The sequence below is a fragment of the Paracoccus nototheniae genome (assembly GCF_004335005.1).
GTDB lineage: Bacteria > Pseudomonadota > Alphaproteobacteria > Rhodobacterales > Rhodobacteraceae > Paracoccus > Paracoccus nototheniae.
This window is the reverse complement of record NZ_RQRT01000024.1, coordinates 1-52,517: the sequence shown is the minus strand read 5'-3', so window position 1 is coordinate 52,517 and position 52,517 is coordinate 1. Positions and strand designations below refer to the sequence as shown.

The window sequence follows — 52,517 nt, the reverse complement described above, 5'->3', positions numbered from 1 at the left end:
CCCCCATCCCGCGCAGCAGATGCAGCGCGGGACGCCCGACCGCCCGGATGGGGGTCACCGCCAGGTCCGCGGATAGCGGGCGCCAAGCGAGGTCAGGATCTCGTATCCGATGGTGCCGGCCAGATCGGCCAGCCGGTCGATGGGCTGGGCCGGGCAGATCAGGTCCAGCCGGTCGGGCACCGTGTCCAGATCGGTCACATCCACGGTGATCAGATCCATCGACACCCGGCCCACCACCGGACAGCCCCGATCACCCGCATAAAGCTGCACCCCGCTGGAGGACAGCGCCCGCAGGATGCCATCCGCATAGCCCGCATCGACGGTGGCGATGCGGCTGTCGCGGGCGGCATGCCAGGTGGCGCCATAGCCCACCATCTCGCCCGACGCGACCGCGCGGGTCTGGATCACGCGCAAAGACAGCTGCACCACGGGCCGCGCCCCGGCAAAGGGCATGCCCCCGTAGAGACCCACACCGGGCCGCACCATGTCGAAATGATATTCCGGCCCCAGCAGGATGCCACCGGTGGCGGCCAGCGACCGGGGCACGTCGCAGCCATCGGTCATGGCGCGAAACGCCGCCAGCTGGGCGGCATTGGCGGGGTGGTCTGGTTCATCCGCGCAGGCCAGATGCGACATGATGAAGGCGGGGCGCGCCGCCATCGCCTCGGACCGGATCGCGGCCCATTCGGAGGCTTCCATGCCAAGGCGGTTCATGCCGCTGTCCAGCTGGATGGCAAAGGGCTGGCCGGGCCGCATCGCGCGGTCGCGAAAGAATTGGGCCGGGCTGTTCAGGACCGGGGTCAGACCGGTCAGATCCTCGCCCTCCAGATGGCCCGACAGAATGTTGATCTGCGCATCGGGGGGCAGCAGGGGGCGGATCGCCCGCCCCTCGCGCGCCAGCGCCACGAAGAACTGCCGCACCCCGGACGCATACAGCGCGGGCGCGACATGGGCCGCGCCCAGGCCATAGGCATCGGCCTTGACCACGGCAGCGGCGATGGCGCCGGGGGCCTTGGCCGCCAGCGCCGCGTGATTGGCCAGAATGGCCCCGGTATCGATCTGCAATCCCATGCTGCCGGATTGCCCGCCCACCTGCGTCCCGTCAAGACCCGTCACGCACGACCGCCTTCGGCCAAGTTTGCAGGTTTTCAGTTTGCGCATTCCAAAGCCTCTACATTTTGCAAAGTTACCCGATTTTCCTTTGCCGCCCCCGCATCACCCGCTAGCCTGCGGCCAAGGATCAGGGAGGCCCGCGATGAAGGACATTCTGCACGAACTGGAACGCCGCCGCGCCGAGGCCCGTCTTGGCGGCGGCCAGCGCCGGATCGACGCCCAGCATGCACGCGGCAAGCTGACCGCCCGCGAACGGATCGACCTGCTGCTGGACGAAGAGAGCTTCGAGGAATTCGACATGTTCGTCGCCCATCGCAGCACCGATTTCGGGATGCAGGATGACCGCCCCTATGGCGACGGGGTCGTCACGGGCTGGGGCACGATCAACGGGCGCATGGTCTATGTGTTCAGCCAGGACTTTACCGTCTTTGGCGGCAGCTTGTCGGAAACCCATGCGCAGAAGATCTGCAAGATCATGGATATGGCGATGCAGAACGGCGCCCCGGTGATCGGGCTGAACGATTCGGGCGGCGCGCGGATCCAGGAAGGCGTGGCCAGCCTTGCGGGCTATGCGGATGTGTTTCAGCGCAATGTGCTGGCATCCGGCGTGGTCCCGCAGATCAGCGTGATCATGGGGCCCTGCGCGGGCGGGGCGGTCTATTCCCCGGCGATGACCGATTTCATCTTCATGGTGCGCGACACGTCCTACATGTTCGTGACCGGTCCCGATGTGGTGAAAACCGTCACGAACGAGGTGGTAACTGCCGAACAGCTGGGCGGCGCGGGCACGCATACCAGGAAATCATCCGTCGCGGACGGTGCCTTTCAGGACGATGTCGAGGCCTTGTCGGAAATCCGCCGCCTGTTCGATTTCCTGCCGCTGAACAACCGCGAAAAGGCCCCGACGCGGCCCTTTTTCGACGACCCGCTGCGGATCGAACCCAGTCTGGACACGCTGATCCCCGACAACCCGAACCAGCCCTATGACATGAAGGAACTGATCGCCAAGGTCGCGGACGAAGGCGATTTCTATGAAATCCAGCGCGATTTCGCAGGCAATATCATCATCGGTTTCATCCGCATCGAGGGTCAGAGCGTCGGCGTCGTGGCCAATCAGCCAATGGTGCTGGCGGGCTGTCTGGACATCGACAGTTCCCGCAAGGCGGCGCGGTTCGTGCGGTTCTGCGATGCGTTCGAGATCCCGATCCTGACGCTGGTCGACGTGCCGGGTTTTCTGCCCGGCACCGGTCAGGAATATGGCGGCGTCATCAAGCATGGCGCGAAACTGTTGTTCGCCTATGGCGAGGCGACGGTGCCCAAGGTGACGGTGATCACCCGCAAGGCCTATGGCGGGGCCTATGACGTGATGGCGTCCAAGCATCTGCGCGGCGATTTCAACTATGCCTGGCCCACGGCGGAAATCGCCGTGATGGGGGCCAAGGGCGCGGTCGAGATCCTGTATCGCAGCGAGCTGGGCGACCCCGACAAGATCGCCGCCCGGACCAAGGATTACGAGGACCGCTTTGCCAATCCCTTCGTCGCCGCCGAAAAGGGCTTTATCGACGAGGTGATCCAGCCGCGTTCGACCCGCCGCCGGGTGGCCCGCGCCTTCGCCAGCCTGCGCGGCAAGCGGCTGACGAACCCGTGGAAAAAACACGACAACATTCCGCTGTGATGGGGCATGGGGGGCACAGGGATGCACAAGGTCGTGAATGATGCAGCCGGGCCACAGGCCAGGGACGGCGTGACGCCGGGGCGGACCCTTGGCTGTCTGCGGACCGGCGGCTTGGTTATCATGCGCGCCAGGTCGGCCACCCAACAAGCCGTCCACAACCCGAGCAGCCGGGCGCACAGTCGTCCGCTTTACAGGAGCCTTTTTCCATGTCGAAGAAAATCATCCTCGGCCTCGTGCTGGTTTCGGCCTTTGCCGCGTGCCAGCGCCAGCAGCCCGCCGATGTCTATGTGCCGACCGCACCCGCAGCCCCGATGGTCAACCCGGTCACGACCGAGCCCGTCTACAGCGGCAAGTTCGGCTAACACCCGCACGTCCATCATCGCGCGCGGGCGGCCAGCCTGCCCGTGCGCAGCAGTCTCCGCGCGCCCCAGCAAAGGGGCCCTGCCATGCTGAAGCATCGCGGATTTCCCGGGCGGCTGCCCGGCACCGATTTCCAGTTCGTCATCCGTCGCGAAAACCGCAAGAAGGGCGCCACGCCCATCACGCGGCGCGAACGCTACAAGGACCGCAGGCCCGCCGACAAGCGCGCCGATGCGGGCTTTCTGTCCGCCCTGATCGCCAAGTTCGGCGACGAGCCTTTCGTGCGCGGCAATCTGGATGCCGGGCGCCTGTCCTGGCTGATCGGACGCGAGGTCAAGGCGGTCGGCGAATTCGACCCCGCCGATTACGAGCAGCTGCTGCAAGTCGACATGACCATCGCCGAAGAGGCCTTTCCCGAACTGTTCGTCAAGGATGCGCCTCCGGCCTTTGACTGGGACGACGAAGACGGTTGGGACGACGGCGACGACGAGGTTGACGACCGTTAATGGGCGACTTGATGCTGAACCCCTTGAAGTCACACGCATGTCAGTTTGACGCGGGGCACGGCTGTGCAATAAACCCCCATGACCTACAACCGGCCCTGAACGGGCCCATCACCACAGGCACCACATCATGCAGAAATCCATCACTCTTCGTCTGGCCGGTCTGGCTCTGGTCGCGGCCGGTCTTTCGGCCTGCGCGCCCGGCTATCAGGGCGGCGGCATCTCGCCCGACGCTCAGCGTGCGGCTGGCGGCGCGGTTGCCGGTGCGGTCATCGCCCGGGCGCTTGACGAAGATATGGCAACCGGCGCGGCCATCGGCGCTGTCGGCGGCGCGCTGTGCGACGACGCGGGCGTCTGCCAGCGCCGCTACTGATCGCTGCGCTTTTTCTCGATCGATCCGGCAGGGGCGGCGTGACGCCTCTGCCACTTACACCACGGGGTTCTCATCATGTCCAAATTCCTTGCCATCGCCGCTTTGGTCGGCACCACGGCGATCGCCGGCTGTACTCAGGGTATCAACCCGACCGACACTGACCGCGCGCTTATCGGCGCAGGCGTCGGCGCGACCATCGCATCGGTCGGCGGCGGCAACGCCATCAAGGGCGCAGCCATCGGCGGCGCGGCCGGTGCGCTGTGCAACGACGTTCGCCTCTGCGAATGATCCGCTGACCGGCGCGCCCGGCGCGCCGACAATCTGCAAAGCCGTCCAAAGCCCCGCGCTTTGGGCGGCTTTTTCATGTTCCGTCCTGGGGGGGAGCCCATGTTCAAGAAGATCCTGATCGCCAACCGGGGCGAGATCGCCTGCCGCGTCATCAAGACCGCGCGGCGCATGGGCATCGCCACCGTCGCCGTCTATTCCGACGCCGACCGCAATGCGCTGCATGTCCGCATGGCCGACGAGGCCGTCCATATCGGCCCCGCCCCCGCCAACCAGTCCTATATCGTCATCGACCGCATCATGGATGCGATCCGCCAGACCGGGGCCGAGGCCGTCCACCCCGGCTATGGCTTCCTGTCGGAAAACCGCAAATTCGCCGAGGCGCTGGAGGCTGCGGGCGTCGTCTTCATCGGCCCTCCCTCGGGCGCGATCGAACAGATGGGCGACAAGATCACCTCGAAGAAACTGGCGCAGGTGGCGGGCGTCAGCACCGTGCCGGGCCATATGGACCTGATCGCCGATGCGGACGAGGCGGCGGTGATCAGCGCGGGCATCGGCTATCCGGTGATGATCAAGGCCAGCGCGGGCGGCGGCGGCAAGGGCATGCGCATCGCCTGGAGCGATGACGAGGCGCGCGAGGGTTTCGAATCGTCGAAATCCGAGGCCGCGAACAGCTTTGGCGACGACCGCATCTTCATCGAGAAATTCGTCACGCAGCCGCGCCATATCGAAATTCAGGTGTTGGCCGACCAGCATGGCAATGCCGTCTATCTGCATGAACGCGAATGTTCGATCCAGCGCCGCAACCAGAAGGTCATCGAAGAGGCGCCGTCCCCGTTCCTCGACGAGGCGACACGCGCCGCGATGGGCAGCCAGGCGGTCGCTTTGGCCAAGGCGGTCGGCTATACCAGCGCGGGGACGGTGGAGTTCATCGTGGACGGCGACCGGAATTTCTATTTCCTGGAAATGAACACCCGGCTGCAGGTCGAACATCCGGTGACCGAACTTATTACCGGCGTCGATCTGGTCGAACAGATGATCCGCGTCGCTGCGGGCGAACCCCTGCCCTTCGCACAATCCGATCTGAAGATCACCGGATGGGCGATGGAAAGCAGGCTTTATGCCGAGGATCCCTATCGCGGCTTTCTGCCCTCGATCGGACGGCTGTCGCGCTATCGTCCTCCGGTCGAGGTGGCGGCGGGACCGATGCTGGACAGCGGCAAATGGCTGGCCCTTGACGCGCCCACCGGCCCGGCGGCGGTCAGGAACGACACCGGCGTCTTCGAGGGCGGCGAGATCAGCATGTTCTATGACCCGATGATCGCGAAGCTGTGCACATGGGCGCCCACCCGCCTTGCCGCGATCGAGGCGATGCGCAGCGCGCTGGACGGGTTCGAGGTCGAGGGGATCGGGCATAACCTGCCCTTCCTGTCGGCGGTCATGGACCATCCGAAATTCGTGTCGGGCGACATCACCACCGCCTTTATCGCCGAGGAATATCCCGACGGCTTTCAGGGCGCGACATTGCCCGACGACGATCTGCACCGACTGGCGGCGGCGGCGGCGGCCATGCACCGCGTCGCCGAAATCCGCCGCGCCCGCATCAGCGGCAGGCTGAGCCATCATGAACGCCGCGTGGGCGAAGACTGGGTGGTCTTTGCCGCCGGGCAGGACTGGCCCGTCCGGATCACCGCTGACCGCGACGGCGCGGATGTCGCGATTGCCGGGATCGTGCTGCGGGTGACGGGCGACTGGCGCCCCGGTCAGTCTCTGGCACGGCTGACGGTGGACGGGCAGCCGCTGGTGGTCAAGGTCGACAAGATCCCGGCAGGCCTGCGGCTGCGGATGCGCGGCGCCGATCTTCGCGTCCATGTCCGCAGACCGCGCGCGGCGGAACTGGCCCGGCTGATGCCCGAGAAACTGCCGCCCGACACGTCGAAATTCCTGCTTTGTCCGATGCCCGGCCTGATCGTGCGCATCAATGTCGCCCAAGGCGACGAAGTGCAGGAGGGTCAGGCGCTGGCCACGGTCGAAGCGATGAAGATGGAAAACATCCTGCGCGCCGAACGCAAGGGCGTGGTAAAATCGGTGTCCGCCACGCAGGGCGAAAGCCTGAAGGTCGATGAGATCATCATGGAATTCGAATGACCCGCACCCTGCCCGCCGCGCTGCTGGCCGCGCTGGTTGCCCTGTCCGGGGCGGCCGGGGTGCTGGTGGTGGCGGGAGGGGCGCTGGTTCCCGTGGGCGGAACGGATCTGCCGCTGGCCTATATCCTGCCGCCGCTGGTCGCGCTGGCTCTGTTCCAGCTGATCTTCGGCGCGCTGTCGGGGTTCTGGCGCGGACCCGGCTTCTGGCTGGTGGCCCTGCCGGTCAGCGCAGTGATCTGGGGCCTGGGCCTGTGGCTGCTGCTGGATGCGCGGATCACCGCGCCGCAGGCGCTGGCGGGCACGGCGCTGGCGCATCTGGCCGCCGTTCTGCTGGCCGTGACGCGGATCAGGGGGCGGCGGGCATGACCCCCTATTCCGCCTCGCGCCGGCGCATCGGCATGGCGTCGATCAGACCGATGATCTCATCCGCAGTGACCGGCGCGTCGCGGCGCAGCTTGACGCCGCCATCCTTGCCGATCAGCAGCACGCGCAGCCCCTGCGCGGGCCGCAACCCGTCCGCGCCCGGCCCGTCGGTCAGCAAGGTGACCTCGCGTTCGGCCAAGGCCCCGGCAGCGGGGCGGAACGCCTCGATCTGCCGGGCCACGGCCCCGGCTTCGCCCAGAACCACCACCGGGCGGGCCTGCCAGCGCATTCCGTCCAGCGTGTCCGCCTGCAGTCGCGTCACCGGCAGGGATGCGCCCCGCCCGGCATCGGCAGGGGCCATCACCGGCCACAGGGCCATCGCGGCTGTCAGGCATAATCGCATCGCAGCTCTCCTTGTCATGATGACCCGACGCATGGCGGTGCCTGCGGGTTCCGGCCCCACCCCTTTTGATGGCGCAGATGTCCATGCCGCCGCTTGACGACGTCCTCAGCCCGCAGCTGCAACAGGCGGTCGTCACCGGCCTGTTCGTCGCCATCGGCTGGATCGTGGTCGCAGGTCAGACCCGGCGCCGCGATGCCGCCCTGCGCCGCGCGCGCGAGGCGGATCTGCAGCGCGCCCTGCTGGCCGAGATCCGCGCCCATGTCTTTGCGCTGGAACAGCAGGTGCCCTCGGCTGCGGATGCGGCGGCGCTGATCGCGCGGATCGAGACCGGCGATTTCGTGCCCACCCTGCCCCAGCATGCCAATGACCGCATCTTTGCCGCAGTGGTGGCCGATATCCACATCCTGCCCGCCCCGGTCATCGACCCGATCGTGCTGTATTACCGGCTGTTGTCGATCATGGAGGCGCTGGCCACGGACCTGCGGCGCATGGCGCGGCGGGATGGGGCGCGGGCGGCGCAGATGATGGGGGATTACTTGTCGCTGATGGAGGAGACCCGCGACAGCGGCATTCAGGCGATCCGCGTGCTGACCGAATGCCTGCGCGGCGGCGTCGATGCGGTAGAGCAGATGCTGGATCAGGACGAGGCCGATGCGGCAGCGCTGGTGGCGCAATATCTGCCGGGTGAACTGGCCATCCTGCGCGAGCGGCTTCTGCGCGAGGGGTTGCGCGATGCGCCGGATGCGCGCGGCGTCAGTAGCCGATCTTCGGACCCGAGAGGCCGGTGATGGGACGCAACCCGATGGCCCGCACGATTTCATTGGCACGGCTGATGGCCGAGGGTTTGGTCAACAGCGCCTCGGGGCGCGGGGCCGCGATGCGCGCGACGGGCTTGGCGGGGCGGGCCGGCACCACGGGCGCGGCGCTGCGGTCTGCGTGCGGTTTGGCCATGATCGTTCCCTTTCCGATGTCCGGCAGGCTGCCGGGTTCTGTCCATGATATAGGGAACGCCCCACAAATCCACAAGTTTCGCAGGCCCCGCGCTGCCGCTCAGCGCAGCAGGCTGCCCCGCCCGACCTCTTGCCGTCTCAGCGGCAGGCGATCGATGGCGCGGCCGATCTCCCGGACGTCCCAGGGGCTGGGGCGGCGGATCTTGACCTGCCCGTCCTTGTCGATGATCACCAGCGAAAAGCCGCGCGGCCTCAGTTCCTGCCGCCATTCGCTGTTGGCGGCCGGATCGCTGTCGGTGACCACCACCACGTCGCGCGCCTCAAGCCCGCGTTCGTCGCGCCGCAACGCCCGCATCTGTTCGACGAAGGCCGGGTCGTCCGGCGTGTCGGCAAAGACCACCACCGGGCGGGCCTGCCACAGGAAATCCTGTGGCGCCACATCGGCGGCATCGCGGATCAGGACGGATTCGTCCGGCTGCGCGCTGGCAGCAGGATCGGGCGGGCCGACCTGCTGGGATACGGGTGGCAATCGGGCGGGATTGCGCTGCGGCGTGCTGTCGCGGGCGCTGCCCGCATCAGGGGTGGCATCGGCGGCGGTCTCGGGAACGGGCGCATCGCGCGCCGGTCCCATCGCGGCCAAAGCCATCACGACTATCAGGAATTTCAACTTCATCGGCACCTCGTCATGCTCTGAATATAGGGCAGGACGCGCCACGCGAAAGGATGGATCATGACAAAACCCACGATGCAGGACTGGCAGCGGCTGGCGCAGAGCGAATTGAAGGGCCGCGACCCCGACAGTCTGACATGGCAGACGTTGGAAGGCATCGCCGTCAAACCGCTGTATACCGAGGCCGATACGGACGGGCTGGACCACCTTGGCGGCCTGCCCGGGCTGGCTCCGTTCACGCGAGGCCCCCGCGCGACGATGTATGCCGGGCGCCCCTGGACCATCCGGCAATATGCCGGGTTCTCGACCGCCGAGGCGTCGAATGCGTTCTATCGTCGCGCCCTGGCTGCGGGACAGCAGGGCGTGTCAGTGGCCTTCGATCTGGCGACGCATCGGGGCTATGACAGCGACCATCCCCGGGTCGAGGGCGATGTCGGCAAGGCGGGCGTCGCCATCGATTCGGTCGAGGACATGAAGATCCTGTTCGACGGCATCCCGCTGGATCAGGTGTCGGTGTCGATGACCATGAACGGCGCGGTCATCCCGATCCTTGCCAGCTTCATCGTGACGGGAGAGGAACAGGGCCATTCCCGTGCGGTCCTGTCAGGCACCATTCAGAACGACATTCTCAAGGAGTTCATGGTCCGCAACACCTATATCTATCCGCCCGAACCCAGCATGCGGATCATCGCCGATATCATCCAGTACACCTCGGATCAGATGCCCAGGTTCAACAGCATCTCGATTTCCGGTTATCACATGCAGGAGGCCGGGGCGAACCTGGTGCAGGAACTGGCCTATACGCTGGCCGACGGGCGTGAATATGTCCGCGCGGCCATCGCGGCGGGCATGGATGTGGATGCGTTCGCCGGACGGCTGTCGTTCTTTTTCGCCATCGGCATGAATTTCTTTATGGAAATAGCCAAGCTGCGGGCCGCCCGCCTGCTGTGGCACAAGATCATGTCGGAATTTGAACCAAAGAAGCAGGGCAGCCTGATGCTGCGGACGCATTGCCAGACCTCGGGCGTGTCGTTGCAAGAGCAAGACCCCTATAACAACGTCATCCGCACGGCATACGAGGCGATGTCGGCGGCGCTTGGCGGCACACAGTCGCTGCACACCAATGCGCTGGACGAGGCCATCGCCCTGCCCACCGATTTCAGCGCCCGGATCGCGCGGAACACCCAGCTGATCCTGCAGGAGGAAACCGGCATCACCCATGTCGTCGATCCGCTGGCGGGCAGCTATTACATCGAAAGCCTGACCGCCGAACTGGCCGACAAGGCGTGGGAACTGATCAGCGAGGTCGAAGAGATGGGCGGCATGACCAAGGCCGTGGCCAGCGGCATGCCCAAGCTGCGGATCGAGGAAACCGCCGCCCGCCGTCAGGCGCTGATCGACCGTGGCCAGGACGTGATCGTCGGCGTCAACAAATACCGCAAGGAGACCGAGGATCCGATCGACATCCTTGATATCGACAACGTGGCGGTGCGCGACAGCCAGATCGAACGCCTGGCCCGGATCCGCGCCACCCGCGACGATGCCCGTGTCGCGGCCACGCTGGCCGAAATCACCCGCCGCGCCCGCGATGGCGGCAATCTGCTGGAAGCCGCAGTCGAGGCCGCGCGCGCCCGCGCCTCGGTCGGCGAGATCAGCATCGCGATGGAAGAGGTCTTTGGCCGCCACCGGGCCGAGGTCCGTACGCTGGCCGGGGTCTATGGCGCCGCCTATGCGGGCGACGAAGGCTTTGCGCAGATCCAGCGCGACGTGGACGCCTTTGCGATCGAAGAGGGCCGCCGCCCCCGCATGCTGGTCGTCAAGATGGGACAGGACGGCCATGACCGGGGCGCCAAGGTCATCGCGACGGCATTCGCCGATATCGGCTTCGACGTGGATGTGGGGCCGCTGTTCCAGACCCCCGAAGAGGCCGCACAGGACGCCATCGACAATGACGTCCATGTGGTCGGCATCAGCTCTCAGGCGGCGGGGCACAAGACGCTGGCGCCCAAGCTGATCGCAGCGCTGCAGGCGGCGGGCGCGGGCGAGATATTGGTCATCTGCGGCGGCGTGATCCCGCAGCAGGATTACGATTTCCTGCGCCGCGCGGGCGTCAAGGCGATCTTTGGGCCGGGCACCAACATCCCCTCGGCCGCCGCCGACATCCTGGCGCTGATCCGCGCGGCGCGGGGCTGATCGCCGGGGGCGCAGGCAGGCGGGCGGCAGATTGACTTGCCCCCGCCGCAGGGGCCAGACAGGGAATAACCGACAGGGGGGATGAATGCAGCGTCTATGGCTTCACATCGGCATGCAAAAGACCGGCACCTCGGCGGCCCAGATCTGGCTGACCCAGAACGAGGATGCGCTGCGCGACCGGGGCCTGTTCTATGTCCGCCCCAAAAAGGGCCTGCCCGCCAGCGGCGCGCTGGTCAATGCGCTGAACGCCAACCCGGCCGAGGCCGCGCGCATGATCGCCGAACAGCAGGACAAGCTGCACCACGCCGGGCCCGGCATCACCGATGTCCTGATCTCGTCCGAGGATTTCTCGATCCGCCCGCCACAGATCGCGCTGCCCCTGCTGCAGGCCTTTGCCGGGTTCGATATCCGCATTCTGGTCTGGCTGCGCCGTCAGGATCTGTTCGCCGAGGCGCTGACCAAGCAATGGATCAAATGGAACGGCAATCAGGCGCAGAACCCCGAGGCGCTGATGACCAGGGTCGTGGGCCCGCTGCTGGATTACGACCGGCTGCTGGATGATTGGGCCGCGACCTTTCCCAAGGCCCGCCTGCTGCCCCACATCTACGCCGAGGATCTGCCCGACACCCCGCGCCCCGACAGCATCGCGGCGCTTTTGGGGGCGATGGGGATGGATGACCTGATCCCGCCCGAATCGCAGGCGATCCGGGCCAATGTCTCGCCTCAGGCCGATCTGGTCCGGCTTTACCGCACGCTGGAGGGGCCGCGCCGCGTGCGTCTGGCCAACCGCACGCTGATGGAGCAGAACCCCGACGGCTTTGCAGGGCGGGGCGATCTGTTCACCCCTGCCGAGCGGCAGACGATCCGCGACGATCATGCCGCCTCGAATGCACGGCTGCTGATGCGCTGGTTTCCGGATCGCACAGCGCTGTTCGATCCGCGCGATCCGGAACCGCGGGCCGGGCAGGCCTCGGGGGATGCGGCAGTGGCGGCGTTTCGCAGCCTTTACGACGCCGGATAAGCGGCGCATTGCCTCGACCCGCCCAAGATGGGACAACCGGGGCATCATCACGGGGCAGGACAGACGATGAGCGACGGACGCAACGGCAATCTGAAACAGATCATCTGCATCAAATGGGGCACCAAGTTCGGCCCCGAATATGTCAACCGCCTGCATGCGATGATCGCGCGTAACATCACGCCGCCGTTCCGGCTGTTCTGTTTTACCGATGACGGCGCGGGGCTGCACCCGGATGTGGCGGTGCGCCCGCTGCCGCCCTTCGCCTATCAGGCGCCGGTCAATACGCGGGGCAAATGGCCCAAATCGCGGTTATGGGGCGATCTGGGCGATGTGACCGGGGTGGTGCTGTTTCTGGATCTGGACGTGATCGTGACCGGCGATCTGGACCCGTTTTTCACCCATGGCGACCCGGATGACACGATTTTGGGCCGCAATCCGAACACGCCGCTGGAAAAGATGGGCCAGACTTCGGTCTATCGGATGCGGGTGGGCAATCTGGCGCCCTTGCAGCAGATCTTTGCCGCCGATCCGCAGGGCATCGCGGACAAATACCGTTATGAACAGCGCTTCGTGACGCGCAATGCGCCGGGCGGGGTCAAATTCTGGCCGCGCGGCTGGCTGGCGCATTTCCGGTTCCATTGCGTGCCGGTCTTTCCGCTGAACTATCTGCTGGAACCCCGCATTCCGCGCGGCACCCGCATCGTGATGTTCCCCGGCAGCCTGAACCCACCCGACGCCATCGCGGGCCGGTGGGACGAGGCCGATCCCGTCCGCCCGCCGCTGGCCCATCTGCGCGCGCTGTTCACAGGCGAGCGGCGCGAACGCCCGCTGAAGCATCTGCGCCATTATGTGCGCCCGACATCCTGGGTGACGCGGCTCTGGCGCGAATAGGCCATCCCCCTGCCCCTTCCCGCGCCGCGCGCCCGCGCCGATCCGCATCCCGCGTTGCAACAGCCGCGCGGGCAGGCTAACACCCGCGAAATCAAGGATGAGAGGCTGCCATGACGTCCCCCCTCCGCCTCGGCATTGCCGGGCTTGGCACCGTCGGGATCGGTGTCGTCAAGATCGTCCAGCGCCATGCCGATCTGCTGGCGCTGCGCTCGGGCCGCGCGGTGGCCATCACCGCCATCAGCGCGCGCGACCGGATGAAGAACCGCGACGCCGACCTGTCCCCCTATCGGTGGGAGGATGACCCGATGGCCGTCGCCACCGCCGATGATGTCGATGTGTTCATCGAACTGATCGGCGGCGATACCGGCATCGCCCGTGACAGCATCGAGGCCGCGCTGCGGTCGGGCAAGGACGTGGTGACCGCCAACAAGGCGCTGCTGGCCATGCATGGCCATGCGCTGGCCGAACTGGCCGAAAGCCTGGGCCGGGTGATCCGGTTCGAGGCGGCGGTGGCGGGCGGCATCCCGGTCATCAAGTCGATGACGGAATCGCTGGCGGGCAACCGCATCACCCGCGTCATGGGCGTGATGAACGGCACCTGCAACTATATCCTGACGCGGATGGAAAGCGCCGGCCTGCCCTATGACGCCGTCTTCGAAGAGGCGCGCCAGCTGGGCTATCTGGAGGCCGATCCGACGCTGGACGTGGGGGGCATCGATGCGGGCCACAAGCTGGCGATCCTGTCCTCGATCGCCTTCGGGACACAGGTCAGTTTCGACGCCGTGGAAATCGAGGGGATCGAACGCGTCAGCATCGACGACATCCACCGCGCCGCCGATATGGGCTATCGCATCAAGCTGCTGGGGGTCGCGCAGATGACCGCGCGGGGGCTGGAACAGCGCATGTCGCCCTGTCTGGTGCCCGCCGACAGCCCGCTTGGCCAGCTGGTCGGCGGCACCAACATGGTGGTGATCGAAGGCGACAGCGTCGGCCAGATCGTGCTGCGCGGCGCCGGGGCGGGCGAAGGCCCGACCGCCAGCGCCGTCATGTCCGATATCGTGGAAATCGCCCGCGGCGTGCGCATGCCGGTCTTTGGCCAGCCCGCCGCCAGCCTGACCGCCGCCCAACCCGCCCGCACCGCCGTGCCCGCCGCCTATTACATCCGGCTGGAATTGCAGGACAAACCCGGCGCGCTGGCCAAGGTCGCGACGGTTCTGGGCGATGCCGGGATCTCGATCGACCGGATGCGCCAATATGGCCAGCACAGCCCGGCCAGCGTTCCGGTTCTGGTCGTGACCCACAAGACCACGCCCGAAGCCATCGATTACGCCATCGAGGCCCTGCCCCGCACCGGCGTTCTGGTCAGCGACCCGGTCGAATTGCGCATCGAAGAGGTCTGATCACGCGAAGGGGGCCGCCAGGCCCCCGTCCTGCGCCGTCAGGCGCTGCATGCCGTCGCGCCCCCGTTTCGGGGGCGCGGCCGTTTGGTCGATCAGGGCGCCCGATCTGATCAGGGTGCCTTGTAGATATCGACCAGCTTGCCCAGCATCTCCAGCGCATCCTCGCGCGAGCGTTGAAAGCTGTTTCTGCCGATGATCGATCCGTTGCCGCCGCCTTCGCGGATTGCGCGCGCATCGTCAAAGACCGCATCCGCGCCCTTGGACGCGCCGCCCGAGAACACCACGATCCGACGCCCGCCAAAGGACGCCTGCATGCAATGCGCGACCCGCTTGGCCTGGGTCGAGATGTCGATGCCCTTCTCCTCATAGACCTTTTTGGCCTCGGGCAGCATCAGATGGTCGGTCGACAGCTTGATCTTGATGATATGCGCGCCGATCAGCGCCGCGATCTGGGCGGCATAGGCGGCCACGTCGATCGCCGTCTCTCCTTCCTTGGTGATCGCCTCGCCGCGCGGATAGGACCAGATGACGGTCGCCACGCCCTTGGCGGCGGCTTCGCGGCGCATCTCGACGATCTCTTCGAACATGTCCAAGGCCATGTCGCTGCCGGGATAGATGGTAAAGCCCACCGCCGCACAGCCAAGCCGCAGCGCATCGTCCACGGATGCGGTGATGGCCTGATTCTTGCCCGCCGTGTCCGACATCAGGCTGTTGGCGCTGTTGACCTTGAGGATGGTCGGGATCTGGCCCGCAAATGTGTCCGCCCCGGCCTCGATCATGCCCAAAGGCGCGGCAAAGGCGTTCAGCCCGGCATCGATCGCCAGCTGGTAATGGTAATGCGGGTCATAGCCCGCCGGGTTGGCGGCAAAGGTCCGGGCCGGGCCGTGCTCAAAGCCCTGATCGACGGGAAGGATGATCATCTTGCCGGTTCCGGCCAGCTTGCCGGTCATCAGCATCCGCGCCAGCTGCGCCTTCACGCCGGGCGTCTCGCCTTCGTATTTGGCCAGAATGCGGCGCACCGTGTCGGTCATCTGCATGGGGTCTCTCTCTTTGGGTTCTGCATGTGCATAGCATGTCAGCCCAAGGTCACAATTCTGGTTACGCTAACGAAACCGCAGCCAGGTCAGGATTGGTGCCGCACCGGGGCAAAATCCCGCGCGCGGCCTTGGGTCCGGACGCGCGCCGCCCCTGAAAGGCGCGGCGCGCGTCCGCAAGGATCAGCGCTTGGCGGCTTCCAGCGCGGCGACGCCGGGCAGGGTCTTGCCTTCCATCCATTCCAGAAACGCGCCGCCTGCGGTCGAGATGAAGGTGAACCCCTCGGCGGCGCCCGCCTTGTTCAGCGCCGCGACCGTGTCGCCCCCGCCCGCGACCGAGACCAGCGCCCCCTGCGCCGTCAACTCGGCTGCGGCGCGCGCGGCGGCATTGGTGGCGGCGTCGAAGGGCTCGATCTCGAAGGCGCCCAGAGGGCCGTTCCAGATCAGCGTCTTGCAGGCGGTCATCGCCTGACGCAGCGCCTCGACCGTGTCCGGGCCCGCATCCAGAATCATCGCATCCGCCGGGCATTCGGCCACGGGCAGCGTTTCGGACGCGGCACCCGCCTTGAATTCACGTGCCACGACGATATCGACCGGCAGATGGATCCGGCAGCCCGTCGCCTGCGCCTTGTCCATGATCGCGCGGGCAGTGTCGGCCATGTCGCGTTCGGCCAGCGATTTGCCGACCTCGACGCCCTGCGCCACAAGGAACGTGTTGGCCATGCCGCCGCCGATGACCAGATGATCGACCTTCTCGATCAGGTTCATCAGCAGGTCCAGCTTGCTGGACACCTTGGCGCCGCCCACGACCGCCATCACCGGACGCTGCGGATCGCCAAGGGCTGCGTCCAGCGCCTTCAGTTCCGCCTCCATCAGCCGTCCGGCGCCCGCGTTCAGCAGCCGCGCCAGCCCTTCGGTCGAGGCATGGGCCCTGTGCGCCGCCGAAAAGGCGTCGTTCACATAGGCCCCGCCAAGGGCTGCCAGCGATGCGGTAAAGGTGGCGTCATTGGCCTCTTCCCCGGCATGAAAGCGGGTGTTCTCCATCAGCGCGACCTGACCAGGCTGCAGCGCCGCGACGACACGCTTGGCCGCCCCGCCGATGCAATCCTCGGAAAAGACGACGGGCTGGCCAAGCGCAGCCTCCAACGCGGGCAGGATCTGACGCAGGCTCATGCCATCGACGCGTTGGCCCTTGGGGCGGTCGAAATGGGCCAGCAGGACGGGGATGCCGCCACGCGCCTGAATATCCTTGACGGTCGGCACGATCTTGTCGATCCGGGTGGTGTCGGTGACCTGCCCGTTTTCGACCGGAACGTTCACATCGACGCGGGTCAGGACGACCTTTCCGTCAAGATCCATGTCGTCGATGGTGTTGAACCGTGCCATGTCGCATCCTTCCGCTTGGGTGTTGGATGGCTTGTCCCGCATGGCGCGCGCGCCGTCAACTGCGCCGATGGGCGGAGCCTTGCCGGGCCGGGCGCCGGTGCCCCCCGACACCCCCCGATGAAACCCGCATAACGGTTTCGCGCGTTGCCCTTGGCGACCCAAGCCCCTAGATCAGGGGTCGAACAAGCCAAAGGAGGCCCCCATGGCCGAGATCAAGGACCCCGAAAACACCATCGTCATCACGCTGAAGGACGGCCCTGTCGTCATCGAGCTGCTGGCCGATGTTGCCCCCAAGCATGTCGCCCGGATGAAGGAACTGGCCCGCGCCGGTGCCTATGACAATGTGGCCTTCCACCGCGTGATCGAGGGCTTCATGGCCCAGACCGGCGATGTGGCGAATGCCAACATGGAAAAGAACTATAATCCCGGTCGCGCCGGAACGGGCGGTTCCGACATGCCCGACCTGCCCGCCGAATTTTCCAAGCTGCCCCATGACCGGGGCACCATCGGCGCCGCGCGCTCGCAGAACCCCAACAGCGCCAACAGCCAGTTCTTCATCAACTTTGGCGACAACCATTTCCTGAACGGTCAGTACACGGTCTATGGCCGCGTGATCGAAGGCATGGAGCATGTCGACAAGATCGCCCGGGGCGAGCCGCCCGTCAGCCCCGACCGCATGATCAGCGTCAAGGTGGCCGCCGATGCGTAAGTTCGCCCTGATCCCCGCCTTTCTGGCGCTTGGCGGCGGTGCCGCCTTCGCTCAGGGCACCAATCCGCAGGTCGAGGATACCGACGGCCCGAACATGGTGATCGAGGTCGCCGATGCCGAGGGCAATTCCAAGGGCACCATGGTGCTGGACCTGCGCGAGGATCTGGCCCCGAACCACGTCGCCCGGCTGGTCGAGCTGGCGCAGGCCGGCGCCTATGACGGCGTCGTCTTTCACCGCGTGATCGACGGCTTCATGGCGCAGACCGGCGATGTGGAAAACGGCCTGCAGGACGGCGATACCGCGATGGCTGGCATGGGCGGGTCCGATCTGCCCGATCTGGAAGCCGAGTTCAGCGATGCCAGCTTTGATCGCGGCACCGTCGGCATGGCCCGCGCCACCGATCCCAACAGCGCCAACAGCCAGTTCTTCATCGATCTGGCCCCCGCGCAGTTTCTGGACGGCGAATACACCGTCGTCGGCCAGCTGATCGAGGGCTGGGACGTTCTGGACGCCATCAAGAAGGGCGACGCCGCCACCAATGGCGCTGTCGAGGAACCCGACTATATGCTGAGCGTGACGATCGCCGGTGGGGACGAACCCGCCGCCGAGGATGCGGGCGCTGCGACCGAAGGTCCGACCGACACGCCGGCCGAGGATGCGGCGGACACGCCTGCCGCGGACGACACCGCCACGGACGGCTGAGCCGGACGATATGACACGGGGGAAAGAGGGCCACGGCCCCCTTTTTCGCGCTTGCAGCACAGGCCCGGTCCCGCCATGCTGCCGCCTCATGACAGAGCCGGACCTGAACCAGACGACCCAGATCACCCCCTCCGAGGGGATCGAGCGCGCGCGCCACGGATGGCGGGCGAAATGCCTGCAACGGCTGGTGCGGATGCAGCTTCCGGTGCCGCGCAGCTTTGCCATCTCGGCCGAGACCGTGCGCCTGATCGCGCAGGGTCAGCGAGTTCAGGCCGCCTCGCTGGACGAGGTGTTCGCGGGCAGCGGGCTGGTCAGCGTGCGCCCCTCGGCGGTGATGCCCGAATGGGGCGGGCCGGGGACGGTGCTGAACGTGGGCATCAACGATGCGCTGCATGACCGGCTGGCGGGCGTCATCGGGCGCGAGAATGCCGATGCAGTCTATCTTGCTTTTGTGCAGACCTATGCCACCCATATCGCGCGGCTGGACCCGGACATGTTCACCCAGGACGGTCCCGGCGCGCTGGCCGATGCCCTGCGCTGTTATCGCGACGAAATGGACCGGCCCTTTCCGCAAGACCCCACCGAACAGCTGTCCGAGGTGCTGCGCAGCATGGCGCGGGCCTGGGACGGGCCGACCGCGCGGCTGCTGCGTCAGGCCAAGGGCGCGCCGCCCGACGCGCCTCTGGGGCTGGTCGTGCAGGAAATGGCGCTGGCGCTTGGGCCGGGGATCTGCGGGTCCGGGACGATCCAGTTCATCGATCCGGTCACCGGCGCGCCCCGCGTCACCGGACGCTTTCGCGGCCAGCGCCACGGCCCCACCATCGGCGCCGGGGCCGAGACCCTGTATCTGACCCGCGACGACCGCGGCCCCTCGCTGGAGGAGACCGCGCCCGAGATCTTTGCCGATCTGGTCCGTTTCGGGATCGCCGCCCGCGAACGCCTGCGCGAGGAGATGCAGATCGAATTCGTCGTGACCGGCGGGCAGATCAGCGTCATCGATGCCGACCGCGTGGCGCGCACCAGCCGCGCCAGCGTCCGCATCGCCGTCAGTCTGGCCCGCGACGGGATCATCCCGCCCGACGAGGCGCTGATGCGGGTCGAACCGCGTGCGCTGGCCGATCTGCTGCACCATCAGGTCGATCCGCGCGAACCCCGCGACGTGATCGCGCGCGGCATCGACGCCAGCCCCGGCGCCGCGACCGGCCGCATCGTCTTTTCCGCCGCCGCCGCGCAATCCGCCCATGCGCGGGGCGAGCCCTGCATTCTGGTCCGCCGCGAAACCATCCCCGAGGATATCCGGGGCATGCACGCCTCGGTCGCGGTGCTGACCGAGCGGGGCGGCACGACCAGCCATGCCGCCGTCATCGCGCGCGGGTTGGGCCTGCCCTGCATCGTCGGCGCCAGCGGGCTGGTCATCGACGCCCGCGCCCGGACCCTGCGCGCCCACAGTCTGCAAGGCGGAACCCGCATCCTGCGCGAGGGCGACGAGATCACCATCGATGGCAGCTCGGGCGAGGTTCTGGCCGGGGCCGCCGTGCTGCTGCCCCCGGCGCTGGATGATGCCTTCACCCAGCTGATGGACTGGGCCTCGGATGTCGGGGGGCTTGGCGTGCGCGCCAATGCCGACACGCCCGAGGACGCGATCACCGCCCGCCGCTTTCAGGCGCAGGGGATCGGCCTTTGCCGGACCGAGCATATGTTCTTTGACGCCGAACGCCTGCCCGCCATGCGCGAGATGATCTTTGCCGACACGCCAGAGGATCGCCGCCTGTCGTTGGACCGCATCCTGCCCATGCAGCGGCAGGATTTCACCCGACTGTTCGAGATCATGGCGGGCCTGCCGGTCACCATCCGCCTGTTCGACCCGCCGCTGCACGAATTTCTGCCCCATGACCGCGAGGGGCTGCGGGAACTGGCATCATCGCTGGACCTGCCGCTGGCCGATGTGACCCGCCGGGTCGAGGCGCTGACCGAATTCAACCCGATGCTGGGCATGCGCGGGGTCCGCCTTGGGATCACCGTGCCGGAAATCTATGACATGCAGGCCCGCGCCATCTTCGAGGCGACGGTCGAGGCCAGCCGCAAGGGCGACCCCGTCGTCCCCGAGATCATGATCCCGCTGGTCAGCGCCATGCGAGAGGTCGAGCTGGTCAAGACCCGCATCGACGCCGTCGCCGCCGCCGTCCGGAACCAGACCCGCGTCGATTTCACCTATCGGCTTGGCGTGATGGTCGAAACGCCCCGCGCGGCGCTGCGCGCGGGCGATATCGCGGGGCATTGCATGTTCCTGTCCTTTGGCACGAACGATCTGACGCAGATGACCTATGGCCTGTCGCGCGACGATGCGGGGCGGTTCATGGGCACCTATGTCGGCCAAGGCGTCTATGCCGAGGATCCGTTCCATGTGCTGGATCAGGACGGGGTCGGGGAATTGCTGCTGATCGGCGTGCAGCGCGCCCGCGCGCAGAAACCCGGCATCACGCTGAGCGTCTGTGGCGAACATGGCGGCAATCCCGAATCCATCGCCTTTTGCCATTCGGCGGGACTGGACTATGTCTCCTGCTCGCCGTTCCGGGTTCCGGTGGCCCGGCTGGCGGCGGCGCAATCGGCGATCCGGGCGCGGCCCGATTATCGCCAGCGGTGATTCTGCAACTGCAAGTTGCTGTTTTCATTGGGTCTGCTGCCAGCGGCTTTCCGCCTCTGCGCCGGAAGCCGCCTGAATCCTGAAAGCGTGACAGCGGATTATCGCCCAAATTGGGGCTGATTGGCCCTGACACCCCTCTCACGCGGATGTGGGATAGCGGGGGGGTTCCGGAAAATCCTAATCACTTCGCCAGACCGCCCGGCATGACGGTCTGCTTCCTGTCGCCGGGCTTTAACGCCCCGTCAACGGGCGATTGATATAGGACCATCCATGCTCAAGCTGCCTCATCGGCTGGCGCACCTGTCTTTATGTGCGACCATCGCCCTGCCCCTTTTATCCACCACGGCCACCGCAGGGGGGAACGGATCGCTGTTTTCGTCAGATGCAGCCTTGTTGGGAACGCTTCAGTCGGCGGCGAACCAGTCGCGCCCGACGCCGCTTCTATACACGGGCGCCGAGCCTGCGAAAGTGGAAATGTCGTCCGACGAACCGATTGATCAGCTGCATTTGGCCAGCACCTCGCGCGGCTATTCGCAGGCCGATCTGCAATGCCTGACCGAGGCGCTGTATCACGAGGCGCGGGGCGAGGGTCAGCGCGGTCAGGCCGCCGTGGCCGAGGTCATTCTGAACCGCGTCGACAGCGGCGTTTTTCCGGAAACCGTCTGCGGCGTGATCAATCAGCCCAGCCAGTTCAGCTATACGATCGGCGGCGCCAAGCCGGTCCGCAACAAGGCCGCCTTCCTGCGCGCCCGCGACATTGCCGAGGATGCCCTGCAGGGCGCTCCGCGCGCGCTGACCGGGGGGGCCACCTATTTCCACACGCCCGCCGTCCGCCCCGCATGGTCGCGCCGTTTTCAGCGCACCGTCCAGATCGGCCAGCACATCTTTTACCGCGGCAACCAGCGCGTCGCCTCGAACTGACCGAAAGGTCAGCCTTGGCGGGCTTGCCCGCGCCGTGGATTTGCTGTGAATGGCGCATATGGAACATCCCGACCGCATCTTTCTGCGCGACCACGTCCTTTCGGCCGAGATCGGCGCCTTTCAGTCCGAACGCGGCCATGATCAGCGTCTGCGCTTCAACCTGACCGTCGATCTGCGCGACACGGTGGCGGGGACGGACGATCACGTCGATCAGATCCTGTCCTATGACGTGCTGACGCAGGCCGTGACCACCGCGCTGGCCGATCAGCGCTATAATCTGGTCGAGACGCTGGCCGAACGCATCGCCGCCGAGGTGCTGGCCCATCCCCGCGCCGCCCGGATCATCGTCAGCGTCGAGAAACTGGACCGCGGGCCGGGTGCGCTTGGCGTGTCGATCATCCGCCACCGGGGCCGGGTCGCGGCAACCGGGGTCGCGGCGCCGGTCGCGCTGCTGGTCCATGACCGGGGCGCGCCTGCGCCTTCAGGTGCGGTGATCGTGCTTCCGGGCACTGTGTCCGCGCCCGCCACCGGAATCGCCATCGGCCCGCATGCCCGCCGCATCCGCCTGCTGGCGCTGGATCAGGCCGCATGGGCCTTGGCCGGGCAGCTGGGGCTGGAAATTGCCGAGACGCGGACCGAACTGGACGCCGCGATCCAGGCGCGCCAGCCGGTCATCTGGGCGCCTGCCCGCCTGGCCGCCGACGCAGCGGAGGCGGGCGAGACGCCCGACTCTCTGGCCCTGTGGCTGGCTGGCCGGATCGGCGCCCATCGCATCGATTTCGTCCTGCCCGAAGGGGCGCCCCTGCCCCCATTGCCCAAGGGTCTGGACCTGACCCTTGGCCGCCTGCCCCGGATCTGAGCCCGCCATGACCGATCCCGCCGTCTATTACCGCCCGATCCCGCAGGACCGCGCCGGCCGCTGGCGGCTGGCCGGGGGCTGGACGGGTTTTACCCTGTTCGAGCGGCTGCAACGGGGCCGCCCGCCCGAAATCGTGGACCAGGCGCCGGATGCGGTGATCGAGGCGCTGACCGCGCCCCGGCCGCCCCTGCTGGGGCTGACGCTGGACCGGCCCCGGCTGATGGGCATCGTGAATGCCACGCCCGACAGCTTTTCCGATGGCGGGCGCTATGACCCTGTGGCGCAGGCGCAGGCGCTGATCGATGCGGGCGCCGATCTGCTGGATCTGGGCGGCGAATCGACCCGCCCCGGCGCCGAACAGATCGCCATTCCCGACGAGATCGCCCGCCTGACCCCGACCCTGACCGCCGTGCGGGGTCGCATCCCGCTGTCGGTCGATACCCGCAAGGCGGCGGTCGCAAGGGCGGCGCTGGCGGCGGGGGCGGGCATGGTCAATGACGTCTCGGGGTTCGATTTCGACCCTGATCTGCCTGCGCTGGTCGCGGGCGCGGGCGTTCCGGTCTGTCTGATGCATGCGCAGGGGCAGCCCGAGACGATGCAGCACGATCCGCGCTATGACGATGTGCTGCTGGATGTCTATGATGCGCTGGCTGCGCGCATCGCGCGTGCCGTGGCGGCGGGTATTCCCGCGCATCGGATCGTGATCGATCCGGGCATCGGTTTTGGCAAGACACTGGACCATAATCTGGCGATTCTGCGGCGCATCTCGGTCTATCATGGGCTGGGATGTCCGGTCCTGCTGGGCCTTTCGCGCAAACGCTTTATCGGGACGATCGGGGGGGCGGACGATCCCGCCCGCCGGATGCCCGGCACACTGGCCCTGACCGCCATGGCGGTGGCACAGGGCGTCCAGATCCACCGCGTCCATGATGTCGCGGAGCATGCACAGGGGCTGCGCCTGATCGCGGCACTGAACGAGAACGACGAAAGGTCGGAACCATGAGCAGGAAACTTTTCGGCACCGATGGCGTGCGCGGACAGGCCAACACCTATCCGATGACCGCCGAAATGGCGCTGCGCCTTGGCGCGGCAGCGGGGCGGTATTTCCGCCGCGACGGGCGCAACCGGCACCGGGTGGTGATCGGCAAGGACACCCGGCTGTCGGGCTATATGCTGGAAAACGCGCTGACGGCAGGGCTGACCAGCACCGGCATGAACGTGCTGTTGCTGGGGCCGGTGCCGACGCCCGCCGTGGGGTTTCTGACCCGGTCGATGCGGGCCGATCTGGGAATCATGATCTCGGCCAGCCACAATCCCGCCGAGGATAACGGCATCAAGTTCTTCGGCCCCGACGGCTTCAAGCTGTCGGACGAGGCCGAGGCCGAGATCGAGACCATCGTCGCGGGCGAATTCCAGCCCGCCCAGCCCCGCAATATCGGTCGCGCCCGGCGCATCGATGACGGGCGCGGGCGCTATGTCGAATATTCCAAGACGACCCTGCCGCCGGGCCTGCGGCTGGACGGGCTGAAGGTGGTGCTGGACTGCGCCCATGGCGCCGCCTATCGCGCCGCCCCCGATGTGCTGTGGGAACTGGGCGCCGAGGTGATCCCGATGGGCGTCAAGCCCGACGGCTTCAACATCAATGACGGCGTCGGCAGCACCCATCCGCAGGCCTGCGCCGATGCGGTGCGCGAACATGGCGCGCATCTGGGCATCAGCCTGGACGGCGATGCCGACCGGGTGGTGATCGTGGACCAGACCGGCCGGGTGGCCGATGGCGATCAGATCATGGCGCTGCTGGCGGGCCGGTGGGCCGCGCAGGGCCGCCTGAAGGGCGGCGCGCTGGTCGCCACCGTCATGTCCAATCTGGGGCTGGAGCATTTCCTGACCGCGCAGGGGCTGCGGCTGGAACGCACCCGCGTCGGCGACCGCTATGTGGTCGAACGCATGCGCGAGGGCGGCTTCAATCTGGGCGGCGAGCAGTCGGGCCATATCGTGATGACCGACTATGCCACCACCGGCGACGGGCTGGTGGCCGCCATGCAGGTTCTGGCCGCGATGGCCGAGACGGGCCGCCCCGCCAGCGAGCTGGTCACCCAGTTCGAGCCGGTGCCGCAGATGCTGAAGAACGTCCGCTATGCGGCGGGCGCCGACCCTCTGGCGGCGGCGCCGGTGCAGCGGGTGATCGCGGATGCCGAGGCACGGCTGGCAGGCCATGGCCGGGTTCTGATCCGCAAGTCGGGCACCGAGCCGCTGATCCGGGTGATGGCCGAGGCCGAGGATGAGGCGGTGCTGCGCGAGGTCGTCGACGGGATCGTCGCGGCGGTGGAACTGGCGGTCTGAGGTCTTTGCGTCCCGCGGATGCGGGGGGGGGGGGGCTTCGCGCGCCCGTCGCCGGCTGGTTCTTGAACCAGTGGCGCACCAACCGGCGACCCCCCGCGGGATATTTTTATGAAGAAGAAAAAGTTGCCGGGAGCTTCAAAGGATCGTGGTCGTAGAGCCAGTTGAAACGGGCGGGCATTAGGCGGGGGAAAAGGCGGTCTGACAGGCGCAGCGCGGCATGCGCGGCGCGGCGTTTGGGGCCGGTCAGGTGATAGTTCCTGGCATTGGCGGTGGCGGCGTCGGTGATGCGGGTCGTGCGGGGCTGGCGCAGGGTCTGATAACGGATGAGCGCGCGGGCCTGATCGGCATCGGCATCGAGGCAGGCGGCCAGGGTCCAGGCGTCCTCGATCGCCATGGCGGCACCCTGGGCGAGGAAGGGCAGCGTCGGATGGGCGGCGTCGCCGAGGATTGCCAGACGGCCATCCTGCCATGAGGGGGCGACCCTGTGGCGAAAGAGGCCCCAGAGCTGGGTCCGATCGACCGCCGCCAGCCAGCCGGGGACAGGGCCTGCGAACCCCGAGAATACCGCGCGCAGATCGTCGGGGTTACCGGGATGGGACCAGCCCTCGGCCTGCCAGTACGGGCGTTCCATGACAGCCACCAGATTGCGCAGGCCCCCCCGCAGGGGATAGCTGACCAGATGGCGGCCCGGACCCATGAAGACCTGCGCCTCGGGCGGGGCATCGGGGGCCTCGGGGATGAGCGCGCGCCATGCGGTCTGGCCGGTGAAGAAGGGCGCCTCGGGGCCGTTCAGAAAGGTGCGGCTTGGGCTTTTGAGGCCCTCGGCCCCGACCAGCAGCGGCGCGTCGGGCGGGGTCGTGACGGCGTGACCAAGACTGATCGTGACGCCCGAGGCCGTGGCGGCATCCGCGAGGATGTCGATCAGCCGGGCGCGATGAATCAGCAGGAAGCGGGCGTCGGGACGATGGGCGATCAGATCCATGCGCAGCACACGGGCCCCGGTCGCGTCGTTCAGCTGGACGGCCCGGTTGCGCAGGCTGGCCGCCGCCAGCGCCGGGCCGAGACCCAGGGCATCCAGCACCCGGACGGCATTGGCGGGGATCTGGATGCCGGCGCCGATCTCGGTCAGGGCGGGGGCGCGTTCCAGAACGGTGACATGGGCGCCGCGACGCGACAGGGCCAGCGCGGCGGTCAGCCCGCCGATGCCCGCGCCGATCACGGTGACCGGGCGACCTTTCAGCGCGCCCATGAGACCAGGGCGTTTCGAACGGTCATGACAAGGCTCGTCGAATCGGCACCATGGGTGAAGGCGATCCGGGCAGGACATGTCCGGCGGGGCGCTTCGTGTCACGCCGCCCCGCAAGGGGGTCACCGAGGCGGGCGGTATCGGGCATACCGGCGCCTAATCGTCGCGATGCACGCGTTCCTTGCGTTCGTGACGTTCCTGCGCCTCGAGCGTCATCGTGGCGATGGGGCGGGCGTCCAGACGGCGCAGGCTGATCGGCTCTCCGGTCATTTCGCAATAGCCGTAATCGCCGGTCTCGATCCGGCGCAGGGCGGCGTCGATCTTGCTGACCAGCTTGCGCTGACGATCGCGGGTCCGCAGTTCCAGCGCGCGGTCGGTTTCCTCGCTGGCGCGGTCGGCCAGATCGGGAACGGCGCGGGCGCTGTCCTGCAGGCCTTCCAGCGTTTCCGCCGACTGATCCAGCAATTCCTGCTTCCAGGCTTCCAGCTTGCGCCGGAAATATTCGAGCTGACGCTCGTTCATGAAGGGCTCGTCCTCGGCGGGGCGATAATCCTGGGGAAGGAAGGTCTGGGCTTTCATACGTCCTCCGGCGGCGCCGGGCGGAGCTAATTTACCGGCACCTTGCGCGCCCCCATAAAGTATGGCGTGCTGCTTGTCACTAGGGATGCGCGCGCTAATGCTGCACAAGATGCAGATCGTTGCAGATGCGCAGGCGGTTGCCGCCAAGTCATTCCGCCGGAAGGAGAGTTCAGATGCAGTTTACCGGGACCGACCGCTATGTCGCCCCCCCCGATCTGGCGCTGGCGGTGAATGCCGCCGTGACCTTGCAGCGCCCGCTGCTGGTCAAGGGCGAGCCCGGCACCGGCAAGACCGAGCTGGCACGGCAGGTGGCCGCCAGTCTGGGCATGCCGATCATCGAATGGCACGTCAAATCCACGACGCGGGCGCAGCAGGGGCTGTATGAATATGATGCGGTCAGCCGGTTGCGCGACAGCCAGCTGGGCGATGCGCGGGTGCAGGATGTGGGCAACTATATCCGCCGGGGCAAGCTGTGGCAGGCCTTTGCGGCGCCCGAACGGGTTGTCCTGCTGATCGACGAGGTGGACAAGGCCGATATCGAATTCCCCAACGACCTGCTGCAGGAGCTGGACCGGATGGAGTTCCATGTCTACGAGACCGGCGAGACGGTCGCCGCCCTGCACCGGCCCGTGGTCATCATCACCTCGAACAACGAAAAAGAGCTGCCGGATGCGTTCCTGCGTCGCTGCTTTTTCCATTATATCCGGTTTCCCGATGCCGAGACGCTGCGGGCCATCGTCGCGGTGCATCATCCGGGGTTGAAGCCCGCGCTGCTGGATGCCGCGCTGACGCAGTTCATGGAGCTGCGCGCGGTGCCGGGTCTGAAGAAAAAACCCTCGACCAGCGAGTTTCTGGATTGGCTGAAGCTGATTCTGGCCGAGGATCTGACGCCCGAGGATCTGGCCCGCGATCCAGCGACGATGCTGCCACGCCTGCATGGGGCGCTGCTGAAGAACGAACAGGATGTGTCCTTGTTCGAAAAGCTGGCATTCATGGCGCGGCGTCAGGGCCGGTGAGGCGCATGGGAGGGGGGCGCTGCCCCCGTCCTGCGGACTCCCCCGGGATATTTTTGCCAAGATGAACAGGTGCGGAGCCGTGTCTGGCCCCGCACCCGAGAGGGGTCAGTTGGCCGGGGCTTCGTTGGCCGGGTCTTCGTTGGCCGGGGCTTCGGGCAGCGGATCGACGATGCCGGGCACAATGGGTTCGTCGGGCGCAGGGGCGCCGTCGCCCTGCATCGGCGGATGGACAGGGGCGCCATCAGGGCCGCCTGCGGGGCCATGATCCGAGCCGTGACCGGCGCCGTGATGCGGGCCGCGCGGGGGCATCGGGGCGCAGGCGCCGTCGCCGGTCAGGGCGAACTCGATCTCGACCTGGGCGGACATCTCGACCTCGCCGGGCTGGACGGGGACGCTGTCGGCCATCGCGGCCTCCATCCGCATCATCGGGCGGGGGCCGCCGCCGCCGGTCTGCACGTCGCGCAGCGTCAGGATCGGGCCCAGATCGACGCCTGCGGCCTCGGCCAGCAATTCGGCCTTGCGGCGCGCGTCGGTGACCGCGTCGCGACGGGCATCGTCCTGCGACGAGGCGCCGTCTTCGCGGGTGAAGGTGATGCCGTTGATTTCATTGGCCCCGGCGCCGACGATGGCGTCCAGAACCTCGCCCAAGCGGGCCAGATCGGCGACGCGGACCGTCACCATGTTGGTGGCCTGATAGCCGGTCACGGTGGGGGCCTGATTTTCGCCATATTGCATCAGCGGGTTCAGGTTCAGCCCCAAGGTCTGGATCTGGGCCTCGTCGATGCCCGCACCGGTCAGGGCATCGATCACGGCGCGCTGCTGGTCGCTGTTAAGCGACATCGCCTCAGCCGCGCTGTCGGCCTGAGTGGTCACGCCCAGCTGGACGCTGGCCATGTCGGGGGCGGTGCGCGACTGCCCATCGCCGGTGACGGTCAGGCGCGAGGGGCCGGCGGGGCCGCAGGCCAGGGGTGCGGCAAAGGCCGGGACGGCGGTCAGCGCGGCCAGGGCGGCGCCAAGCGCCAGGCGACGGGCCTGCGGGACACGGAAGATCGGCTGCATCGGGGATCCTTTCTGATCATGCGGTCTGCTGGGACCGTTGATGCCTTGCGCAGATCGGACTTCCCATCCCTTTTTGCCGCAATTGCGATCACAGATGTGGCAGTTCTTCTTTCAACACTCCACAATTTGCGGTAGAGAGAAAGGCAAGGCCAACGACATCGCGCGCACGCATCGCGCCATGCAAACCGAGCAGTGAACACATCCATGAACCAGCATGCCGCGTCCCCTGAATTCGCCATGAGCTTCACCCAGGAGGCCGTGAAACTGGAATGCCGGGACGGCCCTGAATGGCAGCCGCTTGGGCAGGCGCGCTTTGCCGGGGGCGATCTGGCATCCCAGCTGAACGCCCTGCGCAAGGAGGCCGGGGGCCGTGCCGGGGAACTGGACACGGTGCTGGTGATCCCCGACGACCAGATCCTGTACACGGTGCTGACCGTGCCCTTTGGGTCGGACACCGCCGCGACCATCGCCCGGGCGCTGGAGGCCGCGTCGCCCTATCGCGCCGATGAGCTGGCCTTTGACTGGTGCCCCGCCGCCAATGGCGACATCGAGACGCTGCGGGTTGCCGCCGTCGCCCGCCGCACGCTGGACGAGGCCGAGGAATTCGCCCGCGCGCAGGGGTTCCGCCCGTCGGGCTTTCAGGCGCGACCGGGGGATGAGCGGTTCGACGGCCAGCCCGATTTCGGCCCGACCCGGCTGGCGCAGGAACAGTTCGACCGCAGGCCCTTCAGCGCGCCGGATCTTCTTCAGGCGCGCATCACCGCCCCGGTGATCGAGGGTGATGGCGCGACCCCTGCCCCGGGTGCCGGGGTCATGGCGCCCGTGTCGCGCATCGTTCCCCATGTCGTGATCGCCGAGCCGGTCATGGGCGGGACGAAGGCCGCAATGCAGGGCAGCGACGCCAACGCGGTTATTGCCGATGAGACCCCCGACAGCACCGCGGGTTCCGATCCGGCCAGTACCGACGCAGCCACGGCGGCCAGCGCCGCCGCCGTGATCCGGCATGGGCAGGCGGGCCCGCTGACCGCGCAGCGCCTGTCGCCACGCGCCGAGGCGGTTCATCACCGCGCCGCCGCCGCGCGGGCCGAACGCGATGCGGCGCCCGGGGTGGATGAGGATCCGGCACGCGGCGTCATCGCGCGGCTGCGCGGGCTGGACCCGGGACGCTTGCCGGTGATGGTGGGCGGTCTGGCCTTGCTGCTGGTGGTGGCGCTGCTGTTTCTGGGACAGCCTTCGGACGAGGTTCCGGTGGCTGACGCGCCAGCAACGGACGCGCCTGTGGCCGCGACCGACCCTGTGCAGGTCACCGAGACCCCGGCAGAGACCGCCCTGCCCCAGACCACGCCCCCGGCGGCAGCACCAATCGATCTGCCCGACACGGCCGCCGCGCCGGATCCGGCGATGCCGGAAACCGCGCCCGCAGACAGCCTGACAACTGACAGCCTGACCACCGACGGCCTGACCACCGACAGCCTGATCGCCGACGGTGCGCCCGGCGCGGTTGCGCCCGTTGATGGGCTGGCTGGTGATGGATCAACGACGAATGGCCTGCCAGCAGACGGTTTGGCGGCAGATGGTTTGGCGGCGGAGGGCGTGACGACCGATGCCGCACCGGATGGCAGCATCGCGGCAGAGGGCGCTGCTGTGCCGTCCACGGGCGGCGTGACCGGGGTGGCACCGCCTGCGCGGCCCGCCACGGCGGCGGATGGCGTGACCCCGCCTGCCGGGCAGCCTGACGCGCTGGACCGCGCGCTGGCCGAGGCTTTGGCACCGACAGGCGCCGCTGCGGCACCCCAGGGTGCCGAGGGTGCCGCGACGGCGGCATCGGGTCTGCTGACCGGCACGGCACCGGCAGCGACGCCCCCTGCGCAGGCTTCGACAACGCAGAACGCCGCAGCGCCTGCTGCACGGGTGGATGGTTCGACCCGGCCGCCGCGCGCGACGCCTGCCGCCGCCGCGACCCCTGCGGCGCCGGACAGCCGTCCCAACGTGCCCGACAGCCCTCTGCCCTATGCAGTTCAGAACCAGCCTGCGGCCACGCCGGTGGGGGCCACGCGGCCTCAGTCCCGGCCCGCTGCGGCGGCGCCTGCCAGCGCGGCCCCGGCAACGGCCCAAGCCCCCGCAACGGGCACGCCCCCGGCCAATGCGGCGCAAACCAGCGCCGCCCCGGCAGGCGATCCGGCGGCAAGCGCCCCGCAGGCCGCCGCTCCGGCAACCAGCGCGGCGTCGGCGCAGCGTCCGCCTGCCCCCAGCAGGCCTGTCCCCGGCAGCACGGCCCCCACCAACACGGCCCCCAGCAGCACGGCCCCTGCGGCAGCGGCGGCTCCGGCTGCCGCCCCCGCCGAGGCGCCTGCCCGTGCGGAGACGACACCGGCACCCGACGCGGCCCGCCCGCCATCGCGCCCCGAAAGCCTGTCCAGCCTGGAAGAGGGCAGCGCCGCCGAACCCGATCAGCCGCGCCGTCTGACCGCAGTCGAGCGTGCCCTGGTCACCCGCCAGCTGCGCGATCTGCGCACCGCACAGGCCGGAAACGCGCCTTTGTCGCAGGCAGAGCGCGGGCTGGTCTTTCAACTGGCCGATGCCCGCCCGACCCGCCGTCCGATGGCCGTCGGCGCCCCTTCGCAGCGCGCCGCGCAGCAGGCTACTGCGGGCACTGCGCCATCCAGTCCGCGTCCCGCCGCGCGGGCCAGTATCGCAAACGAGGTGATCTCGGCGCCGCCCGCAGCCGCGCCCGCAGCCTCCGCGCCCGCCCCGGTGGCGTCGGCTTCGGGGGCAATCCAGCGGTCTGCCCGTCCGGCGGTGCGCCCGGGCAGCGCCCCGGCAGCGCGTGCCGTGTCGGGGGCGGCGGTCGAACAGGCCATCGCCTCGGCCATCAGTGCCAGCCCCGCCACGCCAGGCGCGGTGCCGCTGACGGCGCTGACCTCGTCGCAGGTTCCGCCTCGGCGCCGGGCCGGGAATGCCGCACAGGCCGCCGCCGCACCGGTTTCCGCCGCTTCCAACGCCATGCTGGCAACCGCAGCGCCGATGGCCGCCGCGCTGGCGCCATCCGCGCCCGACCCAAGGGCCGCCGCAGATGCGCAGGCGGCAGCCATGGCGGCGCAGCGGCGTCAGGATGACGAATTGCAGGCACAGGCCGAGGCGCGCGCCCGGTCGCAGGCCGCAGCCGATGCGCGCGCCGATGCGCAGGCCCGCGCCGCCGCCGAAGCCCGCGCCCGTGCGCAGGCCGAGGCCGAGGCGCGCACCGCCGCCGCCCGCAACCAGCGCTATCAGCCGCCCGAGGTCGATGCCGAACCCGAGGTGGTCGCCGCCGTGCCCCGCAATGCCATCGGCAATGCCGCCGCCTCGGCCACCGTCGCCGGGGGCATCCAGCTGAACAGCACCCAGATTATCGGCACGATCGGGGCGGGTCAGGCCAGCCGCGCGCTGGTCCGGTTGTCGAACGGGCGCGTCCTGACGCTGCGCATCGGCGACAAGATCAATGGCGGCACGATCACCGCCATCGGCGACAGTCGCATCACCTATCAAAAGCAGGGCCGTGCCCATGCCTTGGGCGTCCTGAACGGGCAGTAAGCGCCCGTCCGGACCCTAGTCCAGCGGACGGATCGTGAAGCCCTGCTGTTCCAGCAGGGCCAGCACCCCCGCCTCTCCGGGCAGGTGCAGGGCGCCAAAGCCCGCCACGATGCCCTTGCCCCGGCGCGCCGCAGCCTCGGCCCCTTGGGTCAGGGGCGCGATCCAGTCACGGTTGCGACCGTCCATCAGCCGGGTCTGGGCCAGCTGCATCTGCCGGTCGACCTGCGCCTTGGTCAGGCCGGAATTGGCATAGGCGTCGAACCGTCCGAATTCCCAGATCTTCCAGACATCACCGTCGAAATAGGCGTCGGTCAGCGTCACCGCGTAATCGTCGGCATAGCCCGCCGCAGGCAGACCGGCGCGAATCATGTCCAGTTCCTCTTGCGGGGTCAGGCCCTGAAACAGGCCAAAGATCGTGTCCCAGGGTTCCAGCGCGCGGACCGGCGTGCCCGCGGCGCGGGCCTCGGTCACCAGCAGGTGATCCAGCCCCCCGGCCTCGCCCGTTTCGGCCATGCTGCGCGCCATGCAGGGCGACACGCCCAGCATCATCGCGACATACCATGGCCGCATCCGCGCCGCGATCACCGCAGGCGTGCCGCGATCCGACATGGCCTCTGCCAGCGCCTGCCATTCGTCATCCGGCAAGCGCTCGATCAGCGTCGGGCCGTCGGGATCGACCATCAGCGTCGGATCGGCGGTCAGGGCTTGCGACAGACGCGCCTCTTCGTCCGGCCCGGCCTCGACATACAGCGCATCAGCCTTGGCGATCAGCGGCGCCAGCCGGTCCAGCGTGGCCTGATGGCGCGGATCGGCGAAATGATAGGTTCCGGCCAGCGTGATGCGCTGATCGCCCTTGTTCGCCTGCCACAGCAGACCCCGACGAAAGGGCACGCCTTCGGTCGCGGCATCGATGGCGGCGGCACGTTCGGGGGGCATGGTGTCGAACAGGTTCCGGCCCTGACAGGCTGCCCAGACCGGCTGGCCCGCCAGCAGAAACAGGGCGGCGGCAATGGTCATTCGCATGAGGGATCAGATCCTTATGGGGCAACAAGGCCTGCAGGGTGCCATGCCGGGCCGGTGGAAACCACCCCACCGGCACCGACAGGGCTGTTGACATCGGCGCGGGATTTGCCTATCTCACCGCCATTGGCACTCGCAGTCGGTGAGTGCCAACAACGAAACACTGCAACCTGAAATATCGGAGTGTTCTATCATGGCTTTCACACCCCTGCATGACCGCGTGCTGGTCCGCCGCGTCCAAGGCGAAGAAAAGACCAAAGGCGGTCTGATCATCCCGGACAACGCCAAGGAAAAGCCCGCCGAAGGCGAGATCATCTCGACCGGCGAAGGCGCTCGCAAGGATTCGGGCGAACTGATCGCCCCGTCCGTCAAGGCAGGCGACCGCGTCCTGTTCGGCAAATGGTCGGGCACCGAAGTCACGATCGACGGCGAAGAGCTGCTGATCATGAAGGAAAGCGACATCCTGGGCGTGATCAACTGATCCCCGGACTGTTCCATCCTTCCCCCCAGAATTTAGGAGATTCATAATGGCTGCCAAAGAAGTCAAGTTCAGCACCGACGCTCGCGATCGCATGCTGAAAGGCGTCAACATTCTGGCCGATGCCGTCAAGGTCACGCTTGGTCCCAAGGGCCGCAACGTGGTCATCGACAAATCCTTTGGCGCGCCGCGCATCACCAAAGACGGTGTGACGGTTGCCAAGGAAATCGAGCTGTCCGACAAGTTCGAAAACATGGGCGCCCAGATGGTCCGCGAAGTCGCTTCGCGCACCAATGACGAAGCGGGCGACGGCACCACCACCGCCACCGTGCTGGCTCAGGCCATCGTCAAAGAGGGCATGAAGGCCGTTGCTGCCGGCATGAACCCGATGGATCTGAAGCGCGGCATCGATCTGGCCACGCTGAAAGTCGTCGAGGCCATCAAGGCCGCGTCGCGTCCCGTCATCGACAGCGACGAAGTTGCGCAGGTCGGCACGATCTCGGCCAATGGCGAGGCTCTGATCGGCCGCTTCATCGCTGATGCGATGCAGAAGGTCGGCAACGAGGGTGTCATCACCGTCGAAGAGAACAAGGGGATGGAGACCGAGGTCGAAGTCGTCGAAGGCATGCAGTTCGACCGCGGCTATCTGTCGCCCTATTTCGTCACCAATCCCGACAAGATGATCGCGGATATGGAAGACGCCTATATCCTGCTGCACGAGAAAAAACTGTCCTCGCTGCAGCCGATGGTGCCGCTGCTGGAAGCCGTGATCCAGTCGGGCAAGCCGCTGGTCATCATTTCGGAAGATGTCGAAGGCGAGGCTCTGGCCACGCTGGTCGTCAACAAGCTGCGCGGCGGCCTCAAGATCGCTGCCGTCAAGGCACCGGGCTTTGGCGATCGTCGCAAGGCGATGCTGCAGGACATCGCGATCCTGACCGGTGGTCAGGTCATCAGCGAAGATCTGGGCATGAAGCTGGAAAATGTCGGCATCGACATGCTGGGCCGTGCGAAAAAGATCACGATCAACAAGGACAACACCACCATCGTCGATGGCGCCGGTGACAAGTCCGAGATCGAAGCCCGTGTCAGCCAGATCCGTCAGCAGATCGAGGAAACCACCTCGGACTATGACAAGGAAAAGCTGCAGGAACGTGTGGCCAAGCTGGCTGGCGGCGTTGCGGTCATCCGCGTCGGCGGCATGAGCGAAATCGAAGTCAAAGAGCGTAAGGACCGCGTCGATGACGCGCTGAACGCAACCCGTGCAGCTGTCCAGGAAGGCGTTGTCGTCGGCGGCGGCGTGGCTCTGGTTCAGGGCGGCAAGGTTCTGGAAGGTCTGACCGGCGAGAACAGCGACCAGAACGCAGGCATCGCCATCGTGCGCCGCGCTTTGGAAGCACCGATGCGTCAGATTGCCGAGAACGCAGGCGTCGACGGCGCTGTCGTGGCTGGCAAGGTCCGCGAATCGACCGACAAGACCTTCGGCTTCAACGCTCAGACCGAAGAATATGGCGACATGTTCAAGTTCGGCGTGATCGACCCCGCAAAGGTCGTCCGCACCGCGCTGGAGGATGCAGCCTCGGTCGCAGGCCTGCTGATCACCACCGAAGCCATGATCGCCGACAAGCCCGAGCCGAAAGGCCAAGGCGGCGGCGGCGGCATGCCCGACATGGGCGGCATGGGCGGAATGATGTAATCATCCCCCTGCCCCTTGCAGGTTCGATACGGAAAAGGGCGCCCCACCGGGCGCCCTTTTTCTGTGGTCGCGGTTATGATGATCAGGCCCCCGACCCTTGATGGACTGCGGCCCCGGCATGAAAAAGGGCGCCCGATCGGGCGCCCTTCGTCGTGATGGCCGGGATGGAGGGCTAGCGCAGCGTGCCTTCGACCCCCATCGATTTGCACAGCGACTGGAACCGCGACAGCGCGACCTCGCCCATCAGCTGACGGCCGGTGGGGGTCAGGCGCAGCTCCAGCGTCTTGTCGTCGACCAACCGCAGGCTGGCCGCATCCGAGGGGTCGTCGGTCGCGAACATTGCCCCGAACCGCATCGCCTTGCCCAGCACCTCGGCCTCGAGGATCTGCGCGTCGTCCAGCAGCTTGAACAGCGGCTCCATCTGCGACTGCGCGCGGCTGTTGCGATAGCGGTGCAGCAGCGCCAGCCCTAGATAGATGCGTTCGGGATGGCTCAGCGCCGCCATGTTCGCGCGGGTGACATTGTCGAAACAGGCCTCGGCCCGGTAATCGGGATGCGCCCGCCATGCGGTGTCATGCAGCAAACAGGCGGCGCGCATCAGCCGGTCTCGTTCCGGTGGCAGATCGGGAAACAGCGGCAGCAGGAACTGATACAGCTTTTTGCCAAAACCCGGCAGGCGGGCCATCTGCTTTTCGGTAAACCGCGCCGCCTCGATCAGCGGATCGCGCCGGCGCAGGGTCGTGGACATATGTTCATACAAAAGGCCCTCGCGGATGCCATAGCTGGACACCGCCAGTTCCTTGGGGGCGAACACCTCGATCATCTGCGACAGCACCTGCGAGGCCAGCGGCACCAGCTCGATCCGCGAGGCAGAAATGCCGACCGATGCGCGCAGGGCGTTCAGGTCGTGCTGGCCGATCCAGTCCACCGTGTCGCTGACCGCCTGCGGGGTCATGCGATATTCATGCAGCACCGTCATCGGATACTGGCTGCGCTCCATGTCCAGCCGGGCAATGGCGCGCCATGATCCGCCGACCAGATAGATGCGGTCGTGATCCGTGCCGATCTGTTCGGCCAACCCCCGCAGCACGCCCGCGATGTGATCGGCCAGCTGATCTGGCGCGATCTGCTGCAACCGGAACGGCCCCAGCTGAGAGGTCACGCGCCGACCGACCTTGCCATCGGCCACCTCGGCCAGCTCCATCGAGTTGCCGCCGATGTCGCAGACCAGCCCGCGCGCATCGGGCCAGCCCAGCAGCACCCCCTGGGCGGACAGCCGCGCCTCTTCCTCGCCGTCGATGACATGCAGTTTCAGGCCGGTTTCCTTTTCGACCCGGCGCTGGAAATCGGGTCCATCCTCGGCCTCTCGTACGGCGGCGGTGGCCACGCAGGTCAGCGGCTCGATCTTCATTGCGCGGGCCAAGGCTGCAAAGCGGGCCAGCGCGGAAAAGCCGCGATCGATCCCCTTGGGGTTCAGCCTGCCGGTGCGGGCCATGTCCTGCCCCAGCCCCGCCATGACCTTTTCATTGTAGAAATAGGCAGGCGAGCGGGCCGCCCCGTCAAAGACGACCAGACGGATCGAGTTCGACCCCACATCCACGACGCCAAGCCGCTTCAGGGCCCGTTTGGGCAGTTTGCGGAATTTGGGCCCAAAGGGATCAATCATCTTGCCGCTGGTGGTTCGCACCCCGTTCATCTTGCTGTCCCTTGCCTTAAGTCGTTGCGTTGATGGCCCCCTTGGGGACCAATCGTCAATCCGCCGAATGGGTCAGCGCCGGCACATCGCGCGCGCCCGCCGTCCCCCGCCCCGACAAAGAGGGATTTTCCATGAAAAAGCGATGGCAATTAAACAGATCGTCCCGTCCTTCGGGAAGATAACGCAAAAAGCGCCCGTCCGGCTGCAACAGCCAGCTTTGCGCCTCGTCGGCCATATTCGCGGCCATGACCTGATTGACGATCTGCGCCTTGACCGTGTCATTGACGCATTCGACCAGCGTTTCGACGCGCCGGTTCAGGTTGCGGTCCATCCAGTCTGCGGAACTGATGAACACCCGCGCCTTGGCCGAGGGCAGGCCGTGGCCCGATCCGAAACAGACGATCCGGCTGTGTTCCAGATAGCGTCCGACGATCGACTTGACGCGAATATTTTCCGACAAGCCCTTGATGCCGGGTCGGATTCCGCAGATGCCCCGAATGATCAGGCTGATGCGGACGCCTGCGGCGCTGGCCGCATACAAGGCCTCGATCACGTCCTTTTCGATCAGCGAATTCATCTTGGCCCAGATCGCGCCGGGACGGCCCTGCCGGGCATATTCCGCCTCTCGTCCGATCAGATCCAGCAACCGCGCCTTGAGATCGATGGGAGAGATCGACAGGTTTTCCAGACCCGCAGGCTGCACATAACCCGAGAGATAGTTGAACACCTTGGTCGCATCGCGGCCAAGCGCCGGGTTGCAGGTGAACAGCGACAGGTCGGTATAGATGCGCGCGGTGATCGGGTGGTAATTGCCGGTGCCGTAATGGGTATAGGTGACCAGCCCCTCGCCCTCGCGGCGCACGATGGTGCTGATCTTGGCATGGGTCTTGTAGTTCACGAAGCCATAGACGACATGGGCGCCCGCCCGTTCCAGACGGCGCGACTGGCGGATATTGGCGGCCTCGTCAAAGCGGGCCTTCAGTTCGACCAGCGCGGTGACCGACTTGCCCGCCTCGGCGGCCTCGCACAGCGCGTCCACGATGGGGCTGTCGCGGCTGGTTCGGTAAAGCGTCTGCTTGATCGCCAGCACGTCGGGATCGCGCGCCGCCTGCGCCAGATAGCGCACGACCATGTCGAAGGTCTCATAGGGGTGATGCAGCAGCATGTCCTTTTGCCGGATGGCAGAGAACATGTCCCCGTCATGGTCCTGAATGCGTTCGGGCACACGCGGCACGAAGGCGGGCCATAACAGATCGCGGCGGCTGTCCAGAACCAGTTCGGCCAGATCGGCCATGCCCAGCAGACCCTCGACCTCGATCACCTCGTCGGGGCTGACCTCCAGCTCTTCCATGATCAGGCGGCGCAGGCGGTCGGGGGCGCCTGCGGTGATCTTCAGCCGGATGACGCTGCCGCGACGGCGGCGTTTCAGGGCGGTCTCGAATTCGCGGACCAGATCCTCGGCCTCTTCCTCGACCTCCAGATCGCTGTCGCGCAGCACCCGAAAGCTGCAATGACCGACATCGCGATAGCCCGGGAACAGGCTGGACAGATGCATCAGCAGCAGATCCTCCAGCCGCAAAAAGCGCTGCGCGCCGGGCAGAGGCACGAAACGCGGCAGCTGCGCCGGGATCGGCAGCAGCGCCTGCATCTGGCGCCCATCGGTTTCGCGCGCCAGTTCCAGCGCCAGCGAAAAGCCCAGATTGGGGATGAAGGGGAAGGGATGCGCCGGATCGATGGCCAAGGGCGACAGGACCGGAAAGACCCGGTTCTGAAAATAATCGTTCAGAAATTCCTCTTCCGCGCGGGTCAGGCGCTGGCGGGACAGAATGACGATGCCCGCCTGTTCCATGTCGCGGCGCAGCGCGTTCCACACCCCTTGCTGCGCACCCATCAGGCGGCGCGCATCGGCATTGATCAGCGACAGCTGTTCGGCAGGCGTCAGCCCGTCATCCGAAGGGGTCGTGCTGCCCTCGCGCAGCAATTCGCGCAGGCCCGCCACGCGGACGCTGTAGAATTCGTCCAAGTTCGTCGCGCTGATCGACACGAAACGCAGCCGCTCCAACAGCGGCACGCGGGGGTTGCGCGCCTCGTCCAAGACCCGCCAGTTGAAGGACAACCAGCTGAGTTCGCGATTGAAGAACCGGGCCGGGCCTTCGGGCGTGCCGCCGGGCAGATCCTTGGGTTCGGGAAAGGGCGTGCGCAGGAAATCGGCCTGGGTCATGGGCATCCGGGGTCAGGGAACGCGCAAATCATGCGTCAGCCTCGGTCAGCTTGTCCAGCAGGTCGGCGGCGATGCGGCGGGTGACGGGGCCTTGGGCGGCCATCGCGGCATGGTCCATCGCGGCGACCAGACGCCGCGCCAGACCCAGATCGCGATCCATATGCAGCACCAGCCAGTCGATCAGCCCCGCAGGCACGGCCAGCTGACGATCCGAGAACAGCTTGACCAGCACGGCGGCCAGCAGCGCCTCGTCCGGGGAGCCAAGGCGGACCTGCGGCATCGCATCCATCCGCGAGCGCAGATCGGGCAGCACCAGCCCCCAATCGCGCGGCGGCGTCCGGGCGGTCAGCAGCAACAGGCATTCGCGCGGCCCGCACAGGTTCCACAGGTGGAACAGCGCCTGTTCGGACCCCGCCGCAAAGCCCGCGTGATCGGCATCCTCGACCACCACCGCACCGCCCTCGGCGGCCAGCAGATCGGCGCCGTCGGGGCGCAGCGCGCTGGCCGAGATGCGGCGTGCGCCGTTCTCGGCCGCCCAGAAGGCCGCCAGATGCGTTTTGCCCGACCCTTCCGGCCCGATCAGCAGCATGCGCCCCTGCGGCCAGTCCTGCGGACGTTCCAGCGCCTGCAGGGCGGCGTGATTGGCGGGCGCAGGCAGGAAATCGGCCCGCGCATGGGCGGGCGGCGTGGTCAGATCCAGCGTCAGCTGCCGGGACAGGGGAAAGCGGGTCACGCGCGCGCCCCCTTATTTATCCGCATCGCGACGCGACAGGTCTTCCTGCATCGCGGTGATCTGCTGCTGGCTGCGCGCCCGGTCGGCGGCCAGCCGGGCGGCCCGCAGACGATCCGCGACGGTGCCGGTGGGCACCATCTCGACCAGAATGGGCTGGGACGGCTCGTCCGGTGCCAACTGCCCGGTGAATAGCGAGCTTTCGCGGTATCGCGCGATCAGAAACCGCGCCAGCACCCCAAGCGCTGCCGCCATCGGCACGGCCAGAACCAGCCCGACAAAGCCGAACAGCGCGCCAAAGACCGACAGCGCCAGCAACAGCCAGACCGGATGCAGGCCGACATGGCCGCCGACGATCTTGGGCTGCAGATAATTCCCCTCGACGATCTGGCCGATGGCAAAAATCGCCATGACCGCGCCGATCCAGACCGGATCGCCCCAAAAGCTGAACAGTGCCACGCCGACGGCCGTGGCTCCGCCGATCAGCACGCCGACATAGGGGATAAAGGACAGCACTGCCGCCATGATGCCGATGAAAAAGCCAAAGGGCAGACCCACCAGCATCAGACCAAAGGCATACCACGTCCCCAGAATCGCGATCACCACCGCCTGCCCGCGAAGAAATCCCGACAGGGCGTCGTCGATCTCGGATGCCAGCTGGCGGATCGTGGGCGCATGTTCGCGCGGCAGATAGCGGTCGACCGCCTCGACCATGTGGTCCCAGTCCAGCAGCAGATAGAACGCCACCACCGGCACGATGACCAACAGCGCGATGCTGCCAAGCGCCCCGGTCACCGACCCCAGCACCGTCGAGGCCAGCGAACCTGCCTGTTCGCCGATAGCGGCCTGCAGGTCGGTCAGCGTCTGCTGCAACCCGGCGCCCTGCGGGATCAGGTCGGGAAAGCGCGCATCCAGAAAGCCGCGCGCCTGTTCCAGCATTTCCGGTGCGGTCTGGATCAGCGCAGTCGCCTGACGCAGCAGGATCGGCACGACCAGCAGCATCACGGTCACAAAGGCCAGAATCACCGCTGCGGTGATCCCCACCACCGCCAGCGTCCGCGACAGGCCCGCCCGTTCCAGCCGGTCGGCCACCGGGTCCAGCAGATAGGCGATGCCCGCGCCCAGAATGAACGGCAGCACCGCCTGCCCCAGCAGCCACAGCGTCAGCGCCAGCACAAAGGCCGCGATGCCCCACCACATGATCTGCTTGCGAACGGGAATGCGCATGGCGGAAAGCCCTTGTTGGTTGCTGCCGCTTATGTGGCCCACCGCCCGCCGCGTTGCAAGTTCGCGTTCGGCGCCATGGCCCGCGTGACGCGCTTTGGCGGGCGTCCGTGGCCCCACTGCCTCGGCCTTTGGCCTTGGCCCCTGTCGCATCGCCCGAACAGGCTGATCTGGCGGGAAACATGGGGCACATGAAGAATGCGCCGGGACCGGCACCGGTCATGTGAAAAAGCCCGCCTAAATCGGACGGCGGGCGCAACCCTCATCAGGGGCCGGGGAACGAAGCGGCACCCGATATCATCAAACAGGACCAAGGCGTTGCCCTGAAAACAGCCCTGCCCCGCGCTTCATGGATGTCAAGAGCTTGGGTTTTGGCCTCTGAACCAGTACCGGGCGGCCGGATTTCCTGGCAACTTCGACCGGCAACCCCCTTTGGACGGCCTGTGACACGCGCCCCTTGCAGGGCGCGTGTGATCTTCACAGTGCTTCAACCTTCACTGTGCTTCAATCTTCTCGATCGCGGCAAGGCAGGCCTCCTCGTCGCCCGCAGCCAGCGCGGTCCGAGCCTCCTCGACAAGACCGTCGCGATCGCCCTCCGGGGTGGCGGCTTCGGCCCGCTCGGAAGCGGTCGGCTCGCCTTCTTGCTGCGCCTGGACGTCCTGTCCCGACATGGCCACCTCGGTTCCCGGCTCTGCGTCCGTCTGTTCAAGCGGCGCTAACGAGCCGTCCTTGGCGATGTCGCCGTCCGCAGCGGCTGCCGCTGAACCATTTGTGCTTTCAGCAGTGCCCTCTGCAGATGCTTCACCGGCAGCAGCTGCGGTCGCCGCCGGGTCTGCGTCCGGTGTCTCCAGCGGGGCCAGTGATCCGTCCTTTGCGATGCCTTCGGTCGTCCCCGCCTCGGGCGCGGCGGTGGTGCTGGCCTCGGTTGCCATTCCGGCATCCCCGGTCAGGCGTGCCAGATCTTCGGCGCAGTCAGCCTGCGCGATCCCGGCAAAGGCGAAGACGGCGCAACCCGTCAGCCATGTGATTGAACGTTTCATTGTCATCTCCCATGATTCTCTGTCTCCTCCTCCGAAGACCTCATGGAAGGCTGACGCCCGGCGCAATGTTCCTGTGAACGGGTCTTGATCTTTGCTAAGGCAGGCCCATCAGATACAGACCAACCAGAACATTGGTCGATCAGCGAGGGTCTTGGACAAGCGCAAGCGTGCCGGTGGCCGCTGCAGCGCGAACGGCGTCATCCCGTCCATCCCAGTCCGCCAGCATGCCTGATGTCCCGCCTTTTGAGCAAGCCAGCGCATGCCGATGCAACAACCCTAAATTGATCCTTGCTCTTCAATTACCCTCGCTGATAACGCTTAACGGTCAGTTCAGTTTAAAAACTGTCGACGCACGCCCTGAAACCACCGCCCGGCGGTCTGCATCCGCAATGGATGCGTCAGCCGGGACATGAACCTGCTGCTCGGCCCCGATTATCGGGAAAGCCACCCTGTCCCGGTAACACCGGTGCCTGGTGATGATTTTTCACCTCATGGAGTGTGCGATATGGCGCTAGTCCTAGACCCACAGGTCGCCTTCACTACGGTTTCTGTTGACGTCGCGTTGGGCGTCGGGCCCAGGCCGCTTTCGGTCTCGGACCTTGGTCCCGTGCAAACATCCGGACCAATTCCCGCCCTTCCCGTCTCCACTCAGACCCGGTCCTATTCGATCCGGAACACTGCCGGTGACGACGGCCAGATCAGGGTTGATGAAAGACTCAGGGTTGGCGAAACCTTTGTCAGGGTCAACACCGTTACGTACACCGCCACCGGTGAAGTCGATGGCAATCCGACAGAACTCGGCCCTTTCACGGTGGTTGGAAGCGGGACTGTCACCGGCACGCTTGGCACCCCGCGCAACGTGATTCTGGCCACCGACGTCAACGATCAGCGATATTTCTTTTACCCTGACAATATCCCGCCCGTTCTGGGCGATGAAACGGTCACCTATGACATCAAGGCCGTCGGTTATGACTTTCAGGCTGTGCCCCCCGCTCCGATCTGTTTCAGTCGTGGAACGCTGATCAGCACGGCCTTGGGCCTGCGCGCCATCGAACAGCTTCAGCCAGGCGATCTGATTGACACAAAGGACCACGGATTGCAGGCAATCCGATGGATCGGCTCTCGTGCGATATCCGCGGCCGAAATCGAACAGCGCGATAATCTGCGTCCGATCAGGATCAGGGCGGGCGCACTCGGCAGCTGCACGCCCTCGACCGATCTGGTCGTCTCGCCCCAGCACCGCGTGCTGGTCAGGTCGAAGATCGCCTTGAAGATGTTTGATGCCATGGAGGTTCTCGTTGCCGCCAAGCAGCTTCTTCGCCTTGAAGGCATCGATTACTGCGACAAGGCAGAGGGGGTGGAGTATTTTCACATCCTGTTCGACAAGCACGAGATCGTTTTCGCAAATGGTGCAGAGACGGAGTCGCTGTTTACCGGACCCGAGGCCATCAAGTCGGTCGGTCCTGCGGCTCTGGAAGAAATCTACGAGATCTTCCCAGAATTGCGGGACAGGGACTATTCACCGGAAAGCGCTCGTCTTCTGACATCCGGAAAGATGGCCCGCAAGCTGGCCTCGCGGCATGCCCAGCACGGACGACATCTGGTCTAAGGTTCTTATGATCAAGCCTCGGTCCTGATCACAGCTGGACCGTGGCGGCCAAGGCGATCGCGGAGCGGGGAGTCTCCGCCCCCCCCCCCTGCCGTCGGGCGTGGCGACAGGGGGGCCGGGCTTTCAGGCCCACCATGATCCGGGCGACGACGCCGGGATCACCGGACCCGTTCCAGCGACTGTGGAGGGTTCTGGCCGGTCCAAACTCCGTGGGCGCATCGCACCCCTGCAGAACATTGCGATTGGTCAAGATGATCCGGCCGAATACTCTCGGATCGCCAAGACGCGGGCCGCCATGGCGCTTGCAGAAGAAGAATCAAAGGCGCGCCATCTGCGCTTTGGTCAGCCAGAATGAACAATCACACGGACGGACCGTCGTCCCGTTCCATGACAGCCTGTTCGGCGGCCCAAATCCCGGCAGCTTCGACTGCCACAGGCGAGGTGGTCGGCAAGATACCCAGATAGCTGTCGGTCTGATCGGCAGGCAGGGTCGTGGTCTGCGTCATGCGGTACAGCGCATAGACGGCGATCGCGGCAAAAGTCGCCCCCAGAACCAGCCAGAAGGCGAACGGCCCAAAGCCTTGCATGGCCCAGCCTGTCACCATCGGCCCTGCAATCGCGCCCAGTCCAAAGGTAAAGACCAGCCCGCCTGAGGCTGCGGCCATCTCCTCGGACGGCAAAGAGTCATTGGTATAGGCCAGAAACAGCGCATAAAGCGGCGTGGTGACGCCTCCGGCAAAGAAGGCTGCCGCCAGCATCGGCCCCAGGGCACCTGCGGTGAACCAGCCCGCCGCGCAGCAGGCCGTTCCCAGAACGGCCGCGCTGAAGATCAGTCTGCGTCTGTCCATCCGGTCCGACAGCCAACCGATGGGATATTGCAGGACCAGCGCACCCGCGAACAACAAGGCGACGAACAGCGCGATCTGGCTGGCGGTCATGCCTATTTTCGTGCCGAAGACTGCGGCCATGCCGGATTGGGTCGCATAGACGCTGCCCAGCAGGAATATCCCCACAGTGCCAAGCGGCGAGGCTTTGAACAGCGCGCGCAGCGACATGGGCCTCGCGACATCGGTTGCGGGGGCCGGTGTCACAGACAGAAGGATCGGCGCGAACGAGACGGACACCAGAATCGAGGCGCCGATGAACAGCACCGACGTTCCCGCATCCCCCAGGGTCAGCAGCCCCTGCGCCCCGATGATGCCAAGCGTCTGCGCGATCATATAGGCCGACAGAACCTTTCCCCGCGTCTGGTTGGTCGAGGCTGCGTTCAGCCAGCTTTCGGCGGCGACATAGACGCCCGACATGCAAAACCCGACCAGCAGGCGCAACAGGGTCCAGGCCCAGGGCTCGGTCAGCAGCGGGAAGGCGATCAGCGCTGCCGACATCAGGCTGCCAAGCGCCGCGAAGACGCGCACATGGCCGACGCGACGGATCATGACAGGCGTGACGCGCGCACCCGACAAGAAGCCCATGAAATAGCCCGAGGTGACAATGGACAGCTCGACCGCAGAAAACCCCTCGATGCCGCCCCGCAGGCCGATCAGGGTGAAATGCATGCCGTTTCCCAGCATGATCAGCACGATCCCCAGAAGCAGCGTCCAGACACTCGACAAGACCGCGATCATCAGACTGCCCTTTCAGCTGCGCGTTTCGCGCGATCTGATCACGAAACGGCCTGCCACAGCGGTCTTGTTGCGTCATGGGCAGAATGGTTTGCGACAGTGCGTCTGCGCAGGCGTCCCGCCCCTGGGGCTTTGCAGGCTCTGCGGCACCCCCACGCGCGCCGTCACAAGGCCCCGCTTTGCACCCTGCCCCGCCTTCGTCGCAAGACCATCCGATGTCATGCGCCGGACAAGGCCGCGGGACAGAGATCAGCAGGGCGTCAAGAAACAGGGCGGCCATCTTCCAAGGATATGGTGACGCAGGATGGCGCCGCGGTGCCGAAATCGCCTGACCCTTGACGTTTTCCCCTTTGCGACCCACATGCAGCCTGCGGACCGGGCCCCTCTGATCAAGGCTTGCCTTTTTCATGTCGGACCGCATCGAGCTTGCTCGGTGCTGTTTGGGGTTCTGTTCCAACTCTCCGTTCAGGCTCGGTTTTGCAAATGCGGCGGCGCGCTTCTGCCGTCCAACGGAGATACGAAAGATGACAAAATTATCCCGACGTTTGTTCATGGGTGCAACCGCAACCTCGGCCGTGGCACTTCTTCCGTTGAAGACAACCGCTCAGACAACTTCAAGCAGACTGCCCGCCGCGCCGGTCAAGGACGGAAAATCCGCGCTCAGCCCTGACGAGGCCCTTCAATTGCTGAAGGATGGCAACGCCGCCTTCCTGCGCGACGAGATCACGCTGCCCGACCGAAGCGAGGCCCGCCGGCTGGAGCTTGCACAAGGCCAGGCGCCGTTCTGTGCCTATGTTTCATGTTCTGACAGCCGCGTGCCGCCCGAGTTGCTTTTTGGCAGAGGGCTGGGAGAGCTGTTCATCGTTCGGAACGCGGGCAATACGGTGGACACCGTTGCGATGGGCTCCATCGAATACGCCGTCGCCGAGCTGGGCGTTCCGCTTGTCGTCATCATGGGTCACGAAAGCTGCGGTGCCGTCAAGGCGGCGCTGGCCGTTGTGAAAGACAACGCCCGTTTTCCAGGGCAGATCGACAATATGATCGAGCCTATCATTCCGGCAGTGCTGGAAGCCCGCGGACAAGAGGGGGATGAGCTTGAGAATGCCGTGAAACAGAATATCCGGCGCACGGTCCGGACCCTGCGAGAGGAAAGCGACCCGCTTCTTCTGGGACCGCTGAAAAACGGCACCATAAGGGTTGTCGGCGCATATTATCATCTGCAGACGGGTGAGGTGGAATTCTTTGACGAAGGGTAATCGTCCCGATGCCCTGTCATAAATAAATCAGGGCCCGCAGTTCGAACCTCCACTCCGACTGCGGGCTTTTCTCTTGTGTCCTGTGCTGCTTGTCAGCTGGCATCGTTCCGAAGGCCCTCCCCTGAACGACAAACGTCGGGCATTCTGCGCCAAGCCGGGCAAAAGGGCTGGGATAAGGGGTTGGTCGGGTGGACCAATCCCCCAAGCGGGCGCGGATAGGTCTGCCTTTTGCATCGGTGACGGGGCGCAATCTGGTGCCCCGTTCCTGGCCGAAACCGCCCACCGATGGCTTTCATTGTCCCTAGAACCCTTTTGTTCGATCGATCTGGCAACCGCGCCCCCCTTTCTTTCACGCAGGCTGATAGCCGCGCAGTGCGCCTCCGGTCCCTGACATCGATCATGATCCTCGACACGCGGGCGGCCATAGGCTTTGGGAGAGGAGAAGCGACGGCACGCCGTCTGCGCTTCGGTCAGACAGAACAAATTTGCTCATCGGTCAGTTCACCGTGAGGGGCCTGAATCACGCCAAAGGCATGAAGGCGATAGCCCCGTTGGCCCTGCTGCTGGGGCTGCCCACCGGCATCTCACGGCAAGATCCGTGCCGCGTGGGCGGGCAGCACGTTTCGCGGAAAGCGGGCGTCGGGCGCATCGCCCAAAAGCGGACGAAACCTCGGTCGCTGCCGATCCTGTCCGATCCGGCGGTGGAGCTGGCGAACATGCCGACCGACCGCCTGCTGTTCATCACCCAAAACGCCCACCCCATCGGATACAAGCCCGAGACATCGGGGAACTGGTTCCGCGACCGCTGCGCCGAGGCAAAGATGCCCGGATCGCTGCATTGGCTGCGGAAGGCCGGGGCCAATGGTTGCGACATTGCGGCGTATTGGGCCATGCCGATACGACACAAGTTACGGTCTATACAAGAAAGGCGGACCGTTCGACCTTGGCCGATAGCGGGTTCGCCAAGATGCAAACCATATCTAGATCCATCGTCGCGTTCGACCAAGGGATCATGGGACTTTAATGATTTTCAGGGAGAAGTGGCAGCCCGTAGGGCTTCCATTGATAGGTCTGCTACCGTCTGTGGCCGTCCAAAATAGCCATGATTTGCATAGACTTAAGCTGACAGCCTGTCTGCTACCGCCTTGCCACGCCTGCCTAGTTCTGTCAAGTATTGTGGGTAGAGCGTGGGTAGGGAATTGCATCATGGGCCGGATTTATCGCCTGACTTCGAAAGAAATTGACGCACAGAAAACGCGGGCGCGGCTATCAGATGGCGGCGGGCTGTTCATGCAGGTAACTGATTGGAAGGGCACCGTCTCACGGTCTTGGGAATATCGGTTCACCTTGCATGGCAAGACCCGCAGCATGGGCCTAGGGCCGTTCGCCAAGGCCCGCGCGAAGGATGATGCCGACAAGCCGCCCATGATCGGCCTGACACTCAAGGACGCCCGCTTAAGAGCCGGGGAACTTCGCCAGCTTGTTGAAGCGGGCCGTGACCCAATAGCAGAGCGTAAAGCGGCCAAGGTTGCGCCCGACGCACCAACGGTTGTCACCTTCGCCGACGCTTTGGATGAATACATGAAAAGCCCGTACATCCAAAAGACGCTTTCAAGCGACAAGCACCGCAAGCAGTGGCGCGCCAGCCTTGATCTTCACGTTATTCCGAAGATGGGCACAAAGGATGTTGCCACGATCACGATTGACGACGTGAAGGGCGTTTTAAAGCCAATTTGGGCAACAAAGACCGATACCGCCCGCCGCGTTCGGCAACGTGTGGAAAGCGTGTTTGCATGGGCGATTGACGAAGGTTGCCGCGAAACCGACAACCCGGCTTCGGTGAAGGTTCTGCAAATCTGGATCAAGAACCAAAAGCGGGCCGAAGCGAAAAACCATCCCGCTATACAGCAAGCCGACTTGCCCACATGGTTTGCCGAACTGCGGTCACGGGAAGGTACGGCGGGGCAGGCACTGGCCTATGCGGTGTTGTGCGCCAGCCGTTCCGGCGAAGTGCGCGGGATGGTTTTCGGTGAGGTCGATTTCGCGGCGAAAGTTTGGACGATCCCCGCAGCCCGAATGAAGATGAAAAAGCCGCATTCGGTGCCCCTATCCGACGCCGCAATTGCCGTCTTGAAGGCGCTTCCGAACTTCGAAGCCGACCATAGGAACCCGAAGGCGCTCGTCTTCCCGGCCCCCCGTGGCGGCGAAATGTCTGACATGACTATTTCCGCCGTTATGAAGCGGATGCACGAAGCAAAGGCGAAGAAGGGCGGCAGGGGATGGGTTGACCCGAATGTTTTGACGACGCCAGACGACCCTGCCGAAGAACCGCAGCCGCGCCCCGCCGTGCCGCACGGGCTTCGCAGCACCTTCAAAGACTGGGCGACAAAGCGCGGGTTTGACAACATTCAATCCGAACTGGCCTTGGCGCATAATGTGGGTAACGAAGTCGAACAACGGTATCGCAGAACTGATCTGGTTGAAGAACGGCGGGCCATGATGGAACAGTTTGCCGCGTTCTGCCTTGGCGAAGAAGCCGAAGCATCGAAGGTTGTTCCCCTGCGCGCAGGGGTAGCATGATGGTAAACCTACCCTTCAACCCACATGCAGGCGATGTTCGGATTGCTTCGGTCGCCGCGTTCGTGGGCTGCAAAGTGCCCGAAGTGGAAGCCGCTTTCGGCAAGATGTTCGCCTTTGCTCTATGGGCCGCAGAACGTTCCGAAAGCGGCGATGCGCGGAAAGAGGCGAAAGCCCTTCGCGATGCAGCGGCCAAGTTCAAAGCCGCCTTTCCGCATCTGACCGAAATTCACGACGATATGTTGCGCGAAGCGGCAGTTGCCGAGCACTTCACTGACCCGAAGGCGTATCCGGGAACGAAGGGTCGAAAGGAGCGGGCACGGATCATAGCCGACGGCATAGCGCGGCTGTTTGCCAACACCGGGCGCAACATTGGTATCGGCAAAAGTCCCTACTCCGGCGACCCTTCCACCCCGTTCGGGCGGGCAGTGCAACACGCGCTTGCCACCTTTGAAATCGAAGCAAACTGGTATCAACCCGCCCATTCGGCGGCAAAACGTGCCCGCTGCAATACCAACTAGAGCCGTGAACTTCGTTTGAGTTGCGCCTTATACGGCGCTTTTGAAGGGCGATAGCTTCCCTCTCATACCCGGCAGACACGCCCGGACCTGTGAGGATAGCACCATGAACCACTTGCTGAACACGACGGCTGCAACGACTGCCGCTGACTACGGTAGCCCCGACCGGGCTTTCACGCCTGCGGCCCTTGTGCCGAACGCCTTGCTTCGCACCCCCGACGTTTGCGCGGTAACTGGCATGGCCCGCCCGACGCTATATGAGGCAATGGCGAAAGGCTTGTTCCCGCGCCCAATCAAGCTTGGCGAAAAGTCGTCGGCATGGGGCGCAGCCGAAGTTAATAAATGGTGCGCGTATCGTCTTGCTGGAAAGACCGAAGGCGAACTTCGCATTTTGGTCGTTGAACTGACCGAAGCCCGCAAGCTTTGCGCATAATGGCAGCCGTGCGGGCTGCATAAAATTATCCCTAAATCATTAAATATAATAGGCAATATCTCGTTGCCTAATTGTTTACCCACACGCTACCCACAATAGGCCCAAACTCATGCCGATAGATGATCGCCACCCGCTAGAAGACCTACCAAAAAATAGCGTCGTTTATGCTATTGCGCTGTTTATCCATGCTCAAGCCCCGCGCCAGAACTGGTTAATGGCTGTCGTTGCTGCGCTGGCGCTATGGGCCGGGATTGTAGGCAGGAACATAAATGTGTCGGGTAGCGGCCTGAACCTTTATCTGCTGATGATTGCCGGAACGGGGCGCGGCAAAGAAGGTATGGCTAGCGGCATCGCGCGACTGATCGAAGCCATAGCGAAAAGCGTCCCGATTGCCCGCGATCTACTGACAGGCCGTTACGCATCGTCGCAAGCACTGTTGCAACAGTTGAAAGGAAATCCCGCGACGATTTCGATGCAGGGTGAAGGTGAGTATTTGCTTCGGGGCCTGACAAGCCCGAAAGCATCGCAAAACGATAAAGAGCTGTTGCGCAGCCTTCTGGACCTTTACCACAAGTCGGGCTTTGGTCAGACTTTTACCGGGTATCGGAAAGCCGATTTAGCAGGAAGCGTTGCCCACATTCATTCCCCCAACTTTACACTTTTGACCGAAGGAACCTTCGGGCTTGTTGATGCCCTACTTGACGGAGACAGCATTCGAAAAGGGCTCGGTCCGCGATGCAGTGTCGTAATCAGCAAGGCCGAACGCCCCGAAATGAATGACACATGCTCAAGCGCGACGCCCGATGCCGCTTTGGTCGAGCATCTAGCCGGTGTTCTGTCGTGGGTCATGTCTATGTCGTCACCGCTGCAAGTCTTAAATACTTCATTCGAAATAGAAGCTGCTGCTTTACATAAAGATTTTGATCGCGAAACGACTTGGCTTATCAATAACTCTGCTAACATTATAGAATCTGAACTTTGGAATCGAAGCCACCTGAAAGCAATGAAGCTTGCCGCGCTAGTGGCATCCGGTGTCAATCACTACAGTCCCACGATCACCGCCGACCAAATGAACTGGGCTATTAACGCGGAACGCTACAGCACAAATCAACTTCTGCGTGAAATCTCAAGCGGTGAGGTTGGCGAAGTGACCGAAGACGTTAGATTGTCGCGTGTAATAAAAGCCTGCACCGAATATGTGACCGAACGCGATGCAACTAAATTTCCACATGGTTATCGCGTTGACCATGACTTACATCAAAAAATGATTATCACGTTTGCCTATTTAAATAATAAGTTGGGAAACACAAAGCCATTCCGAAGGGATGGACACAAGCAGCCGTCCCAGATCATTCGCGACTGCCTCAAGCTTTTGGTTGACAAAGGCGACCTTGAATACCTGCCAAAAGGACGAATGAATGGAACGCATGATGCGCGCGTTGAGGGTTGGATGATAGCCAATCTGCGCAGCTTCGGCCTGCAAGGTGCGTAAGGCGCACAAGATCCCATTAACTTTCTGATTTTTAATAATAAAAATTGTAAGGAGCGTAAGGGGAGAAGTGGCGAATAAGGCTCAACTCAAGGTGAAAATGAGGACTCAAACCTAATACCTTACATAACTTACTACTTACAAACATCAATTTAACACATAGAAACAGTCTCTTAGCGCGTAAGTCGGAAACCGTAAACTCGCCTTAACCGTCTTACACCCCGACCCGCTAGATTGTGGGCATAAAATAGGAAAGTAAAAAATGACCGCTAAAATATATACCGAATTCGCCGATGACCTGATCAAACTTTACGATGAATCTGGCGACTTTGATTTGTGGCTGTCGTTCAAACTGATTCAGCGAAGTTTAGGGTCAGGATTCATAACCAATAGATGACGGTTGCTGCGAGGGCGATGGCCGAGAGGAAGATCTTCGGACATCTGTCATATCGCGTTGCCACGCGCCTCCAATCCTTGAGCCTGCCGAACATGATC

The 52,517-nt window shown here is 65.5% G+C and carries 45 protein-coding genes and 1 pseudogene; 29 read left to right on the top strand and 17 right to left on the bottom strand.

The window, feature by feature from the left end:
- Positions 1–54: 54 nt before the first annotated feature.
- Positions 55–1,071, bottom strand: coding sequence for an alanine racemase (alr, locus tag EG885_RS10830; protein WP_131574499.1), 1,017 nt, complete (start codon positions 1,069–1,071; stop codon positions 55–57).
- A 184-nt stretch (positions 1,072–1,255) separates the two neighbouring features.
- Here alr and EG885_RS10825 point away from each other — a divergent pair, with 184 nt between their 5' ends.
- From EG885_RS10825 to EG885_RS10800, 7 genes are all read left to right on the top strand, one after another.
- Positions 1,256–2,788 (top strand): acyl-CoA carboxylase subunit beta, encoded by a 1,533-nt coding sequence (locus EG885_RS10825; RefSeq protein ID WP_131574494.1) that lies wholly within the window; start codon positions 1,256–1,258, stop codon positions 2,786–2,788.
- Positions 2,789–2,994: 206 nt separating this feature from the next.
- Positions 2,995–3,150, top strand: coding sequence for a hypothetical protein (locus EG885_RS22705; protein WP_165571110.1), 156 nt, complete (start codon positions 2,995–2,997; stop codon positions 3,148–3,150).
- Positions 3,151–3,234: 84 nt separating this feature from the next.
- Complete coding sequence (locus EG885_RS10820) at positions 3,235–3,654, top strand: hypothetical protein (RefSeq protein WP_131574493.1); 420 nt, start codon at positions 3,235–3,237, stop codon at positions 3,652–3,654.
- A 127-nt stretch (positions 3,655–3,781) separates the two neighbouring features.
- Positions 3,782–4,024: a hypothetical protein gene (locus EG885_RS10815; protein WP_131574492.1), complete on the top strand. Its 243-nt coding sequence runs from the start codon at positions 3,782–3,784 to the stop codon at positions 4,022–4,024.
- Positions 4,025–4,099: 75 nt separating this feature from the next.
- A complete protein-coding gene (locus EG885_RS10810; RefSeq protein WP_165571109.1) occupies positions 4,100–4,312 on the top strand; it encodes a hypothetical protein in 213 nt (70 codons plus the stop codon).
- Between the two features lie 99 nt (positions 4,313–4,411).
- Positions 4,412–6,457 carry an acetyl-CoA carboxylase biotin carboxylase subunit gene (locus EG885_RS10805; protein WP_131574491.1) on the top strand — a complete coding sequence of 682 codons (2,046 nt, stop codon included), beginning with the start codon at positions 4,412–4,414 and terminating at the stop codon, positions 6,455–6,457.
- On the top strand, positions 6,454–6,822 hold the full coding sequence (locus EG885_RS10800) for a hypothetical protein (RefSeq protein ID WP_131574490.1): 369 nt from the start codon (positions 6,454–6,456) through the stop codon (positions 6,820–6,822). Before EG885_RS10805 ends, EG885_RS10800 begins: the two co-directional genes overlap by 4 nt.
- Positions 6,823–6,826: 4 nt before the next feature.
- Here EG885_RS10800 and EG885_RS10795 read toward each other — a convergent pair whose 3' ends face one another.
- Positions 6,827–7,222: a DUF4174 domain-containing protein gene (locus EG885_RS10795; RefSeq protein ID WP_242679610.1), complete on the bottom strand. Its 396-nt coding sequence runs from the start codon at positions 7,220–7,222 to the stop codon at positions 6,827–6,829.
- Between the two features lie 83 nt (positions 7,223–7,305).
- On the opposite strand from EG885_RS10795, the gene EG885_RS10790 reads away from it, so the two are divergent.
- Positions 7,306–8,010, top strand: coding sequence for a hypothetical protein (locus EG885_RS10790; protein ID WP_131574489.1), 705 nt, complete (start codon positions 7,306–7,308; stop codon positions 8,008–8,010).
- Here EG885_RS10790 and EG885_RS10785 read toward each other — a convergent pair.
- Both EG885_RS10785 and EG885_RS10780 read right to left on the bottom strand, forming a co-directional pair.
- On the bottom strand, positions 7,976–8,173 hold the full coding sequence (locus EG885_RS10785) for a hypothetical protein (protein WP_131574488.1): 198 nt from the start codon (positions 8,171–8,173) through the stop codon (positions 7,976–7,978). The genes EG885_RS10790 and EG885_RS10785 overlap by 35 nt on opposite strands.
- 99 nt (positions 8,174–8,272) lie before the next feature.
- Positions 8,273–8,845 carry a DUF4174 domain-containing protein gene (locus tag EG885_RS10780; protein ID WP_131574487.1) on the bottom strand — a complete coding sequence of 191 codons (573 nt, stop codon included), beginning with the start codon at positions 8,843–8,845 and terminating at the stop codon, positions 8,273–8,275.
- A gap of 57 nt (positions 8,846–8,902) precedes the next feature.
- Between EG885_RS10780 and scpA the strand changes: the two genes are divergently transcribed.
- The 4 genes from scpA (at position 8,903) to EG885_RS10760 (ending at position 14,347) form a co-directional block, all read left to right on the top strand.
- On the top strand, positions 8,903–11,035 hold the full coding sequence (gene scpA / locus EG885_RS10775; RefSeq protein WP_131574486.1) for a methylmalonyl-CoA mutase: 2,133 nt from the start codon (positions 8,903–8,905) through the stop codon (positions 11,033–11,035).
- An 85-nt stretch (positions 11,036–11,120) separates the two neighbouring features.
- The gene (locus tag EG885_RS10770) at positions 11,121–12,056 is read left to right on the top strand and encodes a hypothetical protein (RefSeq protein WP_131574485.1); all 936 of its coding nucleotides are present in this window, start codon (positions 11,121–11,123) and stop codon (positions 12,054–12,056) included.
- A gap of 66 nt (positions 12,057–12,122) precedes the next feature.
- Complete coding sequence (locus EG885_RS10765; RefSeq protein WP_131574484.1) at positions 12,123–12,947, top strand: glycosyl transferase; 825 nt, start codon at positions 12,123–12,125, stop codon at positions 12,945–12,947.
- Between the two features lie 110 nt (positions 12,948–13,057).
- Positions 13,058–14,347, top strand: a complete 1,290-nt coding sequence (locus EG885_RS10760; RefSeq protein WP_131574483.1) for a homoserine dehydrogenase — start codon at positions 13,058–13,060, stop codon at positions 14,345–14,347.
- 110 nt (positions 14,348–14,457) lie between these two features.
- Here EG885_RS10760 and EG885_RS10755 read toward each other — a convergent pair whose 3' ends face one another.
- Both EG885_RS10755 and EG885_RS10750 read right to left on the bottom strand, forming a co-directional pair.
- On the bottom strand, positions 14,458–15,384 hold the full coding sequence (locus tag EG885_RS10755) for a class I fructose-bisphosphate aldolase (protein WP_131574482.1): 927 nt from the start codon (positions 15,382–15,384) through the stop codon (positions 14,458–14,460).
- Positions 15,385–15,564: 180 nt separating this feature from the next.
- A complete protein-coding gene (locus EG885_RS10750) occupies positions 15,565–16,767 on the bottom strand; it encodes a phosphoglycerate kinase (protein WP_131574481.1) in 1,203 nt (400 codons plus the stop codon).
- Positions 16,768–16,969: 202 nt separating this feature from the next.
- On the opposite strand from EG885_RS10750, the gene EG885_RS10745 reads away from it, so the two are divergent.
- The 7 genes from EG885_RS10745 to glmM all read left to right on the top strand — a co-directional run bounded on the left by EG885_RS10745 (position 16,970) and on the right by glmM (position 24,946).
- Positions 16,970–17,476, top strand: a complete 507-nt coding sequence (locus EG885_RS10745) for a peptidylprolyl isomerase (protein WP_131574480.1) — start codon at positions 16,970–16,972, stop codon at positions 17,474–17,476.
- Positions 17,469–18,179: a peptidylprolyl isomerase gene (locus EG885_RS10740; RefSeq protein ID WP_131574479.1), complete on the top strand. Its 711-nt coding sequence runs from the start codon at positions 17,469–17,471 to the stop codon at positions 18,177–18,179. Before EG885_RS10745 ends, EG885_RS10740 begins: the two co-directional genes overlap by 8 nt.
- 88 nt (positions 18,180–18,267) lie before the next feature.
- The gene (locus EG885_RS10735) at positions 18,268–20,823 is read left to right on the top strand and encodes a putative PEP-binding protein (protein ID WP_131574478.1); all 2,556 of its coding nucleotides are present in this window, start codon (positions 18,268–18,270) and stop codon (positions 20,821–20,823) included.
- Positions 20,824–21,297: 474 nt separating this feature from the next.
- On the top strand, positions 21,298–21,744 hold the full coding sequence (locus EG885_RS10730; protein ID WP_131574477.1) for a cell wall hydrolase: 447 nt from the start codon (positions 21,298–21,300) through the stop codon (positions 21,742–21,744).
- Between the two features lie 49 nt (positions 21,745–21,793).
- Positions 21,794–22,603, top strand: a complete 810-nt coding sequence (locus EG885_RS10725) for a dihydroneopterin aldolase (protein ID WP_242679609.1) — start codon at positions 21,794–21,796, stop codon at positions 22,601–22,603.
- A gap of 7 nt (positions 22,604–22,610) precedes the next feature.
- Positions 22,611–23,606: a dihydropteroate synthase gene (gene folP, locus EG885_RS10720; protein ID WP_131574476.1), complete on the top strand. Its 996-nt coding sequence runs from the start codon at positions 22,611–22,613 to the stop codon at positions 23,604–23,606.
- Positions 23,603–24,946 (top strand): phosphoglucosamine mutase, encoded by a 1,344-nt coding sequence (glmM, locus tag EG885_RS10715; RefSeq protein ID WP_131574475.1) that lies wholly within the window; start codon positions 23,603–23,605, stop codon positions 24,944–24,946. The genes folP and glmM overlap by 4 nt, the downstream gene beginning before the upstream one ends.
- A gap of 106 nt (positions 24,947–25,052) precedes the next feature.
- Here glmM and EG885_RS10710 read toward each other — a convergent pair whose 3' ends face one another.
- Together EG885_RS10710 and dksA are read right to left on the bottom strand one after the other, a co-directional pair.
- Positions 25,053–26,195 (bottom strand): FAD-dependent oxidoreductase, encoded by a 1,143-nt coding sequence (locus tag EG885_RS10710; protein ID WP_131574474.1) that lies wholly within the window; start codon positions 26,193–26,195, stop codon positions 25,053–25,055.
- A gap of 153 nt (positions 26,196–26,348) precedes the next feature.
- The gene (dksA, locus tag EG885_RS10705) at positions 26,349–26,771 is read right to left on the bottom strand and encodes an RNA polymerase-binding protein DksA (RefSeq protein WP_131574473.1); all 423 of its coding nucleotides are present in this window, start codon (positions 26,769–26,771) and stop codon (positions 26,349–26,351) included.
- Between the two features lie 173 nt (positions 26,772–26,944).
- Between dksA and EG885_RS10700 the strand changes: the two genes are divergently transcribed.
- The gene (locus EG885_RS10700; RefSeq protein WP_131574472.1) at positions 26,945–27,787 is read left to right on the top strand and encodes an AAA family ATPase; all 843 of its coding nucleotides are present in this window, start codon (positions 26,945–26,947) and stop codon (positions 27,785–27,787) included.
- A 105-nt stretch (positions 27,788–27,892) separates the two neighbouring features.
- Here the strand turns inward: EG885_RS10700 and EG885_RS10695 are convergent, their stop codons facing one another.
- A complete protein-coding gene (locus tag EG885_RS10695) occupies positions 27,893–28,846 on the bottom strand; it encodes an SIMPL domain-containing protein (RefSeq protein WP_131574471.1) in 954 nt (317 codons plus the stop codon).
- A gap of 237 nt (positions 28,847–29,083) precedes the next feature.
- On the opposite strand from EG885_RS10695, the gene EG885_RS10690 reads away from it, so the two are divergent.
- A complete protein-coding gene (locus EG885_RS10690) occupies positions 29,084–32,416 on the top strand; it encodes a hypothetical protein (protein ID WP_131574470.1) in 3,333 nt (1,110 codons plus the stop codon).
- Positions 32,417–32,431: 15 nt separating this feature from the next.
- Here the strand turns inward: EG885_RS10690 and EG885_RS10685 are convergent, their stop codons facing one another.
- Positions 32,432–33,439, bottom strand: a complete 1,008-nt coding sequence (locus EG885_RS10685; protein ID WP_131574469.1) for a TraB/GumN family protein — start codon at positions 33,437–33,439, stop codon at positions 32,432–32,434.
- Between the two features lie 190 nt (positions 33,440–33,629).
- Here EG885_RS10685 and EG885_RS10680 point away from each other — a divergent pair, with 190 nt between their 5' ends.
- Positions 33,630–33,917, top strand: a complete 288-nt coding sequence (locus tag EG885_RS10680) for a co-chaperone GroES (protein WP_131574468.1) — start codon at positions 33,630–33,632, stop codon at positions 33,915–33,917.
- Between the two features lie 46 nt (positions 33,918–33,963).
- On the top strand, positions 33,964–35,607 hold the full coding sequence (gene groL / locus EG885_RS10675; RefSeq protein ID WP_131574467.1) for a chaperonin GroEL: 1,644 nt from the start codon (positions 33,964–33,966) through the stop codon (positions 35,605–35,607).
- A 172-nt stretch (positions 35,608–35,779) separates the two neighbouring features.
- Here groL and EG885_RS10670 read toward each other — a convergent pair whose 3' ends face one another.
- The 5 genes from EG885_RS10670 to EG885_RS10650 all read right to left on the bottom strand — a co-directional run bounded on the left by EG885_RS10670 (position 35,780) and on the right by EG885_RS10650 (position 42,518).
- Positions 35,780–37,303 carry a Ppx/GppA family phosphatase gene (locus tag EG885_RS10670; RefSeq protein WP_131574466.1) on the bottom strand — a complete coding sequence of 508 codons (1,524 nt, stop codon included), beginning with the start codon at positions 37,301–37,303 and terminating at the stop codon, positions 35,780–35,782.
- A 55-nt stretch (positions 37,304–37,358) separates the two neighbouring features.
- Positions 37,359–39,524, bottom strand: a complete 2,166-nt coding sequence (locus EG885_RS10665) for an RNA degradosome polyphosphate kinase (RefSeq protein WP_131574465.1) — start codon at positions 39,522–39,524, stop codon at positions 37,359–37,361.
- A 28-nt stretch (positions 39,525–39,552) separates the two neighbouring features.
- Positions 39,553–40,257, bottom strand: a complete 705-nt coding sequence (locus tag EG885_RS10660; protein WP_242679608.1) for a P-loop NTPase family protein — start codon at positions 40,255–40,257, stop codon at positions 39,553–39,555.
- A gap of 12 nt (positions 40,258–40,269) precedes the next feature.
- Positions 40,270–41,481 carry an AI-2E family transporter gene (locus tag EG885_RS10655; RefSeq protein ID WP_131574464.1) on the bottom strand — a complete coding sequence of 404 codons (1,212 nt, stop codon included), beginning with the start codon at positions 41,479–41,481 and terminating at the stop codon, positions 40,270–40,272.
- 491 nt (positions 41,482–41,972) lie between these two features.
- On the bottom strand, positions 41,973–42,518 hold the full coding sequence (locus EG885_RS10650; RefSeq protein WP_131574463.1) for a hypothetical protein: 546 nt from the start codon (positions 42,516–42,518) through the stop codon (positions 41,973–41,975).
- Positions 42,519–42,927: 409 nt separating this feature from the next.
- On the opposite strand from EG885_RS10650, the gene EG885_RS10645 reads away from it, so the two are divergent.
- The gene (locus EG885_RS10645) at positions 42,928–44,127 is read left to right on the top strand and encodes a Hint domain-containing protein (protein WP_131574462.1); all 1,200 of its coding nucleotides are present in this window, start codon (positions 42,928–42,930) and stop codon (positions 44,125–44,127) included.
- A 359-nt stretch (positions 44,128–44,486) separates the two neighbouring features.
- Here the strand turns inward: EG885_RS10645 and EG885_RS10640 are convergent, their stop codons facing one another.
- The gene (locus tag EG885_RS10640) at positions 44,487–45,752 is read right to left on the bottom strand and encodes an MFS transporter (RefSeq protein WP_131574461.1); all 1,266 of its coding nucleotides are present in this window, start codon (positions 45,750–45,752) and stop codon (positions 44,487–44,489) included.
- Between the two features lie 521 nt (positions 45,753–46,273).
- Here EG885_RS10640 and EG885_RS10635 point away from each other — a divergent pair.
- The 5 genes from EG885_RS10635 to EG885_RS10615 all read left to right on the top strand — a co-directional run bounded on the left by EG885_RS10635 (position 46,274) and on the right by EG885_RS10615 (position 52,025).
- Entirely contained in the window at positions 46,274–47,005 is a 732-nt protein-coding gene (locus tag EG885_RS10635; RefSeq protein WP_131574460.1) for a carbonic anhydrase, read from the top strand.
- A gap of 1,206 nt (positions 47,006–48,211) precedes the next feature.
- Positions 48,212–49,585 (top strand): tyrosine-type recombinase/integrase, encoded by a 1,374-nt coding sequence (locus tag EG885_RS10630; protein WP_165571108.1) that lies wholly within the window; start codon positions 48,212–48,214, stop codon positions 49,583–49,585.
- Positions 49,585–50,103 (top strand): hypothetical protein, encoded by a 519-nt coding sequence (locus tag EG885_RS10625; protein ID WP_165571107.1) that lies wholly within the window; start codon positions 49,585–49,587, stop codon positions 50,101–50,103. The genes EG885_RS10630 and EG885_RS10625 overlap by 1 nt, the downstream gene beginning before the upstream one ends.
- A 103-nt stretch (positions 50,104–50,206) precedes the next feature.
- Positions 50,207–50,533 carry a helix-turn-helix transcriptional regulator gene (locus EG885_RS10620; RefSeq protein ID WP_131574457.1) on the top strand — a complete coding sequence of 109 codons (327 nt, stop codon included), beginning with the start codon at positions 50,207–50,209 and terminating at the stop codon, positions 50,531–50,533.
- Positions 50,534–50,642: 109 nt separating this feature from the next.
- Entirely contained in the window at positions 50,643–52,025 is a 1,383-nt protein-coding gene (locus EG885_RS10615; RefSeq protein ID WP_131574456.1) for a hypothetical protein, read from the top strand.
- 377 nt (positions 52,026–52,402) lie between these two features.
- Here EG885_RS10615 and EG885_RS10610 read toward each other — a convergent pair.
- A pseudogene (locus EG885_RS10610) lies at positions 52,403–52,517 on the bottom strand (IS5/IS1182 family transposase); the annotation flags it as partial.

Coding starts and splice junctions, on each gene's coding strand:
- EG885_RS10800 (WP_131574490.1), top strand. CDS start 6,454: ATGACCCGCACCCTGCCCGCCGCGCTGCTGGCCGCGCTGGTTGCCCTG.
- EG885_RS10700 (WP_131574472.1), top strand. CDS start 26,945: ATGCAGTTTACCGGGACCGACCGCTATGTCGCCCCCCCCGATCTGGCG.
- alr (WP_131574499.1), bottom strand. CDS start 1,071: ATGGGATTGCAGATCGATACCGGGGCCATTCTGGCCAATCACGCGGCG.
- EG885_RS10765 (WP_131574484.1), top strand. CDS start 12,123: ATGAGCGACGGACGCAACGGCAATCTGAAACAGATCATCTGCATCAAA.
- EG885_RS10750 (WP_131574481.1), bottom strand. CDS start 16,767: ATGGCACGGTTCAACACCATCGACGACATGGATCTTGACGGAAAGGTC.
- EG885_RS10810 (WP_165571109.1), top strand. CDS start 4,100: ATGTCCAAATTCCTTGCCATCGCCGCTTTGGTCGGCACCACGGCGATC.
- EG885_RS10785 (WP_131574488.1), bottom strand. CDS start 8,173: ATGGCCAAACCGCACGCAGACCGCAGCGCCGCGCCCGTGGTGCCGGCC.
- EG885_RS10760 (WP_131574483.1), top strand. CDS start 13,058: ATGACGTCCCCCCTCCGCCTCGGCATTGCCGGGCTTGGCACCGTCGGG.
- EG885_RS10640 (WP_131574461.1), bottom strand. CDS start 45,752: ATGATCGCGGTCTTGTCGAGTGTCTGGACGCTGCTTCTGGGGATCGTG.
- EG885_RS10815 (WP_131574492.1), top strand. CDS start 3,782: ATGCAGAAATCCATCACTCTTCGTCTGGCCGGTCTGGCTCTGGTCGCG.
- EG885_RS10635 (WP_131574460.1), top strand. CDS start 46,274: ATGACAAAATTATCCCGACGTTTGTTCATGGGTGCAACCGCAACCTCG.
- EG885_RS10695 (WP_131574471.1), bottom strand. CDS start 28,846: ATGCAGCCGATCTTCCGTGTCCCGCAGGCCCGTCGCCTGGCGCTTGGC.
- EG885_RS10780 (WP_131574487.1), bottom strand. CDS start 8,845: ATGAAGTTGAAATTCCTGATAGTCGTGATGGCTTTGGCCGCGATGGGA.
- EG885_RS10740 (WP_131574479.1), top strand. CDS start 17,469: ATGCGTAAGTTCGCCCTGATCCCCGCCTTTCTGGCGCTTGGCGGCGGT.
- EG885_RS10725 (WP_242679609.1), top strand. CDS start 21,794: ATGGCGCATATGGAACATCCCGACCGCATCTTTCTGCGCGACCACGTC.
- folP (WP_131574476.1), top strand. CDS start 22,611: ATGACCGATCCCGCCGTCTATTACCGCCCGATCCCGCAGGACCGCGCC.
- EG885_RS10820 (WP_131574493.1), top strand. CDS start 3,235: ATGCTGAAGCATCGCGGATTTCCCGGGCGGCTGCCCGGCACCGATTTC.
- EG885_RS10665 (WP_131574465.1), bottom strand. CDS start 39,524: ATGACCCAGGCCGATTTCCTGCGCACGCCCTTTCCCGAACCCAAGGAT.
- EG885_RS10655 (WP_131574464.1), bottom strand. CDS start 41,481: ATGCGCATTCCCGTTCGCAAGCAGATCATGTGGTGGGGCATCGCGGCC.
- EG885_RS22705 (WP_165571110.1), top strand. CDS start 2,995: ATGTCGAAGAAAATCATCCTCGGCCTCGTGCTGGTTTCGGCCTTTGCC.
- groL (WP_131574467.1), top strand. CDS start 33,964: ATGGCTGCCAAAGAAGTCAAGTTCAGCACCGACGCTCGCGATCGCATG.
- EG885_RS10645 (WP_131574462.1), top strand. CDS start 42,928: ATGAACCTGCTGCTCGGCCCCGATTATCGGGAAAGCCACCCTGTCCCG.
- scpA (WP_131574486.1), top strand. CDS start 8,903: ATGACAAAACCCACGATGCAGGACTGGCAGCGGCTGGCGCAGAGCGAA.
- glmM (WP_131574475.1), top strand. CDS start 23,603: ATGAGCAGGAAACTTTTCGGCACCGATGGCGTGCGCGGACAGGCCAAC.
- EG885_RS10685 (WP_131574469.1), bottom strand. CDS start 33,439: ATGCGAATGACCATTGCCGCCGCCCTGTTTCTGCTGGCGGGCCAGCCG.
- EG885_RS10710 (WP_131574474.1), bottom strand. CDS start 26,195: ATGGGCGCGCTGAAAGGTCGCCCGGTCACCGTGATCGGCGCGGGCATC.
- EG885_RS10745 (WP_131574480.1), top strand. CDS start 16,970: ATGGCCGAGATCAAGGACCCCGAAAACACCATCGTCATCACGCTGAAG.
- EG885_RS10805 (WP_131574491.1), top strand. CDS start 4,412: ATGTTCAAGAAGATCCTGATCGCCAACCGGGGCGAGATCGCCTGCCGC.
- EG885_RS10630 (WP_165571108.1), top strand. CDS start 48,212: ATGGGCCGGATTTATCGCCTGACTTCGAAAGAAATTGACGCACAGAAA.
- EG885_RS10680 (WP_131574468.1), top strand. CDS start 33,630: ATGGCTTTCACACCCCTGCATGACCGCGTGCTGGTCCGCCGCGTCCAA.
- EG885_RS10730 (WP_131574477.1), top strand. CDS start 21,298: ATGTCGTCCGACGAACCGATTGATCAGCTGCATTTGGCCAGCACCTCG.
- EG885_RS10795 (WP_242679610.1), bottom strand. CDS start 7,222: ATGCGATTATGCCTGACAGCCGCGATGGCCCTGTGGCCGGTGATGGCC.
- EG885_RS10615 (WP_131574456.1), top strand. CDS start 50,643: ATGCCGATAGATGATCGCCACCCGCTAGAAGACCTACCAAAAAATAGC.
- EG885_RS10670 (WP_131574466.1), bottom strand. CDS start 37,303: ATGAACGGGGTGCGAACCACCAGCGGCAAGATGATTGATCCCTTTGGG.
- EG885_RS10790 (WP_131574489.1), top strand. CDS start 7,306: ATGCCGCCGCTTGACGACGTCCTCAGCCCGCAGCTGCAACAGGCGGTC.
- EG885_RS10690 (WP_131574470.1), top strand. CDS start 29,084: ATGAGCTTCACCCAGGAGGCCGTGAAACTGGAATGCCGGGACGGCCCT.
- dksA (WP_131574473.1), bottom strand. CDS start 26,771: ATGAAAGCCCAGACCTTCCTTCCCCAGGATTATCGCCCCGCCGAGGAC.
- EG885_RS10650 (WP_131574463.1), bottom strand. CDS start 42,518: ATGAAACGTTCAATCACATGGCTGACGGGTTGCGCCGTCTTCGCCTTT.
- EG885_RS10755 (WP_131574482.1), bottom strand. CDS start 15,384: ATGCAGATGACCGACACGGTGCGCCGCATTCTGGCCAAATACGAAGGC.
- EG885_RS10770 (WP_131574485.1), top strand. CDS start 11,121: ATGCAGCGTCTATGGCTTCACATCGGCATGCAAAAGACCGGCACCTCG.
- EG885_RS10735 (WP_131574478.1), top strand. CDS start 18,268: ATGACAGAGCCGGACCTGAACCAGACGACCCAGATCACCCCCTCCGAG.
- EG885_RS10625 (WP_165571107.1), top strand. CDS start 49,585: ATGGTAAACCTACCCTTCAACCCACATGCAGGCGATGTTCGGATTGCT.
- EG885_RS10825 (WP_131574494.1), top strand. CDS start 1,256: ATGAAGGACATTCTGCACGAACTGGAACGCCGCCGCGCCGAGGCCCGT.
- EG885_RS10620 (WP_131574457.1), top strand. CDS start 50,207: ATGAACCACTTGCTGAACACGACGGCTGCAACGACTGCCGCTGACTAC.